Annotated in this window: 44 protein-coding genes, 2 rRNA genes and 2 pseudogenes (2 of these 48 only partly in view); 22 read left to right on the forward strand and 26 right to left on the reverse strand. The window is 63.5% G+C overall.

What is annotated here, in order from left to right; translation table 11 throughout:
* The 3 genes and pseudogenes from I6L48_RS01760 to sgrR all read right to left on the reverse strand — a co-directional run.
* Positions 1 to 260, reverse strand: a pseudogene (locus I6L48_RS01760) (hypothetical protein); it reaches 455 nt to the left of the window's first position.
* A gap of 30 nt (positions 261 to 290) precedes the next feature.
* Positions 291 to 686, reverse strand: coding sequence for a thioesterase family protein (locus I6L48_RS01765; RefSeq protein WP_041212271.1), 396 nt, complete (start codon positions 684 to 686; stop codon positions 291 to 293).
* A 35-nt stretch (positions 687 to 721) separates the two neighbouring features.
* The gene (gene sgrR / locus I6L48_RS01770) at positions 722 to 2,476 is read right to left on the reverse strand and encodes an HTH-type transcriptional regulator SgrR (RefSeq protein WP_216987718.1); all 1,755 of its coding nucleotides are present in this window, start codon (positions 2,474 to 2,476) and stop codon (positions 722 to 724) included.
* Positions 2,477 to 2,576: 100 nt separating this feature from the next.
* Between sgrR and I6L48_RS01775 the strand changes: the two genes are divergently transcribed.
* The 3 genes from I6L48_RS01775 (at position 2,577) to I6L48_RS01785 (ending at position 4,899) form a co-directional block, all read left to right on the forward strand.
* Complete coding sequence (locus I6L48_RS01775; RefSeq protein WP_080767934.1) at positions 2,577 to 2,753, forward strand: hypothetical protein; 177 nt, start codon at positions 2,577 to 2,579, stop codon at positions 2,751 to 2,753.
* Positions 2,754 to 2,892: 139 nt separating this feature from the next.
* The gene (locus I6L48_RS01780; RefSeq protein WP_216987719.1) at positions 2,893 to 4,161 is read left to right on the forward strand and encodes an O-acetylhomoserine aminocarboxypropyltransferase/cysteine synthase family protein; all 1,269 of its coding nucleotides are present in this window, start codon (positions 2,893 to 2,895) and stop codon (positions 4,159 to 4,161) included.
* Between the two features lie 108 nt (positions 4,162 to 4,269).
* Entirely contained in the window at positions 4,270 to 4,899 is a 630-nt protein-coding gene (locus tag I6L48_RS01785; RefSeq protein WP_216987720.1) for a glutathione S-transferase family protein, read from the forward strand.
* A 147-nt stretch (positions 4,900 to 5,046) separates the two neighbouring features.
* On the opposite strand, the gene I6L48_RS01790 is transcribed toward I6L48_RS01785, so the two are convergent.
* The gene (locus I6L48_RS01790; RefSeq protein WP_216987721.1) at positions 5,047 to 6,222 is read right to left on the reverse strand and encodes an iron-containing alcohol dehydrogenase; all 1,176 of its coding nucleotides are present in this window, start codon (positions 6,220 to 6,222) and stop codon (positions 5,047 to 5,049) included.
* 187 nt (positions 6,223 to 6,409) lie between these two features.
* Here I6L48_RS01790 and I6L48_RS01795 point away from each other — a divergent pair, with 187 nt between their 5' ends.
* Positions 6,410 to 6,994, forward strand: a complete 585-nt coding sequence (locus I6L48_RS01795) for a hypothetical protein (protein WP_213319764.1) — start codon at positions 6,410 to 6,412, stop codon at positions 6,992 to 6,994.
* Between the two features lie 81 nt (positions 6,995 to 7,075).
* On the opposite strand, the gene I6L48_RS01800 is transcribed toward I6L48_RS01795, so the two are convergent.
* The 4 genes from I6L48_RS01800 to I6L48_RS01815 all read right to left on the reverse strand — a co-directional run bounded on the left by I6L48_RS01800 (position 7,076) and on the right by I6L48_RS01815 (position 9,221).
* Positions 7,076 to 7,501 carry a hypothetical protein gene (locus tag I6L48_RS01800; protein ID WP_103244697.1) on the reverse strand — a complete coding sequence of 142 codons (426 nt, stop codon included), beginning with the start codon at positions 7,499 to 7,501 and terminating at the stop codon, positions 7,076 to 7,078.
* A gap of 224 nt (positions 7,502 to 7,725) precedes the next feature.
* Entirely contained in the window at positions 7,726 to 8,472 is a 747-nt protein-coding gene (locus tag I6L48_RS01805) for an SDR family oxidoreductase (RefSeq protein ID WP_103243819.1), read from the reverse strand.
* 42 nt (positions 8,473 to 8,514) lie between these two features.
* Entirely contained in the window at positions 8,515 to 8,751 is a 237-nt protein-coding gene (locus I6L48_RS01810) for a DUF3624 domain-containing protein (protein ID WP_041212265.1), read from the reverse strand.
* Positions 8,748 to 9,221 carry a GNAT family N-acetyltransferase gene (locus I6L48_RS01815; protein ID WP_103858702.1) on the reverse strand — a complete coding sequence of 158 codons (474 nt, stop codon included), beginning with the start codon at positions 9,219 to 9,221 and terminating at the stop codon, positions 8,748 to 8,750. The genes I6L48_RS01810 and I6L48_RS01815 overlap by 4 nt, the downstream gene beginning before the upstream one ends.
* A 187-nt stretch (positions 9,222 to 9,408) precedes the next feature.
* Between I6L48_RS01815 and I6L48_RS01820 the strand changes: the two genes are divergently transcribed.
* Both I6L48_RS01820 and I6L48_RS01825 read left to right on the forward strand, forming a co-directional pair.
* Entirely contained in the window at positions 9,409 to 10,851 is a 1,443-nt protein-coding gene (locus I6L48_RS01820; RefSeq protein WP_010672720.1) for a RimK family alpha-L-glutamate ligase, read from the forward strand.
* Between the two features lie 24 nt (positions 10,852 to 10,875).
* A complete protein-coding gene (locus I6L48_RS01825; RefSeq protein ID WP_039039793.1) occupies positions 10,876 to 11,406 on the forward strand; it encodes an MgtC/SapB family protein in 531 nt (176 codons plus the stop codon).
* 55 nt (positions 11,407 to 11,461) lie between these two features.
* On the opposite strand, the gene I6L48_RS01830 is transcribed toward I6L48_RS01825, so the two are convergent.
* Both I6L48_RS01830 and I6L48_RS01835 read right to left on the reverse strand, forming a co-directional pair.
* Positions 11,462 to 13,078, reverse strand: a complete 1,617-nt coding sequence (locus I6L48_RS01830) for an alpha-amylase family protein (protein WP_216987722.1) — start codon at positions 13,076 to 13,078, stop codon at positions 11,462 to 11,464.
* 117 nt (positions 13,079 to 13,195) lie between these two features.
* Complete coding sequence (locus tag I6L48_RS01835) at positions 13,196 to 13,474, reverse strand: DUF2442 domain-containing protein (protein ID WP_113069079.1); 279 nt, start codon at positions 13,472 to 13,474, stop codon at positions 13,196 to 13,198.
* A gap of 258 nt (positions 13,475 to 13,732) precedes the next feature.
* On the opposite strand from I6L48_RS01835, the gene I6L48_RS01840 reads away from it, so the two are divergent.
* A complete protein-coding gene (locus I6L48_RS01840) occupies positions 13,733 to 15,697 on the forward strand; it encodes an LTA synthase family protein (RefSeq protein WP_216987723.1) in 1,965 nt (654 codons plus the stop codon).
* Positions 15,698 to 15,752: 55 nt separating this feature from the next.
* Here I6L48_RS01840 and I6L48_RS01845 read toward each other — a convergent pair whose 3' ends face one another.
* The gene (locus tag I6L48_RS01845) at positions 15,753 to 16,223 is read right to left on the reverse strand and encodes an Lrp/AsnC family transcriptional regulator (RefSeq protein ID WP_010672715.1); all 471 of its coding nucleotides are present in this window, start codon (positions 16,221 to 16,223) and stop codon (positions 15,753 to 15,755) included.
* 149 nt (positions 16,224 to 16,372) lie between these two features.
* On the opposite strand from I6L48_RS01845, the gene I6L48_RS01850 reads away from it, so the two are divergent.
* Positions 16,373 to 16,891 carry a tyrosine-protein phosphatase gene (locus tag I6L48_RS01850; protein WP_113069081.1) on the forward strand — a complete coding sequence of 173 codons (519 nt, stop codon included), beginning with the start codon at positions 16,373 to 16,375 and terminating at the stop codon, positions 16,889 to 16,891.
* Positions 16,892 to 16,897: 6 nt separating this feature from the next.
* Here the strand turns inward: I6L48_RS01850 and metA are convergent, their stop codons facing one another.
* Positions 16,898 to 17,845: a homoserine O-succinyltransferase gene (metA, locus tag I6L48_RS01855; protein ID WP_010672713.1), complete on the reverse strand. Its 948-nt coding sequence runs from the start codon at positions 17,843 to 17,845 to the stop codon at positions 16,898 to 16,900.
* Positions 17,846 to 17,989: 144 nt separating this feature from the next.
* On the opposite strand from metA, the gene I6L48_RS01860 reads away from it, so the two are divergent.
* Together I6L48_RS01860 and I6L48_RS01865 are read left to right on the forward strand one after the other, a co-directional pair.
* Positions 17,990 to 19,234 carry an HD-GYP domain-containing protein gene (locus I6L48_RS01860; protein WP_029313584.1) on the forward strand — a complete coding sequence of 415 codons (1,245 nt, stop codon included), beginning with the start codon at positions 17,990 to 17,992 and terminating at the stop codon, positions 19,232 to 19,234.
* A gap of 28 nt (positions 19,235 to 19,262) precedes the next feature.
* Entirely contained in the window at positions 19,263 to 20,438 is a 1,176-nt protein-coding gene (locus I6L48_RS01865; protein WP_113069082.1) for a CinA family nicotinamide mononucleotide deamidase-related protein, read from the forward strand.
* Here I6L48_RS01865 and I6L48_RS01870 read toward each other — a convergent pair.
* Positions 20,435 to 20,950: a metal-dependent hydrolase gene (locus tag I6L48_RS01870; protein ID WP_010672710.1), complete on the reverse strand. Its 516-nt coding sequence runs from the start codon at positions 20,948 to 20,950 to the stop codon at positions 20,435 to 20,437. The two genes, I6L48_RS01865 and I6L48_RS01870, sit on opposite strands and share 4 nt — an antisense overlap.
* Positions 20,951 to 21,343: 393 nt before the next feature.
* Here I6L48_RS01870 and I6L48_RS01875 point away from each other — a divergent pair, with 393 nt between their 5' ends.
* The 3 genes from I6L48_RS01875 to I6L48_RS01885 all read left to right on the forward strand — a co-directional run bounded on the left by I6L48_RS01875 (position 21,344) and on the right by I6L48_RS01885 (position 25,065).
* The gene (locus tag I6L48_RS01875; protein ID WP_318254457.1) at positions 21,344 to 23,008 is read left to right on the forward strand and encodes a DUF342 domain-containing protein; all 1,665 of its coding nucleotides are present in this window, start codon (positions 21,344 to 21,346) and stop codon (positions 23,006 to 23,008) included.
* A 113-nt stretch (positions 23,009 to 23,121) separates the two neighbouring features.
* On the forward strand, positions 23,122 to 23,931 hold the full coding sequence (gene yidA / locus I6L48_RS01880; protein ID WP_041212256.1) for a sugar-phosphatase: 810 nt from the start codon (positions 23,122 to 23,124) through the stop codon (positions 23,929 to 23,931).
* Between the two features lie 363 nt (positions 23,932 to 24,294).
* Positions 24,295 to 25,065 (forward strand): gamma-glutamyl-gamma-aminobutyrate hydrolase family protein, encoded by a 771-nt coding sequence (locus tag I6L48_RS01885; RefSeq protein ID WP_043154048.1) that lies wholly within the window; start codon positions 24,295 to 24,297, stop codon positions 25,063 to 25,065.
* A 151-nt stretch (positions 25,066 to 25,216) separates the two neighbouring features.
* Here the strand turns inward: I6L48_RS01885 and I6L48_RS01890 are convergent, their stop codons facing one another.
* The 7 genes from I6L48_RS01890 to I6L48_RS01920 all read right to left on the reverse strand — a co-directional run bounded on the left by I6L48_RS01890 (position 25,217) and on the right by I6L48_RS01920 (position 30,591).
* Positions 25,217 to 25,621, reverse strand: a complete 405-nt coding sequence (locus I6L48_RS01890; RefSeq protein ID WP_010672705.1) for a hypothetical protein — start codon at positions 25,619 to 25,621, stop codon at positions 25,217 to 25,219.
* 71 nt (positions 25,622 to 25,692) lie between these two features.
* Positions 25,693 to 26,403 (reverse strand): HAD-IA family hydrolase, encoded by a 711-nt coding sequence (locus I6L48_RS01895; protein ID WP_113069084.1) that lies wholly within the window; start codon positions 26,401 to 26,403, stop codon positions 25,693 to 25,695.
* A 93-nt stretch (positions 26,404 to 26,496) separates the two neighbouring features.
* The gene (gene xerC, locus I6L48_RS01900) at positions 26,497 to 27,474 is read right to left on the reverse strand and encodes a tyrosine recombinase XerC (protein ID WP_113069085.1); all 978 of its coding nucleotides are present in this window, start codon (positions 27,472 to 27,474) and stop codon (positions 26,497 to 26,499) included.
* Positions 27,467 to 28,147, reverse strand: coding sequence for a DUF484 family protein (locus I6L48_RS01905; protein ID WP_010672702.1), 681 nt, complete (start codon positions 28,145 to 28,147; stop codon positions 27,467 to 27,469). Before I6L48_RS01905 ends, xerC begins: the two co-directional genes overlap by 8 nt.
* A 79-nt stretch (positions 28,148 to 28,226) precedes the next feature.
* Positions 28,227 to 29,057, reverse strand: coding sequence for a diaminopimelate epimerase (dapF, locus tag I6L48_RS01910; RefSeq protein WP_029313578.1), 831 nt, complete (start codon positions 29,055 to 29,057; stop codon positions 28,227 to 28,229).
* A 62-nt stretch (positions 29,058 to 29,119) separates the two neighbouring features.
* Positions 29,120 to 30,370 (reverse strand): diaminopimelate decarboxylase, encoded by a 1,251-nt coding sequence (gene lysA, locus I6L48_RS01915; RefSeq protein ID WP_039039806.1) that lies wholly within the window; start codon positions 30,368 to 30,370, stop codon positions 29,120 to 29,122.
* 20 nt (positions 30,371 to 30,390) lie between these two features.
* Positions 30,391 to 30,591 (reverse strand): lipoprotein, encoded by a 201-nt coding sequence (locus tag I6L48_RS01920; RefSeq protein ID WP_113069086.1) that lies wholly within the window; start codon positions 30,589 to 30,591, stop codon positions 30,391 to 30,393.
* A gap of 73 nt (positions 30,592 to 30,664) precedes the next feature.
* Between I6L48_RS01920 and cyaY the strand changes: the two genes are divergently transcribed.
* On the forward strand, positions 30,665 to 30,979 hold the full coding sequence (gene cyaY, locus I6L48_RS01925) for an iron donor protein CyaY (protein ID WP_010672698.1): 315 nt from the start codon (positions 30,665 to 30,667) through the stop codon (positions 30,977 to 30,979).
* Positions 30,976 to 31,629, forward strand: coding sequence for an alpha/beta hydrolase (locus I6L48_RS01930; protein WP_113069087.1), 654 nt, complete (start codon positions 30,976 to 30,978; stop codon positions 31,627 to 31,629). Before cyaY ends, I6L48_RS01930 begins: the two co-directional genes overlap by 4 nt.
* A gap of 187 nt (positions 31,630 to 31,816) precedes the next feature.
* On the opposite strand, the gene I6L48_RS01935 is transcribed toward I6L48_RS01930, so the two are convergent.
* The gene (locus I6L48_RS01935; RefSeq protein WP_042879398.1) at positions 31,817 to 34,336 is read right to left on the reverse strand and encodes a class I adenylate cyclase; all 2,520 of its coding nucleotides are present in this window, start codon (positions 34,334 to 34,336) and stop codon (positions 31,817 to 31,819) included.
* Positions 34,337 to 34,658: 322 nt separating this feature from the next.
* Between I6L48_RS01935 and hemC the strand changes: the two genes are divergently transcribed.
* From hemC to I6L48_RS20760, 6 genes and pseudogenes are all read left to right on the forward strand, one after another.
* On the forward strand, positions 34,659 to 35,588 hold the full coding sequence (gene hemC / locus I6L48_RS01940; protein ID WP_151027241.1) for a hydroxymethylbilane synthase: 930 nt from the start codon (positions 34,659 to 34,661) through the stop codon (positions 35,586 to 35,588).
* A gap of 46 nt (positions 35,589 to 35,634) precedes the next feature.
* The gene (locus I6L48_RS01945; RefSeq protein ID WP_113069089.1) at positions 35,635 to 36,369 is read left to right on the forward strand and encodes a uroporphyrinogen-III synthase; all 735 of its coding nucleotides are present in this window, start codon (positions 35,635 to 35,637) and stop codon (positions 36,367 to 36,369) included.
* On the forward strand, positions 36,366 to 37,442 hold the full coding sequence (locus tag I6L48_RS01950) for a uroporphyrinogen-III C-methyltransferase (protein WP_113069090.1): 1,077 nt from the start codon (positions 36,366 to 36,368) through the stop codon (positions 37,440 to 37,442). The genes I6L48_RS01945 and I6L48_RS01950 overlap by 4 nt, the downstream gene beginning before the upstream one ends.
* A gap of 10 nt (positions 37,443 to 37,452) precedes the next feature.
* Positions 37,453 to 38,616 carry a heme biosynthesis HemY N-terminal domain-containing protein gene (locus I6L48_RS01955; protein WP_010672692.1) on the forward strand — a complete coding sequence of 388 codons (1,164 nt, stop codon included), beginning with the start codon at positions 37,453 to 37,455 and terminating at the stop codon, positions 38,614 to 38,616.
* Positions 38,617 to 38,674: 58 nt separating this feature from the next.
* Positions 38,675 to 38,809, forward strand: coding sequence for a hypothetical protein (locus I6L48_RS20870; protein WP_010672691.1), 135 nt, complete (start codon positions 38,675 to 38,677; stop codon positions 38,807 to 38,809).
* Positions 38,791 to 39,185 (forward strand): annotated as a pseudogene (locus I6L48_RS20760) (DDE-type integrase/transposase/recombinase); the annotation flags it as partial. The gene I6L48_RS20870 and the pseudogene I6L48_RS20760, both read left to right, overlap by 19 nt.
* A gap of 75 nt (positions 39,186 to 39,260) precedes the next feature.
* Here the strand turns inward: I6L48_RS20760 and pmbA are convergent.
* Entirely contained in the window at positions 39,261 to 40,604 is a 1,344-nt protein-coding gene (pmbA, locus tag I6L48_RS01960) for a metalloprotease PmbA (RefSeq protein ID WP_010672690.1), read from the reverse strand.
* A gap of 114 nt (positions 40,605 to 40,718) precedes the next feature.
* On the opposite strand from pmbA, the gene yjgA reads away from it, so the two are divergent.
* On the forward strand, positions 40,719 to 41,243 hold the full coding sequence (yjgA, locus tag I6L48_RS01965; protein WP_010672689.1) for a ribosome biogenesis factor YjgA: 525 nt from the start codon (positions 40,719 to 40,721) through the stop codon (positions 41,241 to 41,243).
* Positions 41,244 to 41,329: 86 nt separating this feature from the next.
* On the opposite strand, the gene I6L48_RS01970 is transcribed toward yjgA, so the two are convergent.
* From I6L48_RS01970 to I6L48_RS01985, 4 genes are all read right to left on the reverse strand, one after another.
* Positions 41,330 to 44,413: a transglycosylase domain-containing protein gene (locus I6L48_RS01970; protein ID WP_216987724.1), complete on the reverse strand. Its 3,084-nt coding sequence runs from the start codon at positions 44,411 to 44,413 to the stop codon at positions 41,330 to 41,332.
* Between the two features lie 213 nt (positions 44,414 to 44,626).
* Entirely contained in the window at positions 44,627 to 44,944 is a 318-nt protein-coding gene (gene tmaR / locus I6L48_RS01975) for a PTS system regulator TmaR (RefSeq protein ID WP_010672687.1), read from the reverse strand.
* A 377-nt stretch (positions 44,945 to 45,321) separates the two neighbouring features.
* Positions 45,322 to 45,436: ribosomal RNA gene (rrf, locus tag I6L48_RS01980) — 5S ribosomal RNA — on the reverse strand.
* A 123-nt stretch (positions 45,437 to 45,559) separates the two neighbouring features.
* Positions 45,560 to 45,901: ribosomal RNA gene (locus I6L48_RS01985) — 23S ribosomal RNA — on the reverse strand; it runs 2,547 nt beyond the window's last position.

The following is a 45,901-nucleotide window of genomic DNA, read 5'->3' on the forward strand; positions in this document are numbered from 1 at the left end:
TTGCCGCCCTTGAAGTAGTAACGGCTCTCCCCTTCCTGTTTGCCCTGCTCGTTCAGGATGGGCACGGCGATGATGACGGGCGTGCCGTCGACCCAGGCCTTGATGTCAACGCCATCGTGGCTGAACAAGCGGGTATCGAGGGCGCTGTCGGCCCCCTTCTCCATCAGGGTGAACTGCTCGGCCAGGGAGGCGGCGAATGAAGGCAGGGAGCAGAGTCCCAGTCCCAAGCCGAGGCTCAGGGCGATCGCGGTTGTGCGCATAAGTGTCCTGTGGTGGGCCCGAAGGCCGGATTAACTCTCTACCAGCCAGGTCCTCAGTCCCTCCCGGTGAGCCTCGCTCAAAGGGATGGACTGCCGGGCCCGGTAGTCAAAATGGATCAGGGTCGTCTCGGCGGTCACCGCCAGCTCGCCGCCCTGCCAGGCTTCCTGCCAGAGCGTGAAGGAGCTGGTACCGATACGCCGCACGCCGGTCTTGATCGACACCATCTGGCCATAGAACAGCTCCCGTTTGAATTGCACCGTGTAGCCCGCAATGATCAGATGCCAGTCATGCACATCCAGCTCGGGCGAGAAGAGGCGAAACAGGGGATCACGGGCCGATTCAAACCAGACCGCCGGCACCGTGTTGTTGATGTGACCGAGGGCGTCCGTCTCTTGAAAACGGGGTTGGATCTGCATTTCCAGCATGGATGTCGACTCCTTGTCGTAGGACCGCGCACAGGCTAGCGCGCCAACCCGTCCGACTCAAGCGTCCCTGCCTGGGGGTGAGAGCCACCGCCGGTTTCCGGCTCCTGCGCCACCTGCTCGGGCTTTAACCAGGCGCTGCGAAAATCGAACCAGCCAAGGGCCGTCATGCGCACACCGTGCACGCCGACCCGGCTCTCCAGCTCCAGCCAGTGGTGAAACAGCGGCACGAACCAGCTCTGGCGCTGCACCTCGGCCAGCAGGGCGCGGGGACCGGGCTCTTCACCATGGGCGCGCCACTGCGTCAATCCCTGCCACAGGGCCTGCTGGCCGCCCCACACCCGGCGCAGCAAGGGGGTGCCCTGAAGCCAGGCGTAAGGGGCGAAGGCGTGCTCATGCTCCAGGTTGAGGGTGCCGAACCAGAGATCCACATCTTCATCCTCCCCGCTCACCCAGCGGCCGTAGTCCAGGGTACGCACCTCGAGCTGGATCCCCTGCTCTGCCAGCAGGCTGCTCATGGCGCTGGCGCACTCGTTGAACTCCAGATGCTGGTTGAAGCAGGCCAGTACCAGCCGCGCTGGCAGGCTGACCGGGCCGGGCTCGGGAAGAGGCAGGCTCTCGCGCCAGTGGGGCAGGAGACCCAGCGCGCTGGTCCAGCCCCGCTGCAGTTCGGGTGCCACCCGGGCCATCAGGGCGATGGGGTTGAGCAGCCGGGTCAGCCACTGGCGCAGGGCCGGGTCCTGCAGGGGGACCGATCTGTCGTCCTGCAGCAGGAAGTAGCAGCCGGATTCCAGTTCTGACTCCCCGCGCATGGAGCCAAGCTCCGGGGTGTCGCTGCCCAGCCTGACGTGGCTCTCCAGTCGTTCCGCCAGCTCCGGCAGCATCCAGATGTCGATCTCGTCGAGCAGGGCCCGCAGCCCGAAGTAGTCGTCAAATGCTTCGAGGCACAGGTGCAGCGGGTCGTTGGCGCTCACCCGATAGGGGCCGGTGCCCACCGGCTGCAGGGCGAAATTCGCCTCCCCCTTGAGCTCCCGCGGCAGGATGGCCGCCACCGGCTCGGCCAGCAAGTGCGGCAGCAGAGGATCCGGGCTGTCGAGATGGATGTCCAGGGTGCGCGGCCAGCGGCTCTCCAGCCGTGCCAGATGGGCGAACAGCGGGCGATCCCGCAAGGCCTGCAGGCTCTCCATCACATCCTCCACCACCAGTTCGCGGCCATGGTGAAAGCGCACCACGGGACGCAGATAGAAGCGCCAGTGACAGGGGGCCAGACACTCCCAGTGGTGGGCGAGATCCCCCTCGATTTCCCCATTTTCCTCGTTTCGCCGGGTCAGACCGTTGAAGATCTGGCGGCTCAGGTGGATTTCGGAGCGGCGCAGCGGGCCGGTGGGCAGCAGACCGGGCAGGGGCCGGTAGTAGGGCACCCTCAGGATCTGGCGCCCCTCCCGGGTGGCCTGGCCGAGCTGCTCGATCAGCAGCGGAGTGAGCAGATCGAGGCGATCTTCGGCCAGCCGTACCGCCTGCGCCAGCTGGCCCTGGCTCAGCAGATCCCGCAATCGGCGCCGGGTCAGGCTCTCCTGGTTGTCGAGCAGGGTGAGGCGGGAGCGCCGCCCCCGCCCTGCCTCCGCCGTCCAGCACAGCCAGCCCTGCCCTTCCATGCGGCGCAGCAGCAGGCGGGCATTGCGGGGGGTGCAGCAGAGCAGGTCCGCCACCTCGGCGAGGCTGATTTCCCGCTCGTCGCAGCCAAGCTGCTGGGCGAGCCGTTGAAATTGCTGATAAAGGCGGCTAGTAGGCATAAAAGAGGAAATCCTGTCCCTGAAAGTCATCAGTTTTTACTTCCGCATTTTAGCTCAATACTGCTGGCAAACGTGAGAACCACAGCACAGGAGCACCATCATGAGCCATGCCACCCCCCTCAAACCGAACCGGATCCAGCAAACCCTCCGTCGCTACTTCCTGAGGATCCTGCCCCGCCCTCTGACGCTGGTCGAAGATCCCATGGTGCAGCTCAACCGCCTGATGCAGTGGGATATGCACCAGATAGACGACAGGGAGTATCGCCGCCGTCTCTGAGGTTGCCGTCACCGACGCCATCCGGTCACCGCCATCCCCCGGCATTGCTTTGCCGGAATGGGTGGTTTACATCGGCGCCAGGACTGCTAGATTGGACGTCTATCCATCCATAATGGTGACATCCAACAAGGAGTGTGTGATGAAAGATGCGACCCTGGCCCTGCACCACGGCTTTTCCAGCGATCCCGCCACCAAGGCCGTTGCCGTGCCCATCTACCAGACGGTGGCCTACGAGTTCGAGAGCGCCCAGCACGGGGCGGATCTGTTCAATCTGGCGGTGCCAGGCAACATCTACACCCGCATCATGAATCCCACCAACGATGTGCTGGAGCAACGGATGGCTGCGCTGGAAGGGGGCATCGCCGGCCTGGTGGTCTCGGCGGGTTCCGCCGCCATCACCTACGCCATCCAGGCGCTGACCGCCGCCGGTGACAACATCGTCTCCACCCCCCAGCTCTATGGCGGCACCTACACCCTGTTCGCCCACATGCTGCCGAGCTTCGGGGTCGAGGTGCGCTTCGCCAAGGGTGACAGCGCCGAGGCCATCGCCGCCCTCATCGACGACAAGACCAAGGCGGTCTACTGCGAGAGCATCGGCAACCCGGCGGGCAACATCGTCGACATCGCCGCCCTGGCCAAGGTGGCCCACGCCCGCGGCGTGCCGCTCATCGTCGACAACACGGTCGCCACTCCGGTCTTGTGCAAACCCATCGAACACGGCGCCGATATCGTGGTGCACAGCCTGACCAAATATGTCGGCGGCCACGGCAACTCCCTGGGGGGCGTCATCGTCGACTCGGGCAAGTTCCCCTGGGCGGATCACGCCGAGCGCTTCCCCCAGCTGACCCAACCCGAGCCTTCTTATCACGGGGTGGTCTACACCGAGGCCTTCGGCCCGGCGGCCTTCATCGGCCGGGTGCGCACCGTGCCGCTGCGCAATACCGGGGCGGCGCTGGCGCCGATGAACGCCTTCCTGCTGCTGCAAGGGCTGGAAACCCTGAGCCTGCGCATGGAGCGCCACGTGGACAACGCTCTGCGGGTGGCCCACCACCTCAAGCACCACCCCAAGGTGGCCTGGGTCAGCTACGCCGGTCTGCCGGGTCACCCCCACTACCCGCTGGCGGAGAAGTACATGGCCGGTCGCCCCTCGGCCATCCTCTCCTTCGGCCTGAAGGACGGCTACGAGGCGGGTGTGCGCTTCTACGATGCCCTCAAGATCTTCAAGCGGCTGGTCAACATCGGCGACGCCAAGTCCCTGGCTTGCCACCCCGCCTCCACCACCCATCGCCAGTTGAGCGAAGAGGAGCAGGCCAAGGCTGGAGTGAAACCTGAGATGATCCGGCTGTCGGTGGGGATCGAAGCCATCGAGGACATACTGGCGGATCTGGATCAGGCGCTGGAGGCCTGAGTCAATCGACGAAGGAGCGGGCACCACGCCCGCTCTTTTTCATCCATAAGTGAACCTGCTACCGGGGCGCTACGTATCACCGCCTTCCGTCACTGCGTCGAGGTTTTCATGATAGTCCTGCACCACCTGAACAAATCCCGCTCCCAGCGCATCATCTGGCTGCTTGAAGAGCTGGGCCTGCCCTACCAGATCAAGGCCTACCAGCGCGATGCCGCCACCTTTCTGGCGCCGCCCGAGCTCAAGGCCGTCCACCCCCTCGGCAAGTCGCCGGTCATCGAGTTTGACGGCCGGGTACTGGCAGAATCCGGTGCCATCACCGAGTACCTGATCGCCCGCCACGCCCCGGACGGGCTGGCACCGGCCGCCGACAGCCCGGAGTATCCCGAATACCTGCAGTGGCTCCACTTCGCCGAGAGCTCCGGCATTCTGCCGCTGCTGCTCGACATGTTCGTGCGCAAGGATGGCAGCCCGATGCGCTTCCTGCCGGACTACGCCAAAGCCGAGTGCGCCAAGGTGCTGGGTTATCTCGATGAGGTGCTGGCAAACCGCCGTTACCTGGTGGCCGATCGCCTCACCGGCGCCGACATCCTGAACTCCTTCCTGGTGGATCTGCTGGCCCAGAGCGGCCAGCTGGCCCAGTTCCCGCACCTTGAGGCCTACTGGCAGCGACTCAACACCTATCCGGCTCGCCAGAAGGCGGCAGCCCTGGAGCGCGAGCTGGACCGCAGCGCCGAATAAACGGCGGTGCCCCGGTGACACCCTGCAAAACGCCCCGATGATCGGGGCGTTCTCTTTTCCGGCCGTCAGCCAGATGATCAAAGCGCGTGGGACAGGATCCTGGCCGCACTTATTGTCCAGATCGCCCCTTGGCCAAGGGCCTCAGGCCTAGAGGGCGTGAGAGAGGATCCGCGCTACCTTGTCGGGGTCGATGTCCTGCTGCTCACCGAGGGCGGTCAGGCCGAACAGCTTGAGGTTGGAACAGATCCCCGGGATGCAGCGCGCATCCAGGCCATAGTCGGCAAGCCGGGTGCCCACCCCCATCTGCTGGAAGAACTGCTCGGTGCGGATGATGGCCTCCTCGATCCGCAGTGCCTTGTCCTCGCGGCTGGAGTGCCATACCCGCTCGGCGAACTGGGCCAGCTTCTCCTGCTTCTGGGCCGCTTGCTCCCGCAGCAGGGAGGGCAGCACCACCGCCAGACTCTGGGCATGATCCAGCCCATGCAGGGCGGTGAGCTGGTGACCGATGGCGTGGGTGGACCAGTCCTGGGGCACGCCGCGACCGATGAGGCCGTTGAGGGCCAGGCTGGCCGCCCACATCAGGTTGGCACGTACCTGGTAGTTGGTGGGCTCCGCCAGCGCACGCGGACCGTTGTCCACCAGCACCTGCAACAGCCCTTCCGCCAGCCGGTCCTGCACCTCGCCCCCCACCGGGAAGGTGAGGTACTGCTCGAGGATGTGGACGAAGGCATCCACCACGCCATTGCCCACCTGGCGCGGCGGCAGGCTGTAGGTGGTGGCGGGATCCAGCACCGCAAACACCGGTTGCACCAGCGGATTGTAGAAGGAGAGCTTGGCCTCCCCCCGGCTCACCACGGCGGCGGGGTTGCTCTCCGAACCGGTGGCCGGCAGGGTCAGCACACAGCCGAGCGGCAGCGCCCCCTTGATGGGGGCCTTGTCCCGCAGGATCTCCCAGGGGTCGTCCCCCTCGAAGCAGGCAGCGGCGGCCACGAACTTGGTGCCATCCACCACGGAACCGCCACCCACCGCCAGCAGGAAGTCGATGCGCTCGCGCTTGACCAGGGCCACCGCCTCCATCAGCTGATCGTACTGGGGGTTGGCGCCGATGCCGGGAAACTCCAGCCACTCCCGGCCCGCCAGCGCCTGGGTCAACTGCTCATAGACCCCGTTCTGCTTGATGCTGCCACCCCCGTAGAGCACCAGCAGGCGGCTGCCGGCCGGGATCAGCTCCGGCAGCCTGGCGATCTGGCCTTCACCGAAACAGACGCGGGTGGGATTGGCATATTGGAAGTTGTACACGGCAGAGCCCTCGGTTGATTGCATGCCGGGGAATTGTGCGCCTGCCGTGCCATCAGGTCAAAAAACGGGATCCTGTCGTCAAAAATACGATGCCAGCCTGCCGATGCCGGGCGCTCCTGCCCGGCTTTGCTATGGTGATAGCGGGAAGACGAGTTCGTCGCCCCCTCAAGCCCCTCCCGGGGTCCCTTTCCCACTCACAGTGGTCTCTATCATGAAACTGAAGCACGCCTGGAGTGCGGGTGCCCTCACTCTCTGTGCCCCTCCCCTGCTCTATGCCGCCGAGGTCACCACCCATGTGGCCGTGGCCCCCGGACAAGCCAGCCAGGCCGAAGAACTGACGGCCAGGGCAACCGTCACCGCCATCGACCTGGCCACCCGCAAGGTCAGCCTGAAAAGTGCCGAAGGGCAGACCCTGGATCTGATCGCCGGGGAGGAGGTGACCAACCTTCCCCAGCTCAAGGTGGGAGATGTCGTGGCCTTGAGATATCTGCAACTGCTGGACCTGACCCTGCTCAAGGGCTCCGCCGGGGTGAGAAAACGGGTGGTGGAAGTGGAAGGGGGCAAGGCGGCCGCCGGGGAGAAACCCGCTGCTGGCGCCGGCATGCAGGTAACCATCTATGCCGACGTCATCGACGTGGACAAGGCTCACCAGACCATCCGGGTCAAGGGGGTCGACCACACCCTGACCCTCAAGGTGCAGGATCCGGCCCAGTTCGCCCTCATCGCCAAGGGGGACCAGATCAAGGCCGTGCAGACCACCGCCATCGCCATCGGCATTGCCCCCCAGAGTCCCTGAACCCTGACCACGGCCTGCCAGCCCCGTGGCAAGGGGGCAACCCCTTGCCTTTAACGCCAAAAGATTGCCGTTTGAATCACATCATGCCTGGGAGGCGGATTTGCCGGTGAGGCGATCCATGGCCTCCTTGAGCATGGCATCGCGCTGCGCGGCCAGGTCCTTGCTCTGCGTTTCGCGCTCCTCGGCAGAGAGCGTCTTGTCATCCGCTATCCCCTTGAGCTGACGCTCGAGATCGTCAAATTTTTTGCGATCAAAGCCCAGGGCCTTGTCCACCATCTGCTGCACCCGCACATCCTTGACGCCACCGGTCAGGACTGTGTTCTTGCCGTTCCTGGCCAGATGCTCGTAGGTCAGCGCCTGCTGCGCCTTGCCGGTCAGCACCTGACTGGAGAGGCTGACCTGCTGAGACCAGCCGCTCTGCTTGTCATCGCTGTCGCTGAGGGTCGCCAAGGCACGGTTCTGGGACGCGCTCTGGGCGAGTTGATGACCATAGGGTTTGATATCCATGAAGGCTCCACGCTCACTGCCGGCCTCGCCGGCTCCGGGGATGGGTTCCCCGCCATGAGCCGGAGACAGCAAAATGCAGGCCAACTTGAGTACCCCCCTCTTCCGACGGTTCAGCACGGGTCACAGCACGCCTCCTTCTGCACTCCATGACAAGTGCGACCAGACCCATCAAAAAAAGGCGCCCGAAGGCGCCTCTTGTGGACAGGAGTCGGCTCGTCATGACATCAGCGACGGCTGATGTGGAGCGGGCCGAAGGTCTGGGCCACCGGCATGATCTCGATGCTGTTGATGTTGACGTGGGCGGGCTGCTCGCTGATCCAGAGTACGGTATTGGCGATGTCTTCCGGCAGGATGGCCTGCACCCCCTGATAGACGGTGGCCGCCTTGGCGTCGTCGCCGTGGAAGCGCACGTTGGAGAACTCGGTGCCACCGCACAGGCCGGGCTCCACGTTGGTGACACGCACCGCCGTGCCCGCCAGATCGGCGCGCAGGTTGAGGCTGAACTGCTTCACGAACGCCTTGGTCGCGCCGTAGACGTTGCCGCCCGGATAGGGGTAGGTCCCTGCGATGGAGCCGATATTGATGACGTGGCCGCGGTTGCGCGCCACCATGCCCGGCAGCAGCAACCGGGTGATCAGGGTCAAGCCGCTGATGTTGGTGGCGATCATCTGCTCCCAGTCTTCCAGATCCGCCTTGTGGGCAGGCTCCAGCCCCAGAGCCAGGCCGGCGTTGTTCACCAACAGGTCCACCTGTTGCCATTCGGTCGGCAGCCCCTCGATGGCGGCGCGGGTGGCAGCCTTGTCCTGGACGTCGAACACCAGAGGCAGGAACTGCTCGCCCAGCTCCTCGGACAGGGCGGCCAGCCGTTCGGCGCGACGCCCGGTGCCGATGACCCGGTGGCCTGCGCTCACCAGCAGGCGGCTGATGGCCTCACCAAAGCCGGACGAGGCGCCCGTTACCATTGCAATCATGTGAACCTCCATTGTTATTTGTCTTCTTGAAAAATCAGCACGTTATATGTCGCGTTTGCCCAGCTTTCGCCATGCGAACACCGCCAGATGCAGCAGGAAGAGACCCGATCCCCCCAGCGCAAACAGCAGGCCGGTCAGGGCGTTGACCGAGGTATCGGCGCCGCACCACCACCAGACCAGCCAGCCGACGACCCCGATGAGAAAGGTCTGGGCGGCACAGACCGGGCAGCGCCCGAGCTTGGCCCTGATGGCCGTAGCCAGGCAATCCTCGCAACTCATGATGGCTCCTGCCGCTCATCCCCCAGCGCCAGCACCAGGCGGTGGGCATGCTGGCCGGGCCCGTAATAATCGGGCAGCCGTACCCTGGGGCGAAACCCCAGCCCCTGATAGAGGGTCCTGGCTTCTGGGTTGGCGTCGGCGACCTCGAGGCGAATCGCCCCCCAGCCGGCCTCGCGCCCTTCACGGATCACCTGCTCCAGCAGGCGGCGTGCCCACCCCTGACGGCGGACGGTCCAGCGGATGGCGAGGGTCTGGATGATGAGACGATCCCAGCCTTTGTGCTCCAGCACGCTCAAATAGCCCATCACCTGCGCCTTCTCGTCTTGCAGCAGCAGGGTGCGCCCCTTGGCCTGATTGAGCAGATAGTGCCAGCGGCTGCGGCCGAAGGCGACCTCGGGGGGAAAACAGTAGCGTTCCAGCTTCACGATGGCGCCCAAATCATCGGCTCGGGCGGCGCGCACGGTCAACACGGGGAGTCCTTGTTCGGTTATTTATCCTCAGCACCAGAAATGCGACTTGTATCACAAGTTACCAAGGCAGAATATTAGGCACTGTAACCTCTTGTTTCCCCTCGCGCCATTGTCGTGCTTGTCGGTGCATCGAAGCCCACTGGGGATCCTGCCGTTTCTGGCAGTCCTTTCTGTGGAGCCTGAAAATATGAGTACCTATGTCATCGTCGAGGAGCCGGGCGACTGGCCCTGCCATGCCGACTATCTGCTGACCGCCCGCACCTACCTGCAACACGGTCTGCCCACCACAGGGGGGCGTCCGCGCATCATCAACCTCTGCCGCAGCCTGGAACACCTGGGGGCCGGTTATTACTGCTCCCTGCTGGCCCAGGCCCGCGGCCACCACTGCCTGCCGGGATTGCAGGCCATCAGCCGGCTGCAACCCCAGCAGCCTCCCGCCAAGCTGTGGCGCAAATTGCAGGGCTGGCTGGCCCAGCAGAGCGAGGACAGGATCCGGGTGCGCGCCATCTTCGGCCAGTGCGAACAGAGCGAGCTGGCGGGGCTCGCCCGCTATTACTACGGCCTGAGCCAGTTGCCGCTGCAGGAGCTGACCCTCAAGCGCGGTCGCCACGGCTGGTCGGTGCGCCAGCAGGAGAGCCTGTCACCGCTGGCGCTGAGCCCGAGCGAGAAGGCGCTGATGGTGCAGCACGCCCAGGCGCTGGTGGGCACGGGGGACGAGGAGCAGACGGCGCCACGCTACCAGCTCGCCATCCTGGTCGACCCCAACGACGGCCGCGCCAGCAGCGATGCCCTGGCGCTGGAGCGCTTCATCAAGGCGGCCGCTGCCCAGGGGATCCAGGCCGAGATCCTGCCTCCCTCGGCCATCGAGCGGTTGCCGGAGTTCGACACCCTCTGGCTGCGCGCCGAGACCGCGGTCGGCCACTACACCTTCGAATTTGCCCGCCGTGCCGAGCAGCTCAAGATGCCGGTCATCGACAGCTCCCGTGCCATCCTCGCCTGCAGCAACAAGCTCTATCTCTACGAGCTGATGGTGCGCAGCGGCGTGCCCATGCCCCCCACCACCGTCGTGACCCGCCGCGGCCGCCAGCATGTGGACGAACTGGTGCAGCGCCTCGGTCTGCCACTGATGGTGAAGATCCCCGACGGCGCCCAGGGGCGCGACCTCGCCATGGCCAGCGATGACATCCAGCTCGCCCGCCTGCTGGACGAGGGGCTGGCCCGCTCCGCCCTGCTGCTGGTCCAGAGCCGGATCCCTGCCGAGTTCGACTGGCGCATCGGCTTTCTCGACGGCTCGCCGCTGTTCGCCTGCCGCCGCTACCGACCCGAACCCGGCAACCGCATCCGTCGCCGCAAACACCCCCTCGACATGAGCCGCATCGAGGCGCTGCCCCTCAGCGACGTGCCGGAGCGGGTGCTGCAAACCGCCCGCCGCGCCGTGCACCAGCTCGGCAACGGCCTGTTCGGGGTGGATCTGCGCCAGCAGGGTCAGGGCTGCGTGTTGCTGGAAATCATCGACAACCCCTGGATACGTGGCGATATTGAAGACAGGGAGGCAAAGGACCTCTACGAGCGCCTCGCCCGGGCCTTCCGCCAGCGGCTGGAGAACCGGGGGCAGAGCGCGACAGGATAACAAGCATCGCGAGCAGAGGTGGATATGATGACAATGCAGTGGTGGGACATCGCGCCCCTTGGCTGGGAGAACATCCTGGTCTGTCTGGTGTGTGGCACCCTGGTGGGGCTGGAGCGGCAGCTTCGCGGCAAGCCGGTGGGGATCCGCACCTCTTCCCTCATCGTGCTCGGCACCTACTGTTTTCTCGCCATCGGCGCCGCCGTCAGCCCTCAGGGCGCCGATCAGGCGCGGGTGCTGGGTCAGCTCATCACCGGGGTCGGCTTTCTCGGGGCCGGGGTGATGATGACCCGGGATGGTCAGGTGCTGGGGGTGACCTCCGCCGCCGCCATCTGGATGCTGGCCGCCCTCGGCGCCCTCATCGGCATGGACATGCTGCATCAGGCGCTGCTGCTCACCGTCGTCACCCTCTCCATCCTGGTGGGGGTGGACTATCTGGAAGCCAGCTTCAAGAGCCTGCGCCGCGGGGTGCACAACCGGCTGGAACACTGGCGCCACGGGGCCGAGCCCTCGGTCTCTTCCCGCCGGGACGATCTGGGCAGCGGCATCGAGAAGTAAGCCGCCACCATGAAAAAGGGCTCCATGATGGAGCCCTTTCTGTTGTCTGCCTCCCTCAGCGCACCAGCAGGAAGCGGCCGGTGAGGGGCGGCAAGTCCACCGTCACGCTGCTGCCACCGATGGCCAGGTTCTCGCCACTCTGCAGATCCACCAGGGCGCTGCCGCTGCGCAGCTTGCCGACCGGCACCGCGTAGCTCTGGGGCGTGGTGGAGACGTTGAGCAGGTAGACTACTTGCTCGCCAGCCGTCTGCTTGATGTCGCCATAGACGCTCCCCTCGGCCACCAGCTTGACCCGCTCCCCCTGATAGAGGGCCGGGTGCCCGGCGCGCAAGGCCAGCAGATCGCTCAGCCACTGCTTGAGCTCGGCCTGCTCGCTGCTCGGCACGAAGCCGGTGACACCGGGGACCTTGCCATCGCTGCGGGCCACGTGATCATCGCAGAGCCCCTGGGCCGCACAGTCGCCCCCCACCTGACTGGCAAAGCCAGGCACCTCGTCGCCAAACTCCTCGCCATAGTAGAAGGTAATGGGACCGGAGCGGGCGGCCATGAAGCTGAAGGCCGCCTTGTGGCGTTGCCAGTAGTCCACCCCATTGAAGTTGCCCCGCTCCAGCAGATCGCCGAAGCGCACCAGGTCGTGGTTGCCCAGCATCAGGTTGGGCATGGCGTGGTCCGGGTAGTTCTCCACCTTGTTCCAACTGGCGTCGAGCACGCTGGCCCCCTGCCCGCCCTTGCCAGACTCTTCCACCGCCAGCGCCTGTACCAGGCCGTAGCGCAGGGGGAAGTCGAACGCCGAAGAGAGCGCCGGATTGTCGCTCGGGCCATAGGCCTGGGCACGAATCTCGTCGGCGCCCTTCCACACTTCCCCCACCATGTAGCCGAGGGTGCCCCACTGCTGGCCGGCGGCCTTGCGCGCCGCGCTGGCCTGCGCCACCTCGCTGCGAATGGCGCGCCAGTCATCCAGCCCCAACTGATAAGCCTGATCGAGGCGCCAGCCGTCGATGCCGTACTGCTCGACCCAGTAACGGGCCACCTCCTTGAAGTAGGCCAGACTCTCGGGCTGGCCGTAATCCACCAGCTGACCCGGGTAGCCTGCGCCGCCGCTCTTGAGTGCAGGCAGCCGCCCCTCTGGTGAAGGCTTGCTCACCCCCACCTTGTTGACGTGGCCGAACACCCCGTCGAGGAAGACATAGAGCCCGCGCTGGTGCGCCCCGTCCACCAGTTTTTTAAGCTGGGCGTTGCTGCCGAAGTTGGGATCCACGTTGAAGAAGTCGCAGGCGAAGTAACCGGTGGCATCCAGCCGGTCGTCCCCGGCCTGGCCGGCGCAGGAGTCAAACACCGGCGTGAGCCAGATGGCGTTGACGTTGAGGCTCTTGATGTGGTCGAGGCTGTCGATGATCCCCTGCAGATCGCCGTTGTGCCGGGAGGGGCCGTAGCCGACGCCGTAGTTGGCGCTGCCGTCGCCGTCGACGAAGGACTCCACCATCACCTGGTAGGTGCGCAGGTTGCAGGCTGGCTGATCATTGCCGTAGCAGGCGCGGCTGGCCGACGCGGGGGGCGGATTGACTACCGGAGGCTGGGGGTCACTGCTGCCACCGCCTCCCCCGCTGCCGCAAGCCGTCAGTAACAGGGCGGCCCCGATGAGGCCGCCACGACGCAACGTTCCTTGTTTCATTGTTATGTTCCCGCTGTGGTGGATGGGCGCCCAAAGCGCCGCACTGGGGTCATGATAACGACCTGACCGACGCGGGTCTGTGACTGAAAACGTTACCTGACTCAACGAGTTAGCATGTCAGAAGTGATGCATGTTGCGATCGGGGAAGGCGGCGCGCTCGTCGATGGGCAGGATCAGGTGGTAGACCTCGTGGGCCGCCAGGGTGAAGCCCGAGGGCCATGCCAGTTGATGGCGATCATCGATGAAGACACGGGCGAAGCGACGCTCGGTCTCCATGGCCGCAAACAGCGGCTGGCCGCGCCAGGGGGTGAGATCCAGCACGCCTGTGGTGCCGTCGGAGAGCACCACGAACAGAGACCAGCCCTGCATATATTCCACATCGATGAAGACCGGCATCCCTTCGGCTCCGATTGAGAAATCCGGCGCCATTATAGGCACGACCATTGTCTCGATGTGCCAGCAGGATCACAGTTTCCCCAGCGTTTTATGCTCTCTTAGAACCCTGCATCCCGTCACAAAAAAATCATAAAACGTGCCAACTTCTCCATTTATACCCCATGCCCATGCAACCTTTGCCAGGCGCCACTGTCATACTCCTGCACCATAACAACAATGCGCCCGGGGACTGGGCGCAAACAGGTTTGCAGGAACAATATGACCACCATCAAACAATGGCTGGGACCGGTTTGGCCCATTGCCGTCTTTTCATTGATCGCGCTCATCTCCCTGACCGTCAGCCGCCTTGGCCTGGGGCTCTGGCAACTGGAACGGGTGGATGCCGTCTCTGGCTGGCAGGAGATGCTGCTGCAAGGCATTCGGGTCGACATTGCCACCCTCTGCTGGGTCTGGGGCGTACCCGCCGTCTTGACCCAGTTGCTGGCCGGACCCCACGTGCCGGGGCGGCTCTGGATGCAGCTTATCCGGATCTGGCTCACCCTGGGGCTCTGGCTGATGCTCTTTCTCGAGATCTCCACTCCCGCCTTCGTCACCGAATACGGGGTACGCCCCAACCGCCTCTATGTGGAGTACCTCATCTATCCGAAGGAGGTGCTCTCCATGCTGTGGGCTGGCCGCAAGGGCGAGCTGCTGCTCGCCGTGATCTTCAGCGGCGCCGTACTCGGCGGTGGCTGGTGGCTGAGCGGCCGCCTGGTGCGTGACCTAAGCTTCCCCCGCTGGTACTGGCGCCCCGCCTTCGCCCTGCTGATCCTCGCCGTCGGCTTCCTCGGCGCCCGCTCCAGTCTCGGCCATCGCGCCCTGAACCCTGCCATGGTGGCCTTTGCGGACGATCCCCTGGTCAACGCCCTCACCGTCAACTCCGCCTACTCCCTCTTCTTTGCCATCAAGCAGATGGGGGCCGAGGAGGATGCCAGCCAGTTTTACGGCAAGATGGCTGACCATCAGGTACTCGACATAGTCCGCGAGGAGAGCGGCCGCCCTCTCGGCGATTTCACCTCTGCCGATCTGCCGAGCCAGACTTTCAACACGGCCAGCTACCAGGGCAAGCCCAAAAACCTGGTGATCCTGCTGCAAGAGAGCCTGGGGGCCCAGTTCGTCGGCTCCCTCGGCGGCCTGCCGCTCACCCCGAACATCGATGCCTTGTCGAAAGAGGGTTGGGCGTTCGAGCAGCTCTACGCCACCGGTACCCGTTCGGTACGCGGCATCGAGGCGGTGCTCACCGGCTTCACGCCGACCCCGGCCCAGGCCGTGGTCAAGCTCGGCAAGAGCCAGACCAACTTCTTCACCATCGCCGACCTGCTCAAGCAGCGAGGCTATGACACCAGCTTCATCTATGGTGGCGAGAGCCACTTCGACAACATGCGCAGCTTCTTCCTCGGCAATGGCTTCACCACCATCGTCGAGCAGAAGGACTTCAAGAACCCGGTGTTCGAGGGATCCTGGGGCGCCTCGGATGAAGATCTGATGGCCAAGGCCGACGAGACCTTCGCGGCGCTGCACAAGGAGGGCAAACCCTTCTTCAGCCTGGTGTTCAGCTCCAGCAACCACGATCCCTTCGAATTCCCCGACAACCGCATCGCCCTGTACGAGCAGCCCAAGCAGACCCGCAACAACGCCGCCAAGTACGCGGACTACGCCGTCGGCGAGTTCTTCAAGAAGGCCAGGGCATCGGACTACTGGAAGGACACCCTGTTCCTGGTCATCGCCGATCACGACAGCCGGGTCGGGGGAGCCAGCCTGGTGCCCATCCCCCGCTTCCACATCCCGGGGGTCATCCTGGGGGACGGCATAGCACCGAGAAAGGACCCCCGCATCGTCAGCCAGATCGACATGGCCCCGACCCTGCTCTCCCTCATGGGCATCAGTGCCGACTACCCCATGCTGGGCAAGGATCTCACCCGCATGCCCGCCGACTGGCCGGGACGCGCCATCATGCAGTACGACAAGAACTTCGCCCTGATGCGCGGCAAGGACGTGGTGATCCTGCAGCCCGAGCGGGCGCCGGAAGGCTTCATCTACGAGGATGCGACCGAAACGCTCACCCCGGCGCAGCAGCCGGGCGCCATGAAGGATGCCGCCCTGGGGCTGGTCCTGTGGGGCAGCCTGGCCTATCAGCAGGGGCTCTACCGGACGGCGCAGGACAGCCGTCTGGCTCTCAACTGAGGAACCGCCCACAAAAAAACCGCCCTCGGGCGGTTTTTTCTTGCGGCTAGCCCCGTCAGGGGTGGGGGAAGCAGGGAAGCGAGCGGCTGAACCTGTGCTCGAACACCAGGGAGGTCTCGAGGTGCACCACCTCTTCCCGGGAGGTGAAGTGATCGAAGACGAAATTGCGCAGGTGTTCGGTATCGGAGACGCACAGGTGCACCAGGAAATCATCCTTGCCGCCCATGTGGAACAGGCTGATCACCTCGGGCAGGGCCAGGATGGCGTCGCGAAACGCATCGATGATCTGGCGGCTGTGACGGGCCAGTTGCAGGGAGACCATGGCCTGGATGTGACCGCCCAGGGCCTGGTAATCCACCTCACAGTGCGCCCCCTTGAGCACGCCATCCTGCTGCAGCTTGCGCACCCGCTCCAGACAGGTGGACGGCGCCACCCCGACCAGGGCCGCCAAATCCTTGTTGGTCATGCCCGCATCGCGAAACAGATGGGCCAGGATGTCCAAGTCCAGTTGATCCAGGTTTCTCATCTTTACTCCTTGCATCGCTCGATTTTTTTAGACTCTGCCCGTAAACCGGGCCGAACACAACGCAGATTGACATCGCCTCCGGCCCCTCTATGCTGTGCCGCACCCGCGGGATGCCGATCCCGTTGATCCCGACCACCACGAGGAACCCCATGCTCAGTGCCCATCCCTTCTGGAGCCTGGACGTTCCACGGCTCGACGGCCAGCTCCTGCTCACCCCCTGCCCCGGCAGCCAGCAGGTCCCCATGGCCGACGCCCTTGCCCAGTTGCAGCTGGCCGGTGCCGGCGGGGTGCTGACCCTGATGACGGTGGAGGAGCTGGCCCTGTGCGGGCCCCTCTCTCTCGGGCAGCTGGTGCAGGCCAGAGGCATGAGCTGGTTCCATCTGCCCATTGCGGATGACGAGGCACCGGATGCCCCCTTCGAACAGGCCTGGCCCGGGGTGCAACCCCGACTGCTCGCCCTGCTGCGCGAGGGGCGTCACCTTGCCATTCACTGCCACGGAGGAAGCGGGCGTACCGGGCTGGCGGCCGCCCTGCTGCTGATGGCCCAGGGGTTGCCCCAGCAGGAGGCCATGACCCTCATCCGGGCCAGACGGCCACGGGCCTTCACCCTGGCCTGCCACCGTCACTGGCTCGATACCCGTGGACGGCGGCTGGCCGGGGCGGACTGATGGGCTCTATCCCTTGGGCTGCTGGTAGGTAAACACCTTGCCGATGTCTTCCACCTTGTAGCTGGTCAACTGGTAGACGTAATAGTTGAGCCAGTTGGAAAACAGCAGGTGACCGTGGCTGCGCCAGGTGGCGCGCGGGGTCTGGCTTGGGTCGTTGTTCGGGTAATAGTTGACCGGAATGACGGGGGTGAGCCCGGCCGCCAGATCCCGCCGGTATTCCCCATCCAGGGTCAGGGCGTCATATTCCGGATGGCCGGTGACGAACACCTGGCGACAATCCTTGGTGGCGGCCAGATAGACGCCCGCCTCTTCCGACTCGGCGAAGATCTGCAGATCGGTGTGGGCGCGGATGAGATCCCCGTCGAAGGCCGCATAGCGGGAGTGGGGCGCCACGAATTCGTCATCGAAGCCGCGCAGCAGCGCCTCGTGCTCGTCGAGGCGGTGGTGGCGATAGACCCCGGAGAGCTTCTCGCCGTGGGTCTGCTTTTCCATGCCGTACAAGGCTTTCAGCGCCGCCTGCACCGCCCAGCAGAGGAAGAGGGTGGAGGTGACATGCTGATGGGACCACTCGATGATCTCGACGATGCGTGGCCAATAGACCACCTCCTCGAACTCCACCAGCCCGAGCGGCGCCCCCGTGATGATCATGCCGTCGTAGTTGTTGCCTCTCACCTGCTCGAAGTCGTGATAGAAGTTCTCCAGGTGCGCCTGGGGCGTGTTTTTCGACTCCCGATCGTCGATGCGCAACAGATCCACGTCCACCTGCAAGGGCGAGTTGGAGAGCATCCGCATCAGCTGGATCTCGGTTTCTATCTTCTTGGGCATCAGATTGAGGATGAGCACCCGCAGCGGGCGGATGTTCTGGGTGACGGCCCGGGATTCCGTCATCACGAAGATGTTCTCCTGCCCCAGCACTTCGGCGGCGGGCAACTGGTCCGGGATCTTGATCGGCATGCTGACTCCCTGTACTGCATCGGTAAATATGTCTGGACATCTAGAAGCCTATAATAAAGCGCTCTCGCTGTCATCAGATACCTTTTGTATTCACCCCGCCCTTTGACTAGCATACGGCTCAGTGTGTCCCTCGTGCCCAACCCCATGACAGGAATCAAGATCTCCGTAGAACGGCTGCAAGTCGGCAATTATGTCTCCCTGCCTTTGGGATGGCGTGAGCACCCGTTTCTGTTCTCCAGCTTCAAGCTCAAGAGCGAGGAGGAGATCGAGCTCATTCGTCGCCTTGGCCTCAAGCTGGTGACCATCATTCCCGACAAGAGCGACACGCCGCCCAAGCCCCTCGGACAGACCCAGCCCCAGGCGGATGAGGTTGAGGGAGAGGGTCTCGTCGCCCGCCAGGAGGAGATGCAGCAGGAGAAACTGCGGCGCATCGAGCAGTTGCAGCGCTATCGCCGCGACCTGCAGCAGTGCGAGAAACAGTTCCGCCAATCCCTGGCCCAGGTGCGCAACCTCATGGGCAAGATCCAGTCCCGCCCCCTCAACGCCATCAGCGAGGCCCAGGAGCTGATCAACGCCATGACGGAGCAGCTCCTCTCGGTGGACGAGATGGTGCTGCACCTGGTCTCTGACAGCGATGATGGCAACAGCCTGCAGTTTCACTCCCTCAACGTCAGCGTGCTCAGCATGCTGCTCGCCCGGGAGTGCAAGTTGCCGGCCGAGGCAATCCGCCAGGTCGGCATGGGGGCCCTGTTCCACGACATCGGCAAGCTGAGGATCCCGAGCCAGATCCTGCGCAAGACGGAGCCGCTGACCAAGCCGGAGCAGAACCTGATGGCCCAGCATCCCCGCTACGGCCTGGAACTGCTGGGGCTGGTCAGCGATTTTCCGGAAGCGGCCAAGCAGATAGTGCAGAACCACCACGAGTACCTGGACGGCACCGGCCCCCAGGGGCTCAAGGGCGATCAGCTCGATCCCCTCACCCAGATCGTCTCCCTCATCAACGAGTACGACAACCTCTGCCACCTGGAGGCCAAGGTGCCCTACGCGGCCCTCGGCAGCCTCTACAAGCAGCGCAAGTCCCAGTTCAACGCCGATCACCTCGGCATGCTGATCCGGCTGATGGGGGTCTATCCCCCGGGCAGCGTGGTGCAGCTCTCCAACGGCCAGGTGGGACTGGTGATGTCGGTCAACGCCTCCCGCCTGCTCTACCCCGCCGTGCTGGTATACGACCCCCGCATTCCGCGCCAGGAGGCGGCCATCATCGACCTCGACGCGGCCGGGCTGACCATCGCCAAGGTGATCCAGCCCAAACGCCTGCCCCCGGCGGTGTTCGAATACCTCAACCCCCGCACCCGGATCAGCTACTACTTCGAACACGGCAAGCCCTGAGAGGGCTGGCCCCACCCAAGGAGTCCCCATGCGCATCGAGATCATCAGCACAGGCGACGAGATAGTGACCGGCCTGGTGGTGGACACCAATGCCGCCTGGCTCAGCGCCCTCTTGCTGGAGCAGGGCTGGCAGGTGCGCCGCCGCGCCACCGTGGGGGACAACCTCGCGGATCTGACAGCCGTGCTGCAGGAGAGCGCCAACCGCGCCGAGGTGGTACTGGTGTGCGGAGGGCTCGGCCCCACGGCAGACGACCTCACCGCCCAGGCCGCGGCCGAGGCGTTTGACCAGCCCCTGACCCTGTTCCCGGACTGGCTCGCCACCATGGCCGAACGCTATGCCAGCCGGGGCCGCACCATGGCCCGGAGCAACACCAAGCAGGCCTGGCTGCCCCGGGACTGCGAGATCCTCGACAACCCGGTGGGCACCGCCTGCGGCTTTGTGGTCTGCCACCCGACCAGCCACGGCCAGAGCCGGCTCTTCTTCACCCCGGGCGTGCCGTTCGAGTTCAAGCAGATGGTGCGCGAACAGATCATGCCCCGCCTCAAGGCGCTGGCCGGGGAAGAGACGGACACCGAGCTGCGCCGTTTCTACACCTTCGGCGTCTCGGAGTCCGCCCTCAGCGACATGCTGGATGCGGCCCCCTGGCCTGCCGGCATCGAGCTGGGCTACCGCTCCTCCATGCCCCTCATCGAGCTCAAGCTCATCGGCCACGGTGCCAGCACCGCCGACATGGACGCCGCCGAGGCGAGGCTGCTTGCGGCCATCGCCCCCTGGCTGGTGGGGCGTGGCAACGAGGCGCCTGCCAGCCAGATCCTGGCCCTGCTGGGGGAGCGGTCGCTGCACCTGCAGGAAGGGGAGAGCCGGGGCACCCTGCTGGTCATGTGTCACGGGCAACCTGCCCTGACTGCCGGCTTCAGCCACACCCTGAGCGACGATCTGACTCAACTGGCAGTGCCCGACGCCCCCCTGAGCCTCACCATAGGCCGTGCCGGTCCTGACGGCGTGCCGCTGCTGCTCTGCGCCGACGGGCAACTGCACGGCCAGACGCTCAGGGTCAGCCACCCGGATCCCGCGAGCGGTCGCCGGATCCTCGCCTTCGCCGCCCTCGACATGCTGCGCCGCCACCTGCTGGGGCTGCCGGTGCTCGCCGACTACCTCACCCTGACCCGAACGGCCAGGTGCCAGGAGGGCGCCCGGGGCTAGAAGTGAGCCAAGCCTGCACCGCCATGGACCCAGTACCCGGCGAGCGCCAGGGTCAGCAGGCAGAAGGCCCTCTCGTAACCCCCGCCGCTCTTGAGGGGCAGGCCGGGCAGGCGAAAGCGCCGACGCCAGGGCCAGAGCAGGGGAATGCCCATGGGGGTGAGCCAGTCCCCCAGCAGATGGCTGAGATAGCCCACGATGAGGGCATCCTTCACCGCCCCCGACAGCAACCAGGGGGCTTCCACCTGGGCCAGCCCCCAGACCCCCATCCCCACCGCCAGCAGACTGTGGGTGAAGCCGCGATGGCCGAACAGCCGGGAGAGCGGCCCCGAGATCCAGGGCAGTTGCCGCCCGAGCAGGGAACGGGGGTGATCGAGATCCGGCAGCAGGGCGCTCGCCAGGGCCATGGGGACGATGTGCCACAGGCTGGCATCGGCCAGGGCCGGAGTCAGTTCGACCTTGTGGGCAAGCAGGACGCAGGTGACGGAAAACAGCAGGTGGCCTTGGGCGGTCATGGGGCTCGTTCGGTTGGACAGAAAAAGGGGCTGATCGATGGCGACCAGGGTCCTCGCCCTGGGGCGGCGGCAGATTAAAATCCTTCTCTTCCTGCCTGGCAAGGTGATTTGCATCGCCTCCCTGAACGTGATGGACACTCTGGATAGCGAAAGCATAAAATATCAGCATATTGCGCTAAAAAACGCAATGGAGCCCATGGCATGGCCGGCTCCGCCCCTCTCCCGTCAGCCGATATTTCCTAAACCCGGCTCACCCATTTGCATTCAGATCGTTGACCCGGAAGGAAAAATACCCGAATACTGCACGTTGGATCCGCCCCGGCGGCATTGGATGCCGGCAAGGAGAGGCCCCGGCATGGGGCAAACCGGACAGGGACAACGAAGGAGGGCCCGGTGTTAAGCAAAGCGTGGTTTCAGCTGTCGGCCGACATGAGCTATGTCTGCCTGCGCATCACCCCGGGCCTCACCGAGCCCATCCAGGAAAGCGACGTCCTGGCCCTGCTGCGACTCTCCAACTGTCGGCGCTACGAACCCCTCGGCGAGGGGATCCGTGAAGCCGTCACCCTGCTCAACGCCCTCATTGCAGAGCCGGATGCCCCCGCACATCCGCCAGTCCCCATTGCCCGGCGCCAGGATGCCAGGCTGCTCATCCAGGTGGACAAGGACCAGATGAGCGCCAGGGCACAGATCACCGCGGACTGGGGTGGCCAGCCCCTGACCCTGGCCCAGTTGCAGGAGGCCCTGGCGGCCAGCACGGTCAAGCAGGGGGTGAGCGATCGGCTGCTTGCCGCCGCCATCCAGGCAGCGGGTGAGGCGGCACCCGGTGCCCAGCTCAATCCCGTCATCGCCCTCGGCAAGGCCGCCAGGCACGGCCTGGATACCCGCCTGGAGCGGCTGGTGGAGACCGCAGCCGAGCGGATCCTCAAACCCCAGGAGCGGGATCACGGCAAGGTGGACATGCGCGACCTCGGCACCCTGCTCACCGTCAAGGCGGGGGCGTTGCTGATGCGCAGGCACCCCGCCACCCAGGGCATCGACGGCTTCACCGTGACGGGCCAGACCCTGACCGCCCGCCACGGCAAGGAGAGCGCCATGACGCCGGGTGACGGCACCTGCCTCTCCCCCGAGGATCCGGACCTGCTGCTGGCGACCCGCCCGGGGCTCCCCTGTCAGGAGCGTGCCGGGATGCGGGTCGACGAGGTACTCAACGTCAAGCAGGTCGACATCCGCCACGGCCACGTCGAGTTCGAGGGATCGCTGCTGGTCACCGGGGACGTCATGCCCGGCATGCGCGTCAAGACCAGCGGGGACGTGGTGATCGGCGGCTTCGTCGAGGGCGGCTACATCGAATCCGGCGGCACCATCACGGTGCGCAACGGCATCATAGGGCGCAAGCTGGCGGACGACGAATACCTCTGCCACCTCAACGCCGGGGGGGAGATCCACGCCAGCTATGCCCAGTACGCCAGGCTGGAGGCCGATGGCGACATCCATATCCTGAGCCAGCTCAGTCACTGCTATTGCCGCAGCGGCCAGGATCTCAAGGTGGGGGACAGCGCCATGCGCAAGGGGCACCTCATCGGCGGTATCAACATCGCCAACCGGCTCATCATGGCACCGGTGCTCGGAGCCTCGGCGGCCAACCGGACCCGGTTGCAGATCCTCGGTGGCTATTTCAGCCAGAAGGAGCAGGAGCTGGCGCTGCGCCAGCGCAAACAGACCTGCGCCGAGCAGATAGACAAGCTGCAGGATCTCATCCTGCGGCTGCTGCAACTGCCCCGTGACAAGCGCAATCCCGAGACCCTGCAGAAGATCAAGGCGCTGCGCACCCGCCAGTTCGACGAGAGCAAGAGCCTGGACGAACAGCTCGCCGAGGCGCAGCGGGAGCTGCAGGCGCTCATGGCCAACATGGACATCATCGCCACCCAGCGCCTCTTCCCCGGCGTCGAGGTGGAGATGGCCCATCACCACAACAGGGTCGACATCGAGCACGGCCCCATCCACTTCGCCATCCGGGAAGATCAGCTGCAACTGACCCCCTACCAGGGCCAGCGCTGAGCGGCAACGTGCCCCCGCTTCGGCAGGCGGCGTGATCCCGGCGGCGATTTTCGCTACACTCGGCCTCCCCATGGCCCCATCGGGCGGGCCGGCCAGACTCAGGTAGTGAGAAGATGTACAAGCTGATCGCATTGGATATGGATGGCACCCTGCTGACCCCAGAGGGCCGAATCTCCCCCCGCACCCAGGCCGCCATCGCGGCAGCCCGCGCCAGGGGCGTGACCGTGGTGCTGGCCTCCGGCCGCCCGCTGGAAGGCATGACCGCAGCCCTGACCGAGCTGGGCCTCACCGGCCAGGATGACTACGTCATCTGCTACAACGGCGCCCTGGTGCAGCAGGTGTCCGAGCAACGCATCATCCGCAGCCAGTTGCTGACCGGCAGCGACGCCCGTGCCATCGCCCACCTGGCCTGTGAGCTGGGGGTGAACATCCACGGCTTCTCCGTCCGCCAGGGGCTCATCAGCCCAAAGATCAGCCCCTACACCGAGCACGAATCCCGCCTCATCGGTCAACCCATCAACCTGGTGGACTTCGCCACCCTGCCCGACGACGAGCAGATCATGAAGGTGATGATGATTGACCCAGAGCCCCTGCTCTCCCGTGCCATCGCCCAGCTGCCCGCCGAGCTCCACGAGCGCTATACCGTGGTGCGCAGCGCCCCCTATTTCCTCGAGTTCATGAACAAACGCAGCAACAAGGGCACCGGCGTCGCCGCCCTGGCCGAGCACCTGGGGCTGGATGCCTCCCAGGTGATCGCGGTGGGAGATGCGGGCAACGATCACCACATGATCGCCTACGCCGGACTCGGGGTCGCCATGGGCAACGCCACCGACGAGATCAAGGCGCTGGCACAGCACACCACGGGGCGCAACGATGAAGACGGGGTCGCCCAGGTGATCGAACGTTTCATCCTGAACGCCTGAGTCGACAAGGGGCCCTGTGGGCCCCTTCTGCTATCCGGCTGCCCGGCCAGATGTTTAATATATCCACCATCAAATCGCTCGCCGCACCAGGCATCCCCCCTCAAGTCCCTTTAAATGGGACTCGCAGCCGTATCTCGACATCAATGGTTAACATAATTGCATCATTTTGTTTGACATATTGAACGGCCTTGGCAGACTGGAGACAGGATCCAGGCTGTCGTTGCCAAGGCTGACCGACGATTCTGGCACGCTGGCGCGACCCTGATCCCACGACCATGCCTTGAGGCATGCCCTTGCGAGCCGAGGCGGCAAGGGCCTTCCCAAGGCGCAGGATGAGACCGCCAAGGATAGCCAAGGTGACCTATGCCCAACCCCAGTTCCCATAACAAACCCGTCGTGCTGATGACCATGGGGGCCCAGGCCCGCAGTGGCCACGCCTACCAGGTCATGACCCACAAATACATCAAGCCTCTGGTGGAGATCAGCGGCTGCGTGCCGCTGCTGGTGCCCACCTGCTGTGGCACCGAGGATCTGGAGCAGTATCTGGACCTCGCCGACGGGGTCTATCTGAGCGGTGCCGGATCCAACATCGATCCTGCCCTCTATGGCCAGGAGAACCTCACCCCGGAGAAGCCCCAGGACAGGGACAGGGATCTGTTCGATATTCCCCTGGTGCGCGCCGCCCTCGACCGTGGCCTGCCTATCCTCGGGATCTGCCGCGGCATGCAGGAGATCAACGTGGCCCTGGGAGGCGACATTCACCAGAAGGTCTATTGCGAGCCGGGTTATGACGATCATCGGGAGGATGCGGATGACCCGGTGGACGAGCAGTATGGCGAGAGCCATCAGGTCGAGCTGGTGCCCGGTACCTGGCTGGCCGAGCTGATGGGGCAGCCGTCGATTCCGGTCAACTCCCTCCACGGGCAGGGGATCAAGACGCTGGCCAAGGGGCTGGCCCCCCTGGCCCATGCCGAAGACGGGCTGATCGAGGCGATCCACGCTCCCGCCCTCTCCCCCTTCCTGCTGGCGGTGCAGTGGCACCCGGAGTGGAAGGCCAGCGAGAACCCCCACTCCATCAAGCTCTTCACCGCCTTTGGCGACGCCTGTCGCCGGTTCAGGCAGCAGGTCGGCTAGTCGCCGCCCCCTTGCCCTTGAGCCTGGGCAGGGCTTCGTACATCGGGGGCTGCCCAGAGGCATCCGACGTGACGGGCCTGTGACCCCCCCACGCCATCAAGCTGCCCACTGCCTTCGGCGACGCCTCCTGCCCGTTCAGGCAGCAGACGGGCTAGTCGCCAAATCCCTTGCCCTTGAGCTTGGGCAGGGCTCCGCGATCAGGGCGCAGGGTACGGCAGACATCCAGCCCCTTGAGGCCCCGCTGGATATGGTCCGGGGCCTGCCCGAGCACCATGCCGTTGCCGCGATAGAGACGGGCATCCTCCAGCTCGAACAGCTCGCCGCCGATGAGCAGTTGCTCCCGGCCATTCACCACCTTGCCCCGTTTCAGGGGCAGGGTCATGTCCACCTGGATCTCGCCGGTGGCACACCCCTCGCGCCAGCGCGCCTCGTCGGAAAACGGGGAGATGGCGATCTCCCGCCAGGATCCGTCCCTGAACTCCATCCGGTAACGGTCTTGCACCAGATCGCATCCCGCCAGCATCACGGGGATCGCCAGCCAGATGACACCCTTCATTCCCTTCACGCCCTTGCTCCCTTGTTGTTATTGCCAGATATAGATCACGGAATCAGTCCCTCACCCCCAGCTCAGAGCAGCAGGGTGGCCAGATCCTGCAGCTGTCCCAGCTCCACATCCGGCAGCAGCGACAGCGACTGCCAGGACTGACCGCTCTCGTTGAGCCAGGCGGCCCGAAAGCCGTGCAGCCTGGCCCCCAGCACGTCGGTCACCGAGTGATCGCCCACATGGAGGATGCGGCCGGGGGTCAGCCCCAGGGCCTCTTGCACCTGCACGAACATGTCGGGCGCCGGTTTCATTCTGGCTCCCGCTCCCGCCTTGCAGACCAGGGTGAAGTAGCCAGCCAGACCCGCCTGCTCCAGATCCAGGTTGCCGTTGGTGATCACCGCCAGCGGGTAGCGCGCCGCCAGACGAGCCAGCAGGGCGTGAGTCGCCTCGCTCACCTCTATCTTCGAGCGCTCGGCCATGAAGCCGGTGAACACCGCCCTGGCCTGCTGCTCCGCCAGCCCGGGCTCCATGCCCCCCTGCACCAGGGCCTCGCGAATGCCCCGCTGACGCGCCAGGCTGACGTCGTGGCTCAGCGCCGGGTGGTCCAGCAGCAACTGGCGCTTGAGCGCGAGCCAGCGCGGTTTGTCCAGCATGGCGGTAGCCAGGTATTCGCTGCGCAGGTGGTCCAACATCCACTGTTCCGCCCGCGCGATGGCGGGGCCGTTGTCATAGAGGGTGTCGTCCAGATCGAACGAGATGGCGGCCACCGGCTGCCAGCGACGGTAAAACTGCATGGCTGTTTCTTTACTCCTCATTCTCTGGCGTTGCGAGCGCCCGCCTGACCCGGGCGACGTGGAGATTGTCATCCCCGCAGATCGCACACCACATCACTCATCCTCCGGCGTTTCCGGATCCCGCTTCGCTCGCGGGTGGGCACTGTCATATACCTTGGCCAGATGCTGGAAGTCGAGGTGGGTATAGATCTGGGTGGTGGAGAGATCCGCATGCCCCAGCAGCTCCTGCACCGCCCGCAGATCGCCGGAGGATTCCAGCATGTGGGTGGCGAAGCTGTGGCGCAGCTTGTGGGGGTGCACGTGGGCATTGAGCGCCTGCTTGTTGCCCCAGCCGTCGAGCCGCTCCTGTACCGAGCGGGCCGAGAGCCGCTGCCTGCGCTTGGAGACGAACAATGCTTCCCCCTCGTCACCGGCCAGCAGGGGGCGTACCTTGAGCCACTTGTGCAACCACTCCACCGCCATCCGCCCGATGGGCAGCACCCGCTCCCGCGAGCCCTTGCCGATCACCCTGAGCTGGCGCTCCTCGAGCTTCACGTCCGCGAGGTTGAGCCCCACCAGCTCGGCAAGACGCAGGCCGGAGGAGTACATCAGCTCCATGATGGCGCGATCCCGCACCGCCAGCGGATCCTGCTCGTCGGTGATGTTGAGCAGCTGGTACATCTCGTCCACGTCCAGGTTCTTGGGCAGGGGCCGCCCCTGCTTGGGGGTGACGATGCCCCGCGCCGGGTTGGCGGTGAGCCGCCCCTGGCGCACCTGCCAGTCGCAGAAGCTGCGCAGGGCCGACACCTTGGTGGCAAGGGAACGGGGCGCCAGCCCCCCCTTGTGCATCCGGGTCACCAGACTGCGCACCTGGCTCGCCTCGAGCCGGGCCCAGTCGTCGACCCCGAGCTTCACCAGCTCGGCGGTCATGGCTTCCAGGTGGGCCTGATAGTTGCTGCGGGTGTGGGGGCTGAGCTGGCGCTCGACCCTCAGGTATTCGATAAAGGCGTCCAGCTCCCCCGCCAGTGCGACCGGCAGAGGGTCGGCGGCAGGGGGCGTCTTGGCAGGGGATCGGGTCGTTGCCTTAGCCACGGGCCAGCTCGGGCAGACGCAGCTGCAGCAGACGCCCCAGCTGACCCAGCAGCAGGGTGTCGTTGTGGGGGGTGAAGTGGCTGGGATCCGAGCTCGCGAAGGCCAGCACGCCGAGCTCCCCGAGCCGCATCAGGGCCACCGAGTTGACCAGCACATCATTGCCAAACAGCGCCTGCTTCTCGCTCTGGTTGAGGCGGCCGAAATAGTAGTCCGTGCCGGGCAGGCGCTGACCCAGCAGTTGTTCGAGCTGTTTGCCCTGCGCCAGGAAACGCTGCTCGGGGCCGCTCAGCTGGAAATGCCTGGGGTTGAGCCAGAGCCGCAGGCCGGTGAGTCGCAGCCGCTGGACGAAGGCCTTGCCCATCACGGCGCTCAGCTCGAACAGGGTCTGGCAGCCGTAGATCTCCCCGTAGAGATCCGCATAGACCCGGAAGATCCGCTCGTTCTCGCTGGCGACCCCCATCAGTTCGGTGATCTCCTGCTCCAGCTGCTCGATGCGCTCCCGCTGTCTGTCCAGCTGGCGCTCCACCAGGGAGATGGTGCCCTTTTGCGCATGGGGAATGCGGATCTTGTCCAGCATGGCCCCGTGACGCAGGAAAAACTCGGGATAACGGGCCAGGTACTCCAGCACTGTGGCTTCATCCACCAGTGATTCCTGCCGTTTGAGTTCGCTCATAACTTGGTTGATCCATCCGAAAAAGGGGCCAAGGGCCCCGATATGATCCGTTGATGGAGCGGGATCACCCGCTCCTTGTCTACAACTCTATCTGGCCGTCAAAGACGTGCTCGGCCGGCCCCGTCATGTAGACGGGCTGACCCGGTCCCTTCCAGGCGATGGTCAGCTTGCCACCCGGCAGGGTGACGGTGACCCGCTCCTTGAGCTTGCCCTGGCTGATGCCTATCACCACGGCCGCACAGGCCCCGGTCCCGCAGGCCAGGGTCTCCCCCACCCCGCGCTCGAAGACCCGCAGCTTGATCTCGCTGGCGTTGACCATCTCCATGAAGCCGACGTTGACCCGCTCGGGGAAGCGCTCGTGGCGCTCCATGATGGGTCCCAGGGTCTCCACCGGCGCATCGGCCACCGAGGGCACCTCGATGACGCAGTGAGGGTTGCCCATGGAGACGGCACCGCACATCACGGTGTGATCCTGGGCCCGCAGCAGATACGTCTTCTCCGCCTTCTGGGCACGGAACGGGATCTTGCCCGGCTCGAACTGGGGCACCCCCATGTTGACCGTGACCTGGTTCTCCCCTTCCAGCTGCAGAGTGATGCGGCCCCGGGCGGTGCTGACCGCGATGCGATCCCGGTTGACCAGCCCCTTGAGACGCACGAAACGGGCGAAGCAACGGGCCCCGTTGCCGCACTGTTCCACCTCGCTGCCGTCGGCATTGAAGATGCGGTAATGGAAGTCGAGCTCGGGGTCATAGGGCGGCTCCACCAGCAACAGCTGGTCGAAGCCGATACCGAAGTGACGATCCGCCAGCTTCTTGATGATGTCGTTGCTGAAGAACACCTTCTGGGTGACGCCATCCACCACCATGAAGTCGTTACCGAGGCCGTGCATTTTGGAAAACTCAATCAACATCGCGCGTTCCTGTCTCACCGTTAATCACGCTCTCACATGGAGGAACGCTGAAAATCCATCCATCACGGCAGCAGGTGCTCGCCACGCCAGAGATCCGCCAACTGCTCCCGCTCACGGATGAGGTGCGCCTGGTCACCGTCCACCAGCACCTCGGCCGCACGGGGTCGGGTGTTGTAGTTGGAGGACATGGTAAAGCCGTAGGCGCCAGCGGAGCGCACCGCCAGCAGGGAGCCCTCGGCAATCGCCAGGGTACGCTCCTTGCCGAGGAAGTCGCCAGTCTCGCACACCGGGCCCACCACGTCATAGAGTGCCTTCTCGTGGGTGGCCCGGCTGTCCACCTCGATGATGTTCATCCAGGCGCCGTAGAGGGAGGGGCGCAGCAGATCGTTCATGCCGGCGTCGATCAGGGCGAAGTTGCGGGTCTCGCCGGGTTTGAGGAACTCGACCCGGGTCAGCAGCACACCGGCGTTGGCGACGATGGCGCGGCCCGGTTCGAACAAGAGGGTCAGATCCCGGCCCGCCAGCTTCTGCTTGAGCGCCTCGGCATACTCGGTGGGGTGCGGCGGCTGCTCGGCGCCGTAGTTGACCCCCAGACCGCCGCCCACGTCCAGGTGATGGATGTGGATGCCTTCCGCCGCCAGCTCGTCGATGAGCTTGAGCAGCTTGTCCGCCGCCTCCATAAAGGGATTTAATTCAGTGAGTTGCGAGCCGATGTGGCAATCCACCCCCTTGATCTCGATGTGGGCCATGGCCGCCGCCTTGCGGTAGATGGCGGGCGCCTGTTCGATGGGGATGCCGAACTTGTTCTGCTTGAGGCCGGTGGAGATATAGGGGTGCGTGCCTGCGTCGATGTCCGGGTTGACCCGCACCGAGACCCGCGCCTTTTTGCCCATGCTGCCTGCGACCCGGTTGAGGCGCTCCAGCTCGGCTTCGGACTCCAGGTTGAAGCAGAGGATCTCTTTTTCCAGCGCAAGGCGCATCTCGGCTTCGCTCTTGGCAACGCCGGAGAAGACCACCTTGGCCGGATCACCGCCCGCCGCCAGCACCCGGGACAGCTCGCCGCCGGAGACGATGTCAAAGCCCGAACCGAGGCGTGCCAGCAGATTGAGCAGGGCCAGGTTGGAGTTGGCCTTGACCGCGTAGCAGATCAGGTGGGGAATGTCGCCAGCCGCCTGGTCGAAGGCATGCCAGTGGCGTTCCAGGGTGGCGCGGGAGTAGACATAGAGCGGAGTGCCGTACTGGTCGGCAAGCTGTTGCAGGGGAAGCTGTTCGGCCTGAAGCTGACCGTCTGCGTCGTAGTTAAAGTGATCCAAGGGGGCGGTTCCTTCCTAGATTATTGCGGCGCGGCCTCTGAGGCCGGTGTAGCGGTCGCAGGCGAGGCGCCTTGCGGTGTACTCTCTGTCTTGGGCTGTGTCTGCTCTGCAGGTGCGGGCTGTTCGGCCGGCGGCATGTAGAGCGGCCCCGTCAGGCCACAGGCGGCCAACCCGAGCGACAGCGACGCGGCAAACAGGCACTTGGTGAACTGGGTAATCATAATGGTTCGCTGCGAAAAAATTTTTGGCCCTCTATAATCGCACTCACATTGTTAAAAGCAACAGGATAAACCGATGAAGGATCACGAGTATCACGCCCTGACCGACGCCTTTTTCCAGTATGTGGAAGACACCATCGACGAGGGGTATCCGGATATCGACTGCGAACGCGCCGGCGGAGTGCTGACCCTGAGCTTCGAGAACAAGACCAAGGTCATCATCAACAAGCAGGAGCCCCTGCACCAGATCTGGGTCGCCACCCGGGAGAACGGCTTCCACTTCGAGCTGCGCGGTGACAGCTGGATCGACAACCGCTTCGGCGACGAGCTCAAGGCCCTGCTGACCCGGGCCTGCACCACCCAGGCCGGCGAGCCCGTGGTCTTCTCATGACGGATCTGCATCCCGAAGGTGCCCGCCATGCGGTGATCTGGCTGCACGGGCTGGGGGACTCCGGCGCCGGCCTCGCCCCCCTGGTGGAGGCGCTGGCCCTGCCCGCCGACCTGCCCGTCCGCCATCTGCTGCCCGATGCGCCCGAGCGTCCCATCACCATCAACATGGGCTACCGGATGCGCGGCTGGTACGACATCAAGAGCTTCGAGGATCCGGCTGATCGCGCCGTGGAGTCCCATGTCAGGGAGTCAGCGGCCCGTATCGCCTCGCTGATCGAACAGTTGGTGGCCGAGGGTTTCCCCCCCGAGCGTATCGTGCTGGCGGGCTTCTCCCAGGGCGGGGTGATTGCCTCCTTCACCGCCCTGCGCCATCCGGTGCCACTGGCAGGCCTGCTCTGCATGTCCACCTATCTGGCGGTACCCGATGCCCTGCCCGGCGAAATGAGCGAGGCGGCCCGCGCCCTGCCCATCTGCTACATGCACGGCATCTATGACGACGTGGTGAACCTCTCCATGGGCTGGGACGCCAAGAACCGGCTGGAAGCGGTGGGACTCAGCCCCGAGTGGCACGAATACCCCATGCGCCACGAGATCTGCCGCCCCCAGCTGGGCGACATTCGCAGCTGGTTGCTGGCCCGCCTCGGCGCCTGATTGTCGGATCACGGGTAAGACAACGGCCTGCATCAGCAGGCCGTTTGCTTTCATCCCTGACGGCGATGCTCGACGGCATCCCCCACGGGCTTCGGCCCCCTCCACGCCAGATTCCCGCACCACGGATAGGACAACGGCCTGCATCATGCAGGCCGTTTGCCATCTTGCCGGTGCGGTTATCAGCACATCATCCCACTTCCCGGGCCGCTCCTGGGGTGTCCCGCTGCGGGCTCTGGCTGCGGTAGGGGATCACATCGAGTTTGTCACCCACCTGCACGATTTCGTAGTACTGGGGCAGGTTGAAGTTGCTGAACTGACCCGCATTGCTGAATCGCTCGTGACCCGAGGTGTAGAATCGGTTCACCCCCTGTACCAGTTCGTCCTTGTTGCCGGCGAAGTGCTGGTAGATCTCCACCCGGTTCGCCTCGTCCAGGATATAGATGTTGGTGCCTGCATCCCGGGTATCGAAGAAGAACTGCACCAGCCCTTCGCTGGCGTAGGCGTCGACGATGCCGGGCAGGTGCTGGCTGTGAGTCTTGTCCAGGCGCAGCGGCAGGTGATCCAGCTTGTTGTGGGAGATGTGACGGTAAAAATCGATGGCGTTCTCCAGCTTCTTGACCGACACCCCGCGCCGCTCGAAGAAGATGCCGTACTTCTCCTTGCCGAGCGCCAGCGTCTTGACCAGCTGCTGCTTGTCCCGGGCCAGGCGCAGCTCGATGCATTCAGCCACAAGCTGCTGGAAGCGGGTGCGCACCAGGGAGCGGAAGTGCTGGCTGTAGCAGAACACCTCGATCATCTCGGGGGCCGCGGCATCCTGGTGCATCTTGCCGAGGATGGTGGTGAGGGCGTCCACCACGGCTTCCTCCCCCTCGAAGTGCAGGGTGCGGATCTCGCTCCAGGAGTTGCGATAGACGAGATCCACGGATCCCACCAGACACTCCTGGTTGCGACCGAACGAGAAGACATCGGCGGCGTTGGCATCGAACTCGATCACCTGCCCCACCCAGTGGCTGGACGGGTCCGTCTCCAGGTTCAGGAAGATGGAGAGCTGGCGGATCTCGCACGGCCGGCTCAGGGCCAGGTTGGTCGCGCGGGGATACTTGACCGGGAAGGTGCCGGAGAGATCGCGACAGAACTGATGCAGGTTGTCGATGTGCAGATCCGAGCCCTGGTTGAACAGGTGCACCCGGGACTGGGGCGTCAGCAGGCCGTTGAAATAGGCCCAGGCCACCAGCTTGCTGATGTAACCGTTATATTCGAGCGGCGCCCGGCCAATGATGTCGGCGGGTTCGAGGGAATGCTTGTAGAGATACCAGCCGGCGCGATTCAGGCGGCCGTGGGGTACCTGTACCAGGCTGAGATCCGGCTCGCCGAGATCCGGCGCAATCTTGAGGTTGATGCGCTGCACCTTGCCCGGCAGGCTCTCGAATGCGGCATAGAGTTTGCGCGACAGGATGCCGATGTCTTCCGGGTTGATGGACTCGCTGATGTTGTTGCGCCGGGCGAACTGGATGAGGTTGCGGTAGCTCTGCATCAGGGCTTCCAGCAACTCGGCGTAGGCCACCTTGACGTCCTCCACCTTCCACTCCTGGCGGTGATCAAGGTGGTAAAGGCGCTCCGGACTCCAGCCCCAGTAGGCTACCAGCTGGGCCATCTGCTCCCGGCGCCAGTCCGGGGAGTGATCTTCCTTGGGATGGCTCAGCCCGTCGCACACCTTCAGATAGAAGCAGCGACGCACCAGATCGAGGCGCTGCATGTCGCCGATGGACTTGAGGTAGTTGGTCACCTTGTCCAGCATCAGGCAGTAGTTGTCGAGGCGGTAGTGCATCCCCTCGTTGTGCTGGAACCAGTCGCGACTGGTAACCGACAGCAGCCGGGTGTTGGGATATTCGTGGGAGTAGGCCTCCATCAGCACCGACTTGAGCACCGCCTTGTAGGGGGAGTCGATCCCCTTGTAGAGCTGCCACAGGGCGGAGCCGAAATACTCCTCGGCAGGAATGCGATCAAAGCCCCCCAGATCGAGCCAGTCATCCTGGCTCAACTTGCCGTGGGCAAACAGGCCATTGACGTAGTCGTCGTAGTGATCGTCATATTCGGCAGGCACCAGATACCAGAGCAGCCGCTTGCCGGCGATGTGCATGGCGCTGCGGTAGAACTCGTCGAGCAGCAGCAGGTGCTGGGCGCTGCCGCAGCTCTCCCCCTGCATCTGGGCATCGTTGCGCTGACGGAACTTGTCTTCGGGGATCAGGAAGAAGTTGAGATCGACCCCCCGCTGCTCGGCCCACATGGAGAGGTGCTGGCACTTCTGTTCCAGCAGGGCGAGGCGCTCGCTCGACAGACCGGCCACGTGACAGACCCAGATGTCGAGATCCGAGTGGCAGCACTGACCGATGGAGGAGGTGCTCCCCATGGAGTAGAGGCCCTGGATGGACTTGTCGTGGGTACTGAGACCGCCCTGGCAGTTGGCGTTCTGGCAGAGATCCTGGATGAAGGCCTGCTGGGCCTCGTTGGCGACAAAACTCCAGATACCATGAGGCACATCCCCTGCCACATAACCGGGCAACAGGGGGTGATTGAAGTGCAGCATGACAGGCAGCAAGTGGAAAACCTGCTGCCCGTAGCGACTCATGAGATCCAGCGCTCGTTGCGTCTTGAGACGATTGAGTTCGTCGTAGCGCGCCACCAGCGTGTCGAGTTTAACCAGCAATGCCCTACCTATGGGGAAGAGAAATGACGCACCAAAACGGGGAGACGTCAAAAAAGTGTGATCATGTTAACAATGCAAACAGCAGTGGTAAACAAGCCCGCACACAATCACCGGATTATTTCTGACCCCGTTCGTAACGGTATCAGCGGAAAGCAATAAAATTGCTTATTTTCAATGATTTAAAATCAATTATTGGCTGAATGAAAATAATTTTCAGCCCCCGTTTTTGAGCTTGGCCCCGCTTTTGCGGGCTGCGCCATGAAAGCCCCTGCAAAGGGTGGTAAGATCGTTTTCCTCTCAAAAGATGAAACAACTGATTGATATGGCAGCCCGAACCCTGAAAATTGCCACTCGAAAGAGCCCACTGGCCCTGTGGCAGGCCAATTTTGTGAAAGATCGGCTGGAGGCACTCCATCCGGATCTGCAGGTCGAACTGGTGCCCATGAGCACCCAGGGTGACAAGATCCTCGACACTCCCCTCGCCAAGGTCGGCGGCAAGGGGTTGTTCGTCAAGGAGCTGGAGACTGCCATGCTGGAAGGGCGTGCCGACATCGCTGTCCACTCCATGAAAGACGTACCGGTGGAGTTCCCCGATGGACTCGGCCTGCACACCATCTGTGAGCGCGAAGACCCGCGTGATGCCTTTGTTTCCAACCATTTCAACCAGATAGACGAGCTGCCTCAAGGGGCCGTGGTCGGCACCTCCAGCCTGCGCCGTCAGTGCCAGCTGCGCGCTGCCCGCCCTGATCTCGTGATCCGCGACCTGCGGGGCAACGTCAACACCCGCCTCGCCAAGCTGGATGCCGGTGAATATGACGCCATCATCCTGGCCGCCGCCGGCCTGAAACGACTGGAGATGGCCCATCGCATCGCCGCCTTCATCGAGCCCGAGCAGAGCCTGCCCGCCAACGGCCAGGGGGCGGTCGGCATCGAATGCCGCCTCGACGATCACGAGCTGCACGCCCTGCTGGCGCCGCTCGAACACCCCGAGACCCGCATCCGGGTGCTGACCGAGCGCGCCATGAACCGCGCCCTGCAAGGGGGCTGTCAGGTGCCCATCGGGGCCTATGCTCTGGTACAGGGAGAAGAGGTATGGCTGCGCGGCCTGGTGGGCAGCCCGGACGGTGCCCGCGTCATTCGCGACGAGATCCGCGGCCCCCTGGCAGAAGGCGAGGCACTGGGCCACACCCTGGCCCAGCGCCTGCTGGCCGCCGGCGCCGACGTCATCCTGGCCGAGGTCTACCGGGCATGAGTGCAGTACGGACCGGTTCGCGGTCATCTGCCCGGAGCGCCGCCTGATGGTCCCCCTGGTGGTGCGCCCGGCCGCCCAGGCCAACCAGCTGGTGCAGATGCTACGCCAGCTGGGTCACGCACCGCTCTGCTGTCCGTTGCTGGAAACCCGGCCGGGATGCGACCTCCCTCACCTGGGTGACATGCTGCGGGAGGCGGACCTCGTTATCGCCGTCAGCATGCATGCCGTTCATTTTGCACATCATTTTCTGTTGCAAACTGGTCAGACCTGGCCACATATTGATTACTTTGCAGTCGGCCAGGCGAGTGCGGATGCCTTCGCCGAGGCGGGCATCCAGGCCCTGTGCCCGGCCGATCCCCGCAGTGAAGGGCTGCTGGCCCTGCCGGCGCTGCAAGAGGTGAGTGGCCGCCGGGTGCTGATCCTGCGCGGCAACGACGGGCGGGATCTCATCGCCCGGACGCTGGCCTCACGGGGCGCACTGGTGCACTATTGTGCCACCTACGAGCGCCACTACCCCGATCTTGACGGGGACGCATTGACCCGCCACTGGCAGGCAGCCGGGCTCGACAGCCTGCTCATCACCAGTGGCGAACTGTTGCAGCGGTTGCTGGCCCTGGTGCCCGATCCGCAGCACCCCTGGCTTTATGACCGCCTGCTGGTGGTGCCCAGTCCCCGGGTGGCCGAGATGGCAGAAGGGGCTGGTTTTACCCGTATCGTGATTGCCCAAGGTGCATCCAACCAGGCTCTGGTGGCCGCCCTGGAACTGAGGAAGATGGAATGACTGAACAGCAAGAAGTCCAGCCGAGTGCCGCGGCCAGCGTGGCCGACAACAACAAGCCCGCTCCCGGAACGACAGGGAGCAAGAAGGGCAGCTCTGGCACCGTGCTTGGCGGCATCGCCATCCTGCTGGCCCTGGGGCTGGCCGGTGGTCTCTATGTGCACGGACACCAGAACGCCGTTGCCCAGCAGGCCGAACTGGTAGCCCTCAAGCAGCAACTGGCCGACGCCATGACCAGGATTGATCAGGGCAGCAGCAAGGATGCCGAACAGATCGGTGCCCTCGGCAAGAGCCAGCAGCAGTTGCAGGAGGCGCTGGACGCCTTGCAGACCAAGGTGCTGGATCTGGACGACAAGCGCCCCAATGACTGGATGTTGGCCGAATCCGAATACCTGGTGCGCATGGCGGGCCGCAAGCTGTGGCTCGAACACGACATCGTCTCCGCCATCACATTGCTCGGCAACGCCGACGAGCGCATCAAGGCGCTCAACGACCCCAGCCTGATGCCCATCCGCAAGGCGCTGGCGGAAGACATCGCCAAGCTCAAGGGGATGCCGCGAGTCGATCGCGAGGGGTTGACCCTGAAGCTGGCCGCCCTCTCGGACCAGATCGAGCTGCTGCCCCTCTCCACCGTCAGCATGCCGGAAGCCAAGAGCGAGCCCGACCAGACCGTCAGCACCAACCCGGACGAGTGGCAGAGCAACCTGAAGAAGAACTGGGTCAAGTTCACCGAAAACTTCATCACCATCCGTCGCCGGGATGGCGCCGTGGAAGCCCTGCTCTCCCCGCAGCAGGAGATCTTCCTGCGGGAGAACCTCAAGACCAAGCTGCTGCAGGCCCAGCTCGCCGTCTATCGTGAACAGCAGTCCCTCTATGTCGACAGCCTGGAGAAGGCCCAGCGCTGGCTGACCCAGTATTTCGATGCCGACAACAGCGCCACCCAGTACATGCAGTCCGAGCTCGACAAGCTCAAAGGCGAGCAGATCCAGTTTGACTACCCGGATCAGTTCAAGACCCAGACCATGCTGGAACAGGTGCTGACCGAACGCCTGCAACGCATCCTGGCCGGCAACTGAGGAGGAGACCATGATTCGTCTGATCGTCATAGTCGCCGTGATGGTGGCGGGCCTCATCTTCGGTCCCGAAGCCTCCGGCAACAAGGGTTATGTGCTCATCTCGCTGGGCAACTACACGGTGGAATCCTCGGTCACCAGCGCGGTGATCCTGGCGGTGCTGTTCTACGGCGCCCTGCTCATCGTGGAATGGGTGCTGGCCCGCCTGTTCGGCCTGCGCCGCAAGACCCAGGGCTGGTTCGGCTCCCGCCGCCGCCGCAAGGCCAACCTGCAAACCGTCAATGCCACCCTGGCCATGGCAGAGGGGCACTACAACCAGGCCGAGAAGCTTCTCATCAAGGGCGCAGACAACAGCGACACCCCGCTGCTCAACTACCTGAGCGCCGCCCGGGTGGCCCAGGCCCGGGGCGATGACGTGCGCCGGGATCACTACCTGCAGAAAGCTCAGGAAGAGAACCCCAAGGCAGAGCTGGCACTGACCCTGATCCAGACCCAGTTGCAGATTGAGCAGGGCCAGTACGACAGCGCCCTCGGTCGCCTCGAGTCCATCTATGCCCTCAACCCGCGCCACCCCATGGTGCTGGATCAGCTGCGTCAGGTGTATCTGGCCCGTGAAGACTGGGCGGCCCTCATCGATCTCGCCCCTGCCCTGCGCAAGGTGGGCAAGCTGACCGCTCAGCAGGAAGAGACCCTGCTGCACCAGGCGTGGTGCGGTCGTCTGGAGGCCGCCAGCGGCTCCCTCGACACCCTGCGCACAGTCTGGCAGGGTCTGCCCCGCAAACAGCGCCAGGATCCCGTGCTGCTGGCCAGTTACGGGGATCGCCTGCGCCGATTGGGGGCCGATGCCGAAGCCGCCGATCTCTGGCTGGAGGCCCTGCGCAAGGATCCCTCCCCCGAGCTGTTCGCCCGCCTGCCCAAGCTCAAACTGGACGACTACCAGCCCATGCTGACCCTGCTCAGAAAGATCCAGGATCAGCCGGGCGCCGAAGCCGCGCTGGCCCGGGTCTGCCTGCTGGCCGGTCAACTGGACGAAGCCCAGCGCCTGCTGGAGCAGGAAGTGGCGAAGGCGCCTGATGCCGCCCTCTACCACGCCCTCGGCCAGGTGATGGACAAGCGCCGCCTGACCAACAAGGCCAACGAGTACTACCGCCAGGCATTGCAGCTGGCCGACGTCTGATCGGCGCATCTGCCTGAATATGGTTTGCATCTTCTCCTCCGAATAGATGGAGATCTCGATGGGACAGGGCGTAAACGAACACAACACAATTACTCTGATTTTTAAACTGGCCCTGGTCGAGCAGATTGAAGAAGGCAAGCTCACCTATAAACAGACGCAGACGCGTTATGACACTCAGGGCCGCTCTACCTGAGCTAGGTGACGGACACCTGCTCACGCAAAATAGTGGCAACTAAGAGATGAATGCCGAGTCGATGGTGATCGAGAAAACACTGAAGCAACAACGTGACCACGGAGAGCTTATTCATCATTCGGACCACCAGGTGCAGTATTGTTCGGGGTTGTATCAGTCATTGCATGAACAACACGGGGTCAAATGCTTGATGACAGATACTCATAACTGTCACCAAAATGCACTGAGATCTTGAAAAGAGAGTCACTGCTGCAAAGCCTGCAGAGGCTGGCGCAGGCGGGGAAAAGTGCGAAAGGCAGTGGATACTTATAACCTGGAGCAACCGCATCAGGCATTGAAATACAGAACCCCTGATGTGACGCATCGGGGGTTCTGAGTGCTAAAAGCTAGCTGAAAATGTGTAGACCTATCTCAGGACTAGACACCATATTCCAGATCGGACGGAGGGGGATCAGTGCCCCGCCAGTTTCATCTGCTCGACCAGTACGGAGCCGGTCTTGAGACTGGAACGCTCATCCTCATCACTGCCCACCGCCACGATATGGCTGAACATGTCGGCCAGATTGCCTGCAATGGTGATCTCCTCCACCGGATAGAGGATCTCGCCATTTTCAACCCAGAAACCGGCTGCGCCGCGGGAGTAATCACCATTGACGATGTTGACCCCCTGCCCCATCAGCTCGGTCACCAGCAGCCCGGTGCCCATCTCTTTGAGCATGCCCTGGAAGTCCTGGCCGGTATTGGAGACCTGCCAGTTATGGATGCCCCCGGCGTGGCCCGTGGTGGTCAGGCCCAGTTTGCGGGCGGAGTAGGAGGTGAGCAGCCAGCTCATCAGCTCGCCGTTGCGGATGATGTCCATGTCTCGGGTGCGAACCCCTTCCCCGTCGAACGGGGTGCTGGCAAGTCCTCCCGGCAAGTGGGGGAACTCCTGGATGGTGAGCCACTCGGGCAGGATCTGCTTGCCCAGTTTGTCCAGCAGGAAGCTCGACTTGCGATAGAGGTTCCCCCCGCTGATTGCCATCACCAGATGGCCCCACAGACCGGCAGCGGTATCGGGGTGGAACAGCACAGGGGCATGGCGGGTGCTGATCTTGCGAGCCCCCAGGCGGGAAACAGTGCGCTCCACCGCCTCGTCAGCGATGCGCTGGGGGCTCCACAGCCCGTCCAGGGAGCGGCTGGAGGAGTAGCCGTAGTCGCGCTGCATGTCGCCATCCTGCTCGCCGATCAGTACGCAGCTCAGGGAGTTGCGCGATGCAGCATAGCCTTTGACGAAGCCGTGGCTGTTGCCATAGACCTTGACGCCCAGGTGGCTGGAGAAACTGGCTCCGTCAGAGTGCTTGATGCGGGCATCCCGCCCCAGGGCCAGCCGCTCGCACTCGATGGCCAGCGCGATGCCACGCTGGGGATCCAGCTCGATTTGGTGGCACAGTTGCAGGTCCGGGGCATCCCAGGCCAGCAGATCCGCATCCGCAAGACCGGCGCAGTCATCGGGAGAGGTGTGGCGGGCGATCTCCATGGCCGCTTCCACGGCGGCGCGAATGGCCGGCTTGGTCAGATCCGTGGTGGAGGAGGACCCCTTGCAACCGTCGCGATAGACGGCGATGCCGAGTGCGCCATCCTTGTTGAATTCGATGCTTTCCAGCTCGCAGCCCCGGGTGTTCACCGAGAGGCCGGTCTGTTTGCTGATGGAGACTTCGGCAAGCCCGGCGCCCAGCCCTTTCGCTATCTCAAGGGCCTCGGCGACCACGGCCTCGAGATGGGATTGATCCTGGCGGATTTGATCTTGCTGGTCCATAACTCACATCTGTATGAAGGGAAGGAAAGGGGCTAAGCATATCAGACCCCTGCGCCCAGCGGGAGAAGCTGGTAACATATCCGTCAAACGTGAATGACAGGAATACAGAGACCGATGAGTCAATATCAAGACGACAACGAGTGGGAAGACTGGGGCCCCAGCAAGAGCCAGCTCAAGCGTGATGCCGAGGCCTTGCAGAAGATGGGGGAAGAGATCGTCTCCCTGAGTCACAGCGAGCTGGAGAAGATCCCCCTGGATGAAGAGCTTGCCGAAGCGGTCGAGCTGGGCCGCAAGCTCAAGCCGAAGAAGGATGAGTCCTTCCGCCGCCATCTCCAGTTCATCGGCCGTCTGATGCGTAGCCGCGATGTCGCCCCCATCGAAGAGGCCCTCTCCATCATCAAGATGCGTCACTCCACCGTGAACGCCCGCCTGCACCGCCTCGAACAGTGGCGCGAGCGGCTGATCACCGAAGGCGACAGCGCCCTCAACGAGCTGATGTCCCAGTTCCACGAGCTGGATCGCCAGAAGCTGCGTCAGCTGATCCGCACCGCCAACAAGGAGCGGGAGCTGAACAAGCCGCCGGTAGCCTATCGCGAGATGTACCAGTACCTGCGCGGTGAAATTGAAGATCTGTTGTAAGTGATGACTCACGTCCGCCTTATGGCGGCGTGCAGTACACAATCAAACGGGGCCGAAATGGCCCCGTTTTTTCATGCGATGTCCGCTCAGCTGCCCGCCACGCACTGGGTGTGAGTAGCGGGTTGCAGATAGGGGACCAGCAGGGGGGCCATCCCCTTGAGCACCTGTACAGGTAGCGCCGACGTGAAGCGGAACTTGTCGGACTGGCTGCCGGGCACATAAGCCGTCAGCGTGCCGAAGTGATCATCCCCGATGTAGAAGACGAACGTCGCAGTCCGGTTGCGAGCCAGTGAACTGGTCACATTGCCGTAGCGACCCACTGTCTCGATCCGGTTGTCCCCGGTCCCCGTCTTGCCCCCCAGGGCCAGGACAGTACCATCCTGCAAGGCGAAGGCCCCGGCGATGCGCCGCGCCGTCCCCCCTTCCACCACCTTGGAGAGTGCATTGCGCAAGGCGTTGGCCACCTCGGCAGGCATCACCCGTTCCCCCTGGGTGTTCGCCGGCTCAAAGACGGTGGCGAAGGGGGTCCCCTTGGCAAAGGAGAGGTGCTCGATGCGCAGGGTCGGTGCACGAATGCCGCCGTTCTGGATGATCCCCATCAGCTCGGCCAATGCAGCAGGACGATCGCCCGAGCTGCCCAGTGCGGTCGCCAGGGACGGAACCAGGTGATCGAACGGGTAACCCAGGCGAGACCAGCGCTGATGGATGTCGAGGAAGGCCTCAACCTCCAGCATGGTGCGGATCCGGCTATCCCGGGCACTGCGATGACGGGTCTTGAACAGCCAGCTGTAGACCTCCTGACGCTCGTCACGGCTGGCGGTTACCGCCTCGGTAAAGGTGGCCTTGTCAAACTCCTTGAGATAGGCAAGCAACCACAGCTCGAGTGGATGCACCCGTGCGATATAACCTTGATCCGGCAGAGAATATTTGCCGGGGCCGTAATTGGTATAGAGCTGCTCTATGCGCTTCTCGGTCAATTTCTCCCGCGGCAGGCGCTTGACCAGGAAAGCGGCAAATTCGGCCTGGGAGGCTTCCGGCATCAGATAGCGATGCACCGCGGCGAGACGCACCGCGCTGGGTTTGAGACCATCGAGGAAGGTATCGAGCTGCTCTTCTGCACTCTTGCCACGATATTTGCGCCAGAACCTCAGCAGATAGGTCTGGCCCTCCTTGTCGGCAAACTTGGCGAGATACTCGGTACGGCGAGGATCCCTGTCATCTTTCAACAACTGGGCACGATTTCCCTCCTTGTAGAGGCTGTAGCGGACGATGTCCCGCATCAAGCGCACGAAGGGCAGGTTGATGGATTCCCGCAGCGCATCGCGAATGGGCGGGATGCGACCGTTGTCTTCCTTGCGGAAGTTGTTGAAGGTGTGCATGCCACCGCCGCTAAAGAAGCCTTCATAGGGACTCGCGGAATACTTGCGGTCCAGTGCGGCCTCCAGCATCACCGGCAGGCTTCTGTCCTTGGCACTCATCAGATAGGCGATGGCCCAGCGGCTGATGTTGTCCTGATCGGACACTTCGATCTTTCGCAGGCTCTCCACCGGCATATTGCCGTAGCTGTCATGCAACTCGGTGACAATCTCGAGATAGGTCGTCAGCACCCGCAACTTGGCGGTGGATCCCAGTTCAAGCTTGCTGCCCTCATTGATGTCAAACGGCTGGTCCGTGTTGTCGGTCTGCACCCTGACCTTGACCCCTTCCGGCGTCTTCTCGAACAGGGTAAAGCTGTACTTCACATCACCCGTCTTCTCCGGCGAGAGCAGGCGCTCACCAAACAGGCCCACCTGGGCTGCGAATGCAGGGTCTGCCAGTTGCTGCAGATAGCGTGACACCTCGTTCTGCAGCGGCATGTTGAGGGTGGTGTTGGCCGTCAGATCCATGCGATCCAGATCATAAAGCTGCACCCCGAGCTGACGACTGAGACGAGTGCGAGCCACCTGCAGTCCCTTGTTGTTGTTGACCCTGGTGATGGCAGGTGCCTGCAGGAAATCGCGGAAGACCAGCTTGGCCTTGAGAGCCGACTCCATCAGGGGGGGCGTGATCATTCCCTCCTGCACGAAGAGTCGCAGATAGCTGTCTGTCAGGGTCGACAGTGCTTCTCTGCCCTGCGCCAGGTAATAGGAAGGACGGCGGTGGGCGATCATCAGGGAGACAACCTGGCGCAAGGCAAGGCCCTGCTCGGCCAGGGTGGAATCCTGGTTGCGAGCGGGATCCAGCAGTCGATTCACCTCATCAACATTGGCGCCAAACCAGACCCAGAGGCCATCACCGAGACCGTGCACCTCGCCATAACCGGGCGCCGCAGAGAGCGGGACCGAGTTGAGGTAGGCCCAGGCAACCAGCTTGCGGGCCTCCAGCGTCTCGGGCCCCAGCCGATAGGCACGAACACTGGCCGAGACCATCTGGCGGATTTTCTCGGTCGGCGAAACGGTCAGACCATCAGGAGAATGACGATATTTCTCCACCTGGGTCGCCAGGGTGCTGCCGCCAGCGGATTGATCTTGCATATCCAGCGCCTTGCCCACCTGGGACAGCGCCGCCTTGGCAAAGCGCGGCCAGTCTACGGCAGGGTTGGCCAACGGTTCCTTGTTGCTCAGGAGTTCACGGTTCTCGATAAACAGCAGAGACTGGATGACCAGGGGTGGTATGGCATTGAAATCCGGATAGTAATGAGTCGGATACTTGTACTGGTAGAAAGGCTCGGCACGGCAGTCATAGAGTGTCAATCCTGCCTGAACCTTCTCGGTATAAGGCACGAAGAAACCGTGGCTGGCGTAGTTGTAGAGCGCATCGGAAAAACGGACCTGTTCGCTCACCTGGTAGCCACGCTGAACGAGACGTTCCTGGATCATGGGCATCAGCACATAACCGAGTCGCTTGTCGAACGGACCGTCGTCGGGGAAGGCAATTTGCTTGCTGGGGCCGGGTTCGAGCTGATAGGTCAGGGTGGCCGCATAGCGGGAGATCTCCTGTGACTGCAGTCGGGAGGTCTTCATTTCATAACCCACCAGGGCGATCACGGCAGCCAGGCAAAGCAAGAAGATAAAACAGAACAACCAGCGCCACCAGGGTCGGCGTTTACGCGGTTGTTGCCCGTCCGTATTAGGTACGGATGAATCCTGAGATGCCACTTTATTTGAATCCGTCTGTTTTGATGCGCCCATATCAGCCCCACCATGGTTGCGCAATTTATTGTCTTTCAATCAAGCTTAGTCGTTTCAAGTCAAGGGCTTGAAATCTATTGACCGCTTTGCAGCGATGTTAACAGGGCGATTGTGAAAATGGGAGCCGATTGTTGCAACGCGGCAAGAGATCCGAGCTGCGGCATGAAAATGAAACACCGGCCAGAGGCCGGTGTTGACGAGAGCGGGGCGGGATTATTTGCTGGTGCTCATGCTCTTCAGCTTGGTACTCAGCTCCTTGCGCTCCTTGGAAAGCTCGGCATTTTTGATGATATGGTCATCTACGCGCTCTTCATAATCGGTCCGCATGTTGGCAATGATGGCCTGAACCTCGTCAATGCTCATACCGGGCTTGATATAGTCACTCAGGTTGTCGAGCAACAGTACCCGCTTCTGGTTGTCACGGATCTTTTTCTCGTTGTCCGCGATTTCACGCTTGAGCTTGTTCTGACGACGGGACATACGCACATATTCCAGCACATCGTTGAAGGTTGACTTGTTTACTTGTTCCATATCGGTACCACTGAGTGAAGGTGAATGAAAACAGGCGGAGAGTCCCATACCAGAAAAAAAACCGAAACCATGGCACGGGCAAACCCGGAATGCCCCTTACTCTACCGAGTTATGATTCAGATACAACCCCAATCGCAGCGCGGGCGGCGGGTTTAGACAGAACGGCCCCGACTGGGTTATTACGCTAAAAATGATGAAAACAAAGAGAGCCAACATGTGGGTTCAATGTGACCAGAGCAGGCGCAACTTTTCCGGTACGGGCAACAAGTGAACGTGAACGACGAACAGCACCATAGTGCCCGTTTGCCCTCCAGTGAGGGCTGAATTTCAGGCAATAAAAAACCCCGCTCGAGTGAGCGGGGTTTCTCGTGTTGGGTGCCTGGCAGTGTCCTACTCTCGCATGGCGAATGCCACACTACCATCGGCGCTACAGCGTTTCACTTCTGAGTTCGGCATGGGGTCAGGTGGTTCCACTGCGCTATTGCCGCCAGGCAAAATCTTCAATCTGAAAAAGCTGACGTGAATAACGACTTTGCTAGTTGCTGGTCATTATCACTGAATTTGTAAGTAGTTTATGCACTTGCTACAAGGCCCAGAACACTTCTTGGGTGTTGTATGGTTAAGCCTCACGGGTAATTAGTATGGGTTAGCTCAACGTATCGCTACGCTTACACACCCCACCTATCAACGTTGTGGTCTCCAACGGCCCTTTAGGACCCTCAAGGGGTCAGGGATGACTCATCTCAGGGCTCGCTTCCCGCTTAGATGCTTTCAGCGGTTATCGATTCCGAACTTAGCTACCGGGCAGTGCCACTGGCGTGACAACCCGAACACCAGAGGTTCGTTCACTCCGGTCCTCTCGTACTAGGAGCAACTCCCTTCAATCATCCAACGCCCACGGCAGATAGGGACCGAACTGTCTCACGACGTTCTGAACCCAGCTCGCGTACCACTTTA

The organism is Aeromonas sp. FDAARGOS 1418 (assembly GCF_019048585.1).
GTDB classification, from domain to species: Bacteria; Pseudomonadota; Gammaproteobacteria; order Enterobacterales; family Aeromonadaceae; genus Aeromonas; species Aeromonas caviae.

Bases quoted from the DNA above. Each gene is read 5' to 3' on its own strand.
- I6L48_RS01785 (WP_216987720.1), top strand. From the start codon at position 4,270: ATGATAGTCCTGCACCACCTGAACAAATCCCGCTCCCAGCGCATCATC.
- I6L48_RS01905 (WP_010672702.1), bottom strand. From the start codon at position 28,147: ATGAGCGAACTCAAACGGCAGGAATCACTGGTGGATGAAGCCACAGTG.
- I6L48_RS01810 (WP_041212265.1), bottom strand. From the start codon at position 8,751: ATGAGTTGCGAGGATTGCCTGGCTACGGCCATCAGGGCCAAGCTCGGG.
- I6L48_RS01970 (WP_216987724.1), bottom strand. From the start codon at position 44,413: ATGGGCGCATCAAAACAGACGGATTCAAATAAAGTGGCATCTCAGGAT.
- I6L48_RS01840 (WP_216987723.1), top strand. From the start codon at position 13,733: ATGACCACCATCAAACAATGGCTGGGACCGGTTTGGCCCATTGCCGTC.
- pmbA (WP_010672690.1), bottom strand. From the start codon at position 40,604: ATGGACCAGCAAGATCAAATCCGCCAGGATCAATCCCATCTCGAGGCC.
- I6L48_RS20870 (WP_010672691.1), top strand. From the start codon at position 38,675: ATGGGACAGGGCGTAAACGAACACAACACAATTACTCTGATTTTTAAA.
- sgrR (WP_216987718.1), bottom strand. From the start codon at position 2,476: ATGCCTACTAGCCGCCTTTATCAGCAATTTCAACGGCTCGCCCAGCAG.
- I6L48_RS01860 (WP_029313584.1), top strand. From the start codon at position 17,990: ATGACAGGAATCAAGATCTCCGTAGAACGGCTGCAAGTCGGCAATTAT.
- I6L48_RS01890 (WP_010672705.1), bottom strand. From the start codon at position 25,621: ATGAAGGGTGTCATCTGGCTGGCGATCCCCGTGATGCTGGCGGGATGC.
- I6L48_RS01850 (WP_113069081.1), top strand. From the start codon at position 16,373: ATGCTCAGTGCCCATCCCTTCTGGAGCCTGGACGTTCCACGGCTCGAC.
- hemC (WP_151027241.1), top strand. From the start codon at position 34,659: ATGGCAGCCCGAACCCTGAAAATTGCCACTCGAAAGAGCCCACTGGCC.
- I6L48_RS01775 (WP_080767934.1), top strand. From the start codon at position 2,577: ATGAGCCATGCCACCCCCCTCAAACCGAACCGGATCCAGCAAACCCTC.
- I6L48_RS01955 (WP_010672692.1), top strand. From the start codon at position 37,453: ATGATTCGTCTGATCGTCATAGTCGCCGTGATGGTGGCGGGCCTCATC.
- I6L48_RS01780 (WP_216987719.1), top strand. From the start codon at position 2,893: ATGAAAGATGCGACCCTGGCCCTGCACCACGGCTTTTCCAGCGATCCC.
- I6L48_RS01835 (WP_113069079.1), bottom strand. From the start codon at position 13,474: ATGCCGGTCTTCATCGATGTGGAATATATGCAGGGCTGGTCTCTGTTC.
- I6L48_RS01765 (WP_041212271.1), bottom strand. From the start codon at position 686: ATGCTGGAAATGCAGATCCAACCCCGTTTTCAAGAGACGGACGCCCTC.
- I6L48_RS01945 (WP_113069089.1), top strand. From the start codon at position 35,635: ATGGTCCCCCTGGTGGTGCGCCCGGCCGCCCAGGCCAACCAGCTGGTG.
- I6L48_RS01895 (WP_113069084.1), bottom strand. From the start codon at position 26,403: ATGCAGTTTTACCGTCGCTGGCAGCCGGTGGCCGCCATCTCGTTCGAT.
- I6L48_RS01845 (WP_010672715.1), bottom strand. From the start codon at position 16,223: ATGAGAAACCTGGATCAACTGGACTTGGACATCCTGGCCCATCTGTTT.
- I6L48_RS01805 (WP_103243819.1), bottom strand. From the start codon at position 8,472: ATGATTGCAATGGTAACGGGCGCCTCGTCCGGCTTTGGTGAGGCCATC.
- I6L48_RS01950 (WP_113069090.1), top strand. From the start codon at position 36,366: ATGACTGAACAGCAAGAAGTCCAGCCGAGTGCCGCGGCCAGCGTGGCC.
- I6L48_RS01865 (WP_113069082.1), top strand. From the start codon at position 19,263: ATGCGCATCGAGATCATCAGCACAGGCGACGAGATAGTGACCGGCCTG.
- I6L48_RS01930 (WP_113069087.1), top strand. From the start codon at position 30,976: ATGACGGATCTGCATCCCGAAGGTGCCCGCCATGCGGTGATCTGGCTG.
- I6L48_RS01790 (WP_216987721.1), bottom strand. From the start codon at position 6,222: ATGCAATCAACCGAGGGCTCTGCCGTGTACAACTTCCAATATGCCAAT.
- I6L48_RS01885 (WP_043154048.1), top strand. From the start codon at position 24,295: ATGCCCAACCCCAGTTCCCATAACAAACCCGTCGTGCTGATGACCATG.
- cyaY (WP_010672698.1), top strand. From the start codon at position 30,665: ATGAAGGATCACGAGTATCACGCCCTGACCGACGCCTTTTTCCAGTAT.
- metA (WP_010672713.1), bottom strand. From the start codon at position 17,845: ATGCCGATCAAGATCCCGGACCAGTTGCCCGCCGCCGAAGTGCTGGGG.
- I6L48_RS01870 (WP_010672710.1), bottom strand. From the start codon at position 20,950: ATGACCGCCCAAGGCCACCTGCTGTTTTCCGTCACCTGCGTCCTGCTT.
- yjgA (WP_010672689.1), top strand. From the start codon at position 40,719: ATGAGTCAATATCAAGACGACAACGAGTGGGAAGACTGGGGCCCCAGC.
- I6L48_RS01920 (WP_113069086.1), bottom strand. From the start codon at position 30,591: ATGATTACCCAGTTCACCAAGTGCCTGTTTGCCGCGTCGCTGTCGCTC.
- I6L48_RS01800 (WP_103244697.1), bottom strand. From the start codon at position 7,501: ATGGATATCAAACCCTATGGTCATCAACTCGCCCAGAGCGCGTCCCAG.
- I6L48_RS01795 (WP_213319764.1), top strand. From the start codon at position 6,410: ATGAAACTGAAGCACGCCTGGAGTGCGGGTGCCCTCACTCTCTGTGCC.
- I6L48_RS01820 (WP_010672720.1), top strand. From the start codon at position 9,409: ATGAGTACCTATGTCATCGTCGAGGAGCCGGGCGACTGGCCCTGCCAT.
- dapF (WP_029313578.1), bottom strand. From the start codon at position 29,057: ATGTTGATTGAGTTTTCCAAAATGCACGGCCTCGGTAACGACTTCATG.
- I6L48_RS01830 (WP_216987722.1), bottom strand. From the start codon at position 13,078: ATGAAACAAGGAACGTTGCGTCGTGGCGGCCTCATCGGGGCCGCCCTG.
- I6L48_RS01825 (WP_039039793.1), top strand. From the start codon at position 10,876: ATGATGACAATGCAGTGGTGGGACATCGCGCCCCTTGGCTGGGAGAAC.
- tmaR (WP_010672687.1), bottom strand. From the start codon at position 44,944: ATGGAACAAGTAAACAAGTCAACCTTCAACGATGTGCTGGAATATGTG.
- yidA (WP_041212256.1), top strand. From the start codon at position 23,122: ATGTACAAGCTGATCGCATTGGATATGGATGGCACCCTGCTGACCCCA.